This window comes from Flavobacterium aurantiibacter, from assembly GCF_002251775.1.
Taxonomy (GTDB): Bacteria; Bacteroidota; Bacteroidia; order Flavobacteriales; family Flavobacteriaceae; genus Flavobacterium; species Flavobacterium aurantiibacter.
The window spans coordinates 1-57,671 of record NZ_NOXX01000201.1 but is presented as its reverse complement, the minus strand read 5'-3'; the positions used below and the strand labels follow the sequence as shown (position 1 = coordinate 57,671).

55 protein-coding genes (1 of these 55 running past the window's edge) are annotated in these 57,671 nt (G+C 40.3%); 26 read left to right on the top strand and 29 right to left on the bottom strand.

The annotated features are described in order from the left end of the window. From CHX27_RS09725 to CHX27_RS09705, 6 genes are all read left to right on the top strand, one after another. Window positions 1-74 carry part of the coding region annotated (locus CHX27_RS09725) for a hypothetical protein (protein ID WP_165764490.1) on the top strand (this coding region is incomplete at its 5' end). 152 nt of the annotated region lie to the left of the window's left edge, so 74 of the 226 annotated nt are shown. A 622-nt stretch (window positions 75-696) separates the two neighbouring features. Further along, window positions 697-1,221 carry a hypothetical protein gene (locus CHX27_RS09720; RefSeq protein WP_094486578.1) on the top strand — a complete coding sequence of 175 codons (525 nt, stop codon included), beginning with the start codon at window positions 697-699 and terminating at the stop codon, window positions 1,219-1,221. A 4-nt stretch (window positions 1,222-1,225) separates the two neighbouring features. Beyond that, window positions 1,226-1,396, top strand: coding sequence for a hypothetical protein (locus CHX27_RS15560; protein ID WP_165764489.1), 171 nt, complete (start codon window positions 1,226-1,228; stop codon window positions 1,394-1,396). A 534-nt stretch (window positions 1,397-1,930) separates the two neighbouring features. Further along, window positions 1,931-2,185: a type II toxin-antitoxin system Phd/YefM family antitoxin gene (locus CHX27_RS09715; RefSeq protein ID WP_094486577.1), complete on the top strand. Its 255-nt coding sequence runs from the start codon at window positions 1,931-1,933 to the stop codon at window positions 2,183-2,185. A 1-nt stretch (window position 2,186) separates the two neighbouring features. Next, a complete protein-coding gene (locus tag CHX27_RS09710) occupies window positions 2,187-2,444 on the top strand; it encodes a Txe/YoeB family addiction module toxin (protein ID WP_094486576.1) in 258 nt (85 codons plus the stop codon). A gap of 405 nt (window positions 2,445-2,849) precedes the next feature. After that, window positions 2,850-3,215: a DUF1304 domain-containing protein gene (locus CHX27_RS09705; protein ID WP_094486575.1), complete on the top strand. Its 366-nt coding sequence runs from the start codon at window positions 2,850-2,852 to the stop codon at window positions 3,213-3,215. A gap of 742 nt (window positions 3,216-3,957) precedes the next feature. On the opposite strand, the gene CHX27_RS09700 is transcribed toward CHX27_RS09705, so the two are convergent. From CHX27_RS09700 to CHX27_RS09655, 11 genes are all read right to left on the bottom strand, one after another. Then, a complete protein-coding gene (locus CHX27_RS09700) occupies window positions 3,958-4,353 on the bottom strand; it encodes a sensor histidine kinase (RefSeq protein WP_165764488.1) in 396 nt (131 codons plus the stop codon). Between the two features lie 14 nt (window positions 4,354-4,367). Further along, window positions 4,368-5,978, bottom strand: a complete 1,611-nt coding sequence (locus tag CHX27_RS09695; protein ID WP_094486573.1) for a tetratricopeptide repeat protein — start codon at window positions 5,976-5,978, stop codon at window positions 4,368-4,370. A gap of 99 nt (window positions 5,979-6,077) precedes the next feature. Then, a complete protein-coding gene (locus CHX27_RS15555) occupies window positions 6,078-6,233 on the bottom strand; it encodes a hypothetical protein (RefSeq protein WP_165764487.1) in 156 nt (51 codons plus the stop codon). 91 nt (window positions 6,234-6,324) lie between these two features. Continuing rightward, window positions 6,325-7,083: a maleate cis-trans isomerase family protein gene (locus CHX27_RS09690; protein WP_094486572.1), complete on the bottom strand. Its 759-nt coding sequence runs from the start codon at window positions 7,081-7,083 to the stop codon at window positions 6,325-6,327. Further along, complete coding sequence (locus tag CHX27_RS09685) at window positions 7,083-7,985, bottom strand: fumarylacetoacetate hydrolase family protein (protein ID WP_094486571.1); 903 nt, start codon at window positions 7,983-7,985, stop codon at window positions 7,083-7,085. Before CHX27_RS09685 ends, CHX27_RS09690 begins: the two co-directional genes overlap by 1 nt. 10 nt (window positions 7,986-7,995) lie before the next feature. Next, window positions 7,996-9,075, bottom strand: a complete 1,080-nt coding sequence (locus tag CHX27_RS09680; RefSeq protein ID WP_094486570.1) for a cupin domain-containing protein — start codon at window positions 9,073-9,075, stop codon at window positions 7,996-7,998. 235 nt (window positions 9,076-9,310) lie between these two features. Then, window positions 9,311-10,270 (bottom strand): carbon-nitrogen hydrolase family protein, encoded by a 960-nt coding sequence (locus CHX27_RS09675; protein ID WP_094486569.1) that lies wholly within the window; start codon window positions 10,268-10,270, stop codon window positions 9,311-9,313. Continuing rightward, the gene (locus tag CHX27_RS09670) at window positions 10,267-10,683 is read right to left on the bottom strand and encodes an acyl-CoA thioesterase (RefSeq protein WP_094486568.1); all 417 of its coding nucleotides are present in this window, start codon (window positions 10,681-10,683) and stop codon (window positions 10,267-10,269) included. The genes CHX27_RS09675 and CHX27_RS09670 overlap by 4 nt, the downstream gene beginning before the upstream one ends. After that, entirely contained in the window at window positions 10,680-12,269 is a 1,590-nt protein-coding gene (locus CHX27_RS09665; RefSeq protein ID WP_094486567.1) for an AMP-binding protein, read from the bottom strand. The genes CHX27_RS09670 and CHX27_RS09665 overlap by 4 nt, the downstream gene beginning before the upstream one ends. After that, entirely contained in the window at window positions 12,266-14,515 is a 2,250-nt protein-coding gene (locus CHX27_RS09660; RefSeq protein WP_094486566.1) for an oxidoreductase, read from the bottom strand. The genes CHX27_RS09665 and CHX27_RS09660 overlap by 4 nt, the downstream gene beginning before the upstream one ends. Then, entirely contained in the window at window positions 14,512-15,117 is a 606-nt protein-coding gene (locus CHX27_RS09655) for a flavin reductase family protein (protein WP_094486565.1), read from the bottom strand. Before CHX27_RS09655 ends, CHX27_RS09660 begins: the two co-directional genes overlap by 4 nt. Window positions 15,118-15,245: 128 nt before the next feature. On the opposite strand from CHX27_RS09655, the gene acs reads away from it, so the two are divergent. Genes acs through CHX27_RS09615 form a run of 8 tightly spaced genes read left to right on the top strand, consistent with a single transcriptional unit; the run spans window position 15,246 to window position 22,598 of the window. Next, window positions 15,246-17,153: an acetate--CoA ligase gene (gene acs / locus CHX27_RS09650; RefSeq protein WP_094486564.1), complete on the top strand. Its 1,908-nt coding sequence runs from the start codon at window positions 15,246-15,248 to the stop codon at window positions 17,151-17,153. A gap of 57 nt (window positions 17,154-17,210) precedes the next feature. Then, window positions 17,211-18,332, top strand: a complete 1,122-nt coding sequence (locus CHX27_RS09645; RefSeq protein WP_094486563.1) for an NAD(P)/FAD-dependent oxidoreductase — start codon at window positions 17,211-17,213, stop codon at window positions 18,330-18,332. Further along, window positions 18,329-19,027 (top strand): methyltransferase domain-containing protein, encoded by a 699-nt coding sequence (locus CHX27_RS09640; RefSeq protein ID WP_243388981.1) that lies wholly within the window; start codon window positions 18,329-18,331, stop codon window positions 19,025-19,027. The genes CHX27_RS09645 and CHX27_RS09640 overlap by 4 nt, the downstream gene beginning before the upstream one ends. Further along, entirely contained in the window at window positions 19,024-20,076 is a 1,053-nt protein-coding gene (locus tag CHX27_RS09635) for a type III polyketide synthase (protein ID WP_094486562.1), read from the top strand. The genes CHX27_RS09640 and CHX27_RS09635 overlap by 4 nt, the downstream gene beginning before the upstream one ends. Before the next feature lies 1 nt (window position 20,077). Further along, a complete protein-coding gene (locus CHX27_RS09630; RefSeq protein ID WP_317048279.1) occupies window positions 20,078-20,530 on the top strand; it encodes a 3-hydroxyacyl-ACP dehydratase FabZ family protein in 453 nt (150 codons plus the stop codon). After that, window positions 20,523-21,788 carry a beta-ketoacyl-[acyl-carrier-protein] synthase family protein gene (locus CHX27_RS09625; protein WP_094486561.1) on the top strand — a complete coding sequence of 422 codons (1,266 nt, stop codon included), beginning with the start codon at window positions 20,523-20,525 and terminating at the stop codon, window positions 21,786-21,788. Before CHX27_RS09630 ends, CHX27_RS09625 begins: the two co-directional genes overlap by 8 nt. A 1-nt stretch (window position 21,789) precedes the next feature. Beyond that, window positions 21,790-22,044, top strand: a complete 255-nt coding sequence (locus CHX27_RS09620) for an acyl carrier protein (RefSeq protein ID WP_094486560.1) — start codon at window positions 21,790-21,792, stop codon at window positions 22,042-22,044. Next, window positions 22,041-22,598 (top strand): 4'-phosphopantetheinyl transferase family protein, encoded by a 558-nt coding sequence (locus tag CHX27_RS09615; RefSeq protein WP_094486559.1) that lies wholly within the window; start codon window positions 22,041-22,043, stop codon window positions 22,596-22,598. Before CHX27_RS09620 ends, CHX27_RS09615 begins: the two co-directional genes overlap by 4 nt. Here CHX27_RS09615 and CHX27_RS09610 read toward each other — a convergent pair. From CHX27_RS09610 to CHX27_RS09595, 4 genes are all read right to left on the bottom strand, one after another. Continuing rightward, entirely contained in the window at window positions 22,576-23,172 is a 597-nt protein-coding gene (locus CHX27_RS09610) for a 3'-5' exonuclease family protein (RefSeq protein WP_094486558.1), read from the bottom strand. The genes CHX27_RS09615 and CHX27_RS09610 overlap by 23 nt on opposite strands. Before the next feature lie 2 nt (window positions 23,173-23,174). Further along, the gene (locus CHX27_RS09605; protein WP_094486557.1) at window positions 23,175-25,094 is read right to left on the bottom strand and encodes a DUF294 nucleotidyltransferase-like domain-containing protein; all 1,920 of its coding nucleotides are present in this window, start codon (window positions 25,092-25,094) and stop codon (window positions 23,175-23,177) included. Between the two features lie 113 nt (window positions 25,095-25,207). Next, a complete protein-coding gene (locus tag CHX27_RS09600) occupies window positions 25,208-26,749 on the bottom strand; it encodes a DEAD/DEAH box helicase (RefSeq protein WP_094486583.1) in 1,542 nt (513 codons plus the stop codon). Between the two features lie 186 nt (window positions 26,750-26,935). Continuing rightward, window positions 26,936-27,481 (bottom strand): DUF6155 family protein, encoded by a 546-nt coding sequence (locus CHX27_RS09595; protein WP_094486556.1) that lies wholly within the window; start codon window positions 27,479-27,481, stop codon window positions 26,936-26,938. Window positions 27,482-27,565: 84 nt separating this feature from the next. On the opposite strand from CHX27_RS09595, the gene nhaA reads away from it, so the two are divergent. The 5 genes from nhaA (at window position 27,566) to fumC (ending at window position 34,437) form a co-directional block, all read left to right on the top strand. Then, the gene (nhaA, locus tag CHX27_RS09590) at window positions 27,566-28,903 is read left to right on the top strand and encodes a Na+/H+ antiporter NhaA (RefSeq protein WP_394335694.1); all 1,338 of its coding nucleotides are present in this window, start codon (window positions 27,566-27,568) and stop codon (window positions 28,901-28,903) included. A 3-nt stretch (window positions 28,904-28,906) separates the two neighbouring features. Next, window positions 28,907-29,176 carry a DUF3817 domain-containing protein gene (locus tag CHX27_RS09585; protein WP_094486554.1) on the top strand — a complete coding sequence of 90 codons (270 nt, stop codon included), beginning with the start codon at window positions 28,907-28,909 and terminating at the stop codon, window positions 29,174-29,176. Window positions 29,177-29,220: 44 nt separating this feature from the next. After that, on the top strand, window positions 29,221-30,435 hold the full coding sequence (locus tag CHX27_RS09580; protein ID WP_394335693.1) for a mechanosensitive ion channel family protein: 1,215 nt from the start codon (window positions 29,221-29,223) through the stop codon (window positions 30,433-30,435). Between the two features lie 40 nt (window positions 30,436-30,475). Then, window positions 30,476-32,644: a M12 family metallo-peptidase gene (locus CHX27_RS09575; protein WP_094486553.1), complete on the top strand. Its 2,169-nt coding sequence runs from the start codon at window positions 30,476-30,478 to the stop codon at window positions 32,642-32,644. Window positions 32,645-33,039: 395 nt separating this feature from the next. Next, window positions 33,040-34,437: a class II fumarate hydratase gene (gene fumC / locus CHX27_RS09565; protein WP_094486551.1), complete on the top strand. Its 1,398-nt coding sequence runs from the start codon at window positions 33,040-33,042 to the stop codon at window positions 34,435-34,437. 58 nt (window positions 34,438-34,495) lie between these two features. On the opposite strand, the gene corA is transcribed toward fumC, so the two are convergent. Continuing rightward, the gene (corA, locus tag CHX27_RS09560) at window positions 34,496-35,575 is read right to left on the bottom strand and encodes a magnesium/cobalt transporter CorA (RefSeq protein ID WP_094486581.1); all 1,080 of its coding nucleotides are present in this window, start codon (window positions 35,573-35,575) and stop codon (window positions 34,496-34,498) included. A 152-nt stretch (window positions 35,576-35,727) separates the two neighbouring features. On the opposite strand from corA, the gene hutI reads away from it, so the two are divergent. Then, window positions 35,728-36,957, top strand: coding sequence for an imidazolonepropionase (gene hutI / locus CHX27_RS09555; RefSeq protein WP_094486580.1), 1,230 nt, complete (start codon window positions 35,728-35,730; stop codon window positions 36,955-36,957). Window positions 36,958-37,165: 208 nt separating this feature from the next. Here the strand turns inward: hutI and CHX27_RS09550 are convergent, their stop codons facing one another. Next, entirely contained in the window at window positions 37,166-37,825 is a 660-nt protein-coding gene (locus tag CHX27_RS09550) for an EndoU domain-containing protein (RefSeq protein WP_094486550.1), read from the bottom strand. Window positions 37,826-38,381: 556 nt separating this feature from the next. On the opposite strand from CHX27_RS09550, the gene CHX27_RS09545 reads away from it, so the two are divergent. Both CHX27_RS09545 and CHX27_RS09540 read left to right on the top strand, forming a co-directional pair. Next, a complete protein-coding gene (locus tag CHX27_RS09545) occupies window positions 38,382-38,903 on the top strand; it encodes a hypothetical protein (protein ID WP_094486549.1) in 522 nt (173 codons plus the stop codon). Beyond that, window positions 38,896-39,585, top strand: coding sequence for a nucleotidyl transferase AbiEii/AbiGii toxin family protein (locus CHX27_RS09540; protein ID WP_094486548.1), 690 nt, complete (start codon window positions 38,896-38,898; stop codon window positions 39,583-39,585). Before CHX27_RS09545 ends, CHX27_RS09540 begins: the two co-directional genes overlap by 8 nt. A gap of 226 nt (window positions 39,586-39,811) precedes the next feature. Here CHX27_RS09540 and CHX27_RS09535 read toward each other — a convergent pair whose 3' ends face one another. Next, window positions 39,812-40,846 carry a threonine aldolase family protein gene (locus tag CHX27_RS09535; protein WP_094486547.1) on the bottom strand — a complete coding sequence of 345 codons (1,035 nt, stop codon included), beginning with the start codon at window positions 40,844-40,846 and terminating at the stop codon, window positions 39,812-39,814. A 49-nt stretch (window positions 40,847-40,895) separates the two neighbouring features. Between CHX27_RS09535 and prfB the strand changes: the two genes are divergently transcribed. Next, window positions 40,896-41,997, top strand: a protein-coding gene (gene prfB, locus CHX27_RS09530) for a peptide chain release factor 2 (RefSeq protein WP_108721081.1) whose coding sequence is annotated in 2 segments (ribosomal slippage) — window positions 40,896-40,958 and window positions 40,960-41,997 — 1,101 coding nt in all. Because the reading frame shifts where the segments join, the coding sequence is not laid out codon by codon here. Between the two features lie 67 nt (window positions 41,998-42,064). On the opposite strand, the gene CHX27_RS09525 is transcribed toward prfB, so the two are convergent. The 10 genes from CHX27_RS09525 to CHX27_RS09480 all read right to left on the bottom strand — a co-directional run bounded on the left by CHX27_RS09525 (window position 42,065) and on the right by CHX27_RS09480 (window position 52,981). After that, a complete protein-coding gene (locus CHX27_RS09525; protein ID WP_094486545.1) occupies window positions 42,065-42,610 on the bottom strand; it encodes a GNAT family N-acetyltransferase in 546 nt (181 codons plus the stop codon). Window positions 42,611-42,613: 3 nt separating this feature from the next. Continuing rightward, window positions 42,614-43,801 carry a hypothetical protein gene (locus CHX27_RS09520; protein ID WP_094486544.1) on the bottom strand — a complete coding sequence of 396 codons (1,188 nt, stop codon included), beginning with the start codon at window positions 43,799-43,801 and terminating at the stop codon, window positions 42,614-42,616. Window positions 43,802-43,809: 8 nt separating this feature from the next. Continuing rightward, window positions 43,810-44,637, bottom strand: coding sequence for a type 1 glutamine amidotransferase (locus CHX27_RS09515; protein ID WP_094486543.1), 828 nt, complete (start codon window positions 44,635-44,637; stop codon window positions 43,810-43,812). A gap of 39 nt (window positions 44,638-44,676) precedes the next feature. Next, entirely contained in the window at window positions 44,677-45,786 is a 1,110-nt protein-coding gene (locus tag CHX27_RS09510; protein ID WP_094486542.1) for a carboxylate-amine ligase, read from the bottom strand. Window positions 45,787-45,815: 29 nt separating this feature from the next. Then, complete coding sequence (locus CHX27_RS09505) at window positions 45,816-46,766, bottom strand: ATP-grasp domain-containing protein (RefSeq protein WP_094486541.1); 951 nt, start codon at window positions 46,764-46,766, stop codon at window positions 45,816-45,818. 18 nt (window positions 46,767-46,784) lie between these two features. Next, complete coding sequence (locus CHX27_RS09500; protein WP_094486540.1) at window positions 46,785-47,498, bottom strand: esterase family protein; 714 nt, start codon at window positions 47,496-47,498, stop codon at window positions 46,785-46,787. Window positions 47,499-47,705: 207 nt separating this feature from the next. Continuing rightward, window positions 47,706-48,110, bottom strand: coding sequence for a glyoxalase (locus tag CHX27_RS09495; protein WP_094486539.1), 405 nt, complete (start codon window positions 48,108-48,110; stop codon window positions 47,706-47,708). A 79-nt stretch (window positions 48,111-48,189) separates the two neighbouring features. Continuing rightward, complete coding sequence (locus CHX27_RS09490; RefSeq protein ID WP_094486538.1) at window positions 48,190-49,791, bottom strand: M1 family metallopeptidase; 1,602 nt, start codon at window positions 49,789-49,791, stop codon at window positions 48,190-48,192. Next, a complete protein-coding gene (locus CHX27_RS09485; protein ID WP_094486537.1) occupies window positions 49,788-51,344 on the bottom strand; it encodes a S41 family peptidase in 1,557 nt (518 codons plus the stop codon). Before CHX27_RS09485 ends, CHX27_RS09490 begins: the two co-directional genes overlap by 4 nt. Window positions 51,345-51,352: 8 nt before the next feature. Further along, complete coding sequence (locus CHX27_RS09480; protein WP_094486536.1) at window positions 51,353-52,981, bottom strand: acyl-CoA carboxylase subunit beta; 1,629 nt, start codon at window positions 52,979-52,981, stop codon at window positions 51,353-51,355. A 158-nt stretch (window positions 52,982-53,139) separates the two neighbouring features. Between CHX27_RS09480 and CHX27_RS09475 the strand changes: the two genes are divergently transcribed. The 3 genes from CHX27_RS09475 to CHX27_RS09465 all read left to right on the top strand — a co-directional run bounded on the left by CHX27_RS09475 (window position 53,140) and on the right by CHX27_RS09465 (window position 55,759). Continuing rightward, the gene (locus CHX27_RS09475; RefSeq protein ID WP_094486535.1) at window positions 53,140-53,784 is read left to right on the top strand and encodes a DUF47 domain-containing protein; all 645 of its coding nucleotides are present in this window, start codon (window positions 53,140-53,142) and stop codon (window positions 53,782-53,784) included. 10 nt (window positions 53,785-53,794) lie between these two features. Continuing rightward, window positions 53,795-55,072: an inorganic phosphate transporter gene (locus tag CHX27_RS09470; RefSeq protein WP_094486534.1), complete on the top strand. Its 1,278-nt coding sequence runs from the start codon at window positions 53,795-53,797 to the stop codon at window positions 55,070-55,072. A gap of 144 nt (window positions 55,073-55,216) precedes the next feature. Further along, window positions 55,217-55,759: a nuclear transport factor 2 family protein gene (locus CHX27_RS09465; protein ID WP_094486533.1), complete on the top strand. Its 543-nt coding sequence runs from the start codon at window positions 55,217-55,219 to the stop codon at window positions 55,757-55,759. Here CHX27_RS09465 and CHX27_RS09460 read toward each other — a convergent pair. Beyond that, a complete protein-coding gene (locus CHX27_RS09460; RefSeq protein WP_094486532.1) occupies window positions 55,701-56,762 on the bottom strand; it encodes an o-succinylbenzoate synthase in 1,062 nt (353 codons plus the stop codon). The genes CHX27_RS09465 and CHX27_RS09460 overlap by 59 nt on opposite strands. Between the last annotated feature and the right edge of the window lie 909 nt (window positions 56,763-57,671).

Genomic DNA, 57,671 nt, shown 5'->3' with positions numbered 1-57,671 from the left:
CAAAAACAGAAATTGATAAAGACAAACGTTTTGGACCATACGTTGAAAAATTAAAAAGTGAATTAAAAAAATAAATACGGCACATAAAAGCCGTAACCGTTCCACAACTTCCTTTCTAAACAAAAAACATTGATTTGTTCAGCAAAAACAACATCATAATAGCCGTTTTTAGCAGTTGTTGTGTGAAGCTCGTGGTGCGACTCTTATATTTTAAAAGGGCTTAAAACGCCTCTTTTTATTTGGTGAATTGCCGTTTTCGAAGAAGCGCGTTGTTTCGCTGTTTTTATAGATGCCACAGCAACTTGAGCCAATGGTTTTTTGACCATGAAGTTCAGGTTTTTTTTGAGATTATAGGTTAAACTTGCTATCAGTTTAAAAAAAGTCAGTCAAGTTTCCCGAGGTAAACAAGTGCGGATGAAAATTCTTTTTCTTAGTATGATGAAAATACGAAAATAACTGCAAAGGCGCACGGATTTGTGTGTATTTTTGAGTTGTGCAACGAGCACAGGCGTTTGGTAAGATTGCGAATTTTGTGGTAAATTCACGTTCACGTTTTGGAAGATTTAGTATCTTGGTGTAAAATAATCAGATCAGCAGCTCGCAACTGACACTAATTTCTGGAACGGTAGTAGGCATACCATTTTCAACCAAAGCAAAAACTATGGTTCCGTTTATGGATTTTTCATAAATTGCAGAGTGAAAAAGCACAAACATATCGGTCTGGTTTTTGAAGTTGATAAACTAACAAATTCAATTGAAAACGTTGCTACTGGTGAGGTTTTCAACACCGTAATTGAAAGATTAAAAAGTGAGGATAAAAAGCAAGTCAAAAAGTCAGAATGGCAATTCGATTGGCATAAAGAACTTAATGACAGTACTAAAGAAGTTTACAAGTTAACTACAGAAAACAATCCGCTAATAATTCAAGGTTTGGTGAGTATCGAAGATAAACAGGATCATATTTTCATGCATTTGATTGAAAGTTCAAAATTTAACAAAGGGAAAGGCAAAATTTACTTAGGAGTACCAGCAAATTTGATTGCATTTGCGTGTAAAGTATCAGTTGATAAAGGTTATGACGGTTTTCTAGCTTTTGATGCTAAAACCTCATTAATTAAGCATTATGAACAGACTTTAAATGCTACACATTTCCGCGGCCTAAGAATGTTTATTGAAACTACCGCAGCTTTGAAACTTATATCACAATATTTTAAAAACTAGAATCATGGGACTAATTAAAGAGCCAAAAGAAATTGATCTTTCAACTAAGTCTGAACCTTGGACAGAAGAAGAACTCACTGATTTTAGAAAATTAATGAGTGAATTAAAATTAAAAAACAGCAAGCGAAAAACTGCCGTTACGCAAACTACTACTAAGCCAAAACTGCGTGTCTAAATAAGGCACGCCTTCCAACACACCTAACCGTTTCACAACTACCTTTCTAATCAAAATCGTTGAGCTGCACAGCTAAAACGACATCACATTAGCCGTATTTATCAGTTGTTGTATGAAGCTCGTAGTGAGCCAATAGTTTTTTAACAATCACGTTCAGGTATTTTTTGAGATAATAGGTTAAACTCGCTATCAGTTTATAAAAGTCAGTCAAGTTAACCGAGGTAAACGAGTGAGGATGAAAATTCTTTTTTCCTTTTATGTTCTAAAATTTGAAGATTACTGTAAAACCGATAGCTATCGGTTGCATGGATTTATGTGTGTTTTTGAGTTGTGTAACAGGCATAGTGTATTGCAAAGTGGCGGCTTAAGTGTATCTATGACAGTGAAGTGCTAAATTTAAGCATGTGTATTTAATGAAGTTTAATGCTGAAAATCCCGGCCTTCGCAAATCGGAAAACGTCAGTAAGCATTATTTAACAAACAAATTTGTTAAACAAGAAATATTGTACATATTTTTGTACAAAATTTCACGCAATGTTGGTTGCAAATATTTCAGATTTTAGAAAAGATATCAAATCATATTTTGATAAAGTAGTTAAGAACTTCGAAACTCTTGTAATTAATCGTGGAAAAGATTCTGGTGTTGTTATTATGTCACTTGAAGAATATAATTCTTTTATGGCTACAAACTATGAATTATCTTCTCGAACTAATGAAAAGCGTCTTGATTCAGCAATTGAAAAACTGAGAAAAGGAGATTCTTTTTCTAAAGATTTAATTGAAGAATAATATGAAATTTGTTTTTGTAGATGAATCTTGGGAAGATTATCTGTACTGGCAAAAAATAGACAAGAAAAAAGTTAAGAAAATCAACGAACTGCTCAAAGATATTTCTAGAACACCTTTTGAAGGAATTGGAAAACCTGAACCATTAAAACACAAATATGCTGGTTTTTGGTCACGAAGAATTGACGACGAACACACACTTATATACAGATTTCAAGATGATGAGATTCAAATAGTAAAGTGTAGACATCACTACGACTAAATTTATTACGCTTGCTAACAACGGTAACCGTTACACAATCTCCCTTTTCCTGAAAAATCCGAAAAACTACAAACAGTAATTTTTCCACTTATTTTCTGTGCACTTTCCCCGCGTTAGGGGTTGCAGCGGAAATCTTATTTTTTGATCCGCATCGCGGACAGAAAATGCCCCGATAGCTATCGGGGGCAGCGTAAAACCCGACGGCGCCTGATTTGTTTCTTGGGTACTGAGGCGCCGGAACGCCCAAATAAAAAAACTTATCTTAGTTTCTAGATGCGCGAAGTAATTAATTGTTTTGGAATTAAATACAGATATTTGACTACATTCACGCAGAGCTTTTTTAGCTAATTAGATAACTCGATCAGCTGTGCGTTAGTTTAATGAGAACCCAATAATGATTGAAAAATGAACATAATTACAAAAATCTTAATCGGAATAATTGCTCTGGAACATTTGTATATCCTTTATTTTGAGATGTTTGCATGGGAAACCATCGGTAAACGAACGTTTAAATCTTTGCCCAGAGATTTATTTAAACCTACTAAAGCTTTAGCAGCAAATCAGGGCTTGTACAACGGATTTTTGTCGGCCGGATTGCTGTGGTCGATACTAATCTCGGATACAGTTTGGTCGAAAAACATAGCGCTCTTTTTCTTAATTTGTGTGTCGGTTGCCGGTATTTATGGCGCATTCAGTGCCAGTAGAAAAATCTTTTTTGTTCAGGCATTGCCGGCCATAGTCACAATTTTATGTTTGTTGCTCTTAAATTAATGACGTTTGTTCGACGAAAATAATGAAGATAGATTTCATTTACATAGGAGGTTGCCAAACGTACTTTTTTGATATTCCTAGGTATATGGGTACTATTTAAAGACGAAAATGGCTACTTAAAATAATTTACTTTAGAAGACAGTGAACGACGATTTTCAAGTCTTGTCGAGTTTTTTTAGTATTAAGATTCAAGTATTAAAACTTGGATGACGTTCACTATTATACGTATTTATCCAACGTATTGACGCTGCCTGAGCGTGTCGCAGGCGGCAGATTCTAGTTGAATCTAGAAGTTAGTCCCGAAACGTATCGGGATTGTTCTAATAGCAATCGGAATCGCGACCATCGCCACTTAACGTATCATTCTACGCGCCAAAACCACGCAACTTCGCAGCTTGAGGTACTAGAAGGCGGGATTTGTGAAAATTATGGAAACCTTTGAGTAACATCGTGCTAATTTTTAGACTATACTAGGATGCAAATACATTTTTTGCTTCTTCCCTTTTTTTGCTTTTTTTATTCAACCAGCGTAGCATAATATTTTTATACGTTACAGAATTTTCACTTTCAATTCTTTAAAAAGTTAGCTTTTACGTTTCAGCATCTTCAAGATTAAATTCAGAGAAGCAAAAAGCTAGATTTCGTGAATTCTTAAATAGCTAGCTTTTTTGATGAATACTGTGATTTATCGGCTAGATACACAGCAGTACTAAATTACCGCAAGAACTTCACAAAAAAATCGCTACTTCTTTAAAACCAGAGAAAAAGTGGTTCCTTCGCCTAAGGTGCTCGATACTTCGATGCTGCCGTTTAGGCGCTCTGCGAGTTGTTTTACGATCGCTAGACCTAAACCTGTCGACGCTTCGCCGTTGGTTGGGCGGGCAGTTAGTTTCTGAAATTTGCGAAATAACTTCGTTTGATCGGTATCACTAATTCCCGGTCCTTCATCGCGAACCGAGAAAATCCGTGCATCGTCGCGTTCTGAAAAGCAAATCCAGACGCGCTTTTCCTTTGGTGAGAACTTTAAAGCATTGGAAATCAGATTGTCTAAAATGCGTTGTAGCTTGTCGGCATCCGTATAAAAAGTGGTTTCAATCGCTTCGCAAAGCAATGTGATTCCCTTTTCCTGCGCCGACATTTGATAAGTTTTGGCTAAATTTTCCAAAAATGGCCGAGCAGAAACTTCAGTTTTTTCCACAACGAAATCGGTCGATTCGGCCTTACCAGACATAACAGATCGTCGATAAGACGGCGTCCTTGGTCGGTTACAACAGTAATTAAATCCAAACACTGTTGCTGAGTTTCCAGATCGGTGTCAGCATCTCGCAGCAAATCGCTCAATCCTTTTACCTTATCGAGAGGGGCTCGCAAATCGTGTGCAACGATATTCATCAGATTATTTTTCTCGAAAACAGCTTCTTCAAGCAACGAATTTTTAGTTTCGATCTCCGTTTTCTGTTGTACGAGTAAGGCATTTAGTTTCCCTTTCTTGCGCGATTGGAGATACACCGACAAAAGGACGACCAGCACTAGGGCAATAACTAGGGAAAACGTTACGATCGTTAGATTTTTTTTGTGAAGCGTAGCCGCGGCTAAGTCGGCTTTTTGTTTCAGTAATTTGTTTTCTTGGGCCTTTTTTTCCAACTCGTACTTTTCAATCATTTCGGTGCGCTTTTCAAGCTTTTCCTCATTGTACAAATTGTCCATTAAATCCGGAACTTGTTTTTCGTACGAGAGTGCTTTTTTGTAATCGCCCACAGCTTCGTACGCTTCGGAAAGTGCCATTAACGAACTGATTTCCAAATCGGCCGATTCAGCTTTTCGTGCCATGACAAGCGATTCTTCTGCGTAGGCGATAGCTTTGGTGTAATCTCCGGTTTGCCGGCATGAAACGCTCAACTTTGCTAAGGTTGATGCTAAGTCAAACGGATCGTTAAACAAGCGTTTTAATTCGAGCGATTTCAAAAAATAGAAGGTGGCTTCTTTATGGCGACGCTCGGATTTATACGTGTTGGCCACATTGAAGTAAATCCGTGAATACTCGCGTTTGTTCTTTTCTTTATCAATGAAGGCCGCTCCTTTCCAATAGTATTTTCTCGATTCTTCGTACTGTCCTTTTCGGTCGAGCACGATAGCAATATTGCTGTAGTTCCAAGCTTCGCCCTTTTTGTACTTGGCTTTTATGCTGTTGGCGAGCGACTTTTTAAACCAATTGTACGCTTCGTCGATTTCATCCTGACTCAAATACACAAATCCGATGTTAAGTTGCGCATTTGCTGCTCCGATTAAATCGTTTTGCTTTTCGCTGAGTCGCAAGGCTTTTAGGTATAAATCGAGTGCTTCGGTGTACTGACTCCGATTTTCGAGCATGATGCCGTAATCGTTTAGTACGGCAATTTCCTGAGGAACATCTTTGGCTATTTTCGCCTGCTCGATGGCGCGTTTGAAGTAGTTCTCTGAGCTAGTATAATCGGCAGAAATACGCTTAATACTTGCCAATAGTTGGTAAATCTTACTGCGCTTTTTTGGATTTTTTCCCGCCCATTTTTCTGCCAGAAGTGCGTAATGTGTTGCGCTATCGGCGTTTATGAAGCGATAATCTTCGGCTAAATAATACGCGAGCCGGTCGTTTTTTGAATTCTTTGCTTGTCGCAACACCGCTTTTAAACTGTCGATTTTCTTTAAAGACGGTGTACTGCTTTCAATTTCTTGGGAAAAGCATATTTGTGCTAGCGCAATTAACGTGAGACAGAGAAAACGCATGACTATGTACTTCAATTTGAAGCAATAGTAAACAATTTTAAGAAGAAATTTCTTAGAAAATACAATAAACCGACTTCTCGCTCACAACCTGAAATGAAATTATAGATCCGACTGGTCCATCAATTCGAAATACATGTCGTTTGGATCGTAGTCGAAGTCGAAATCAAACAAATTATCATCGTAATCGTCGCTGTTGTTAATGGCGATGATGTTTTCTAAATCAGAATTTACTTCGGCGTAAGACAATGGATTCATAGCAGCTAATCTTTTTAGTAAAGTTCGTCAGCTGCTGGGAATTACGCTTTACGCGAATGTTATTCTATTGCGAATAAATTCAATGCGAGTTTTAGTACTTACCGGAAAGAAGTTCGCCTCCTAAAGTCGATTTTCGTTCAATACCGAGTGCTTTCATCATTTCGTAGGTAGTTGAAACCGCTGCGCTGGTAACGGGCAATCCTAGTTTTTGCTGTAACGGATCGACAGCCGCTAGAGAAGGCATTTGCACACAGGCAGAAGCTACCACCACATCGGCTCCAGCGATATTTAACCGTTCGGATATTTCCAACAAATTCATGGGATTTTGCGCGGCAACTTCCAAATTATCGGGAATCTCCAAAGCAATGGAATCGATTACGGTAAATCCTTGGTGTTCTAAATAACCAACTACTAAATCGGTTAACGGACGCATGTACGGCGTGATGATACTGATTTTTTTGGCTTTCAAGGTTTGTAAACCGCTAACCAACGCGCCTGCGCTCGTAATTATTGGAGTAGGAGCACCGTTGGCAACAGTTTCGGCATGAAGATTTTTCTCGGAAACGCAATGATACCCATTTCCCATACTCATAATGGCTACTAAACAGGCATAACCCATTACATCTACTCGTGCATCTGACAATTCGACCGCACATTTCAAGCTCATGGCATCCATGGCTTCTAGTTCCTCTTTGGTAACTTTTTTCATGCGCATTCTACTCGAATGAAACGTAAAGCGTTCGGGTAAAATGCTTTCTCTAGCTCGAAAAATAGCAGGGATTTCGGTTTCCATCGTCACGTTCGACGAAGGTACGATCTGGCCAATACGGTATGTTTTTTCTGAACTCATTAAATTTCTTTTACGTGATTTACAAGCGTTCCCAATCGTTCCACGCTGGCTTCAATAAGGTCGCCGTCTTTCAGCCATTCCTGCGGATTTCTTCCGGCACCAACACCAGCGGGAGTTCCTGTTGCAATAATGTCGCCAGGCTCCAAAGTAAAAACGGTACTTAAATCTGAAATTAAATCGGCAATACTGAAAAGCATAAACTTGGTATTGCTGTTTTGTTTTACAATGCCGTTTACGGTAAGTCGTAAGTCTAAATCCTGTGGATCTGAAATTTCATCGGCAGTAAGTAGGGCAGGTCCCATAGGTGCAAAAGTGTCTTGACCTTTGGAAACTATCCATTGTCCGGCACGTCGACAATCGCGTGCTGAGATGTCGTTAATAATGGTGTAACCAAAAATGTGATTATGTGCAGTTTCTTTGCTTATGTTTTTACCACCTGTTCCAATTACAACCGCTAATTCGACTTCCCAATCCAGCTGATTCGTAATTTTTCGATTTAAGAGAACTGCGGTTTGATGTGCGGTAACTGTAGTTGGTGGCTTAGAAAAAATGACGGGCTGTTTCGGCAATTCGTTTGAAGTATCGAGTGTTCGCGCACTTTCGGCTACGTGTTCGGTGTAATTCAATCCGATACCAAAAATATTCTTCCTTGGTTTTGGAATCGGAGCCAGCAACTGGATTTCAGAAAGCTTATGACTTACTTGAACAAATTCTCCTTCTTTCAAACGATTTATACGCAATTGTAGCTGATCTTTCGCTGCTTGTCCGCGATCGATTAGTTCAAGCATCGTTACAGGAATTTCTGGATAATGTGCGTTCAATAGGCGTGTATTAACCACAAAATCGCCCAAAACAACACCCAAGGTTTCACGTTCGTGAAAAAGGAAACTATTTAATTTCATAATGCAATTTTTAATCGGCTTGTTCTTGGTACAAACCTAGTGATTCGATAACTGGTAAATCGTTGAAGGAGAATAAACAGGCATCTTCGGTATCTGATGCATTGTGATGTTCGTGCCACGCCCAAGACGGCACGCAAAATATATCGCGGGTTTTCCAATCGAAACGCTTTCCGGCGATAATCGAATATCCGGAGCCTTTCGCCACTTGATAAACAAACGAACCCGTGTGTCGGTGACGCTTTCCTGAAAATCCAGCAGGAAGTAATTGCATGGAAGCGCCCATGGTTTGCATGACGTGTCCACCCGTAATCGGGTTGCTGTAGCGCATTTTTACACCGTCGTACGCATTAATCGGATTAACTTTTGCTGCCTCGACTAAAGCCGGATAAATCTTCTTCCATTCAAATTTAAATAACGGCGAATACGGCTTATTCCAATTTTCATGAGTAGGGTAAAAACCTGAATTTCCGTAATTTAAAACGGAGTAATTAACAGGGTACTTTAATTCTTGTTTTCCGTCGTAAACAGCATAATCATTCGCTTCCAGAGCATTTACCAGCGGAATATCTAAGCCGTCTTGCCAAACACAGGTTTCGCCATCTTCGGCAACGCCGTGTTCGTGCCAAGTGCTGTTTGGAGTGATTACAAAATCGTTTACTTCAAAGGTTATTTTATGTCCGTCGACAACCGTGTAGCCGCCTTTTCCTTCCATAATGAAACGCAGTGCCGAAGCTTTGTGACGGTGTGCCGAAGTACTTTCGCCGGGTTTTGTAACTTGAATTCCTGTGTACAACCAACCAACAGCTGCACTTACGGCTTTTCGATTGTCGTTAACGAGATAAACCACGCGTCGACCTGCTTGTTCGGGTGTAACCAATTCGGCACTTTTTAAAGCTAAATCACGTAGTTCATCATATTTCCATAACATTGGAACAGAATACGAGCGAGGTTCCCAAGGTTCAATGTCGTTGGCAACGGTCCATAAAGCACCAGCACCCAAGCCTTCTAGTTCTTTGTAATAGGCTTCGAGTTCAGGCGAAGATTTAACTCGCGCTCTTCCTAGTTGGTCGTCTGAATGATTATTATTCATTTGGTAGTATTCAAAAGTATTAAATTATTAAACTCAAAGTAGCTCGAAAATTATTCTAAAATTGATTCGTTTATGGCATTCCAATTTTGCTGTTGCATGTGATACGCAAGAAAATGTTCTTTTCCACTGAATAGCACCATCATTTAGCTATTTGTAATTGAAAGTAAAGGTGTGGTAGAATTGTCAATCATACGAGCTTCTTTTAAACTAATTAAGAGTCGGCCGAACTATCAGGTTAAAGAAACGTTATTCTCTTAGTTTTCGCTGTATTCACACGGAGTTCAAAAATATCGAAACGATTGTAATGTCCTAAAATATCGTGCATTTGCTTGGGTTGGATACATTTACTTAAGTCGATTTCTCCGTAGACAATTCCTTCTTGGTCGATTAACGGTTCGGAAATCGGAACTCCCGTCGGACCGATAATTCCGGAAAAAGCAGCGTGCTCACGACTTAGTAAGTCGGCAGCATTCGGACAATCGGCTTCCAACATCTTAACTGCGTCGGCACCGATGGTTGAACACGAAACTAACGTAAATAGCTTCCCTTCAAACGAATGTGCAGCCGCTCGAATCTTTATAGCATCGGCCATATCATAATCAGGAGGCGCCACAGGTAAGGAAATGTAGTTGGCAATATGTACGTTTTCGTCTTGTGCCAACAAAGTAAATCGCGCCAAAGTATTGGTGTTTTCTCCACAAGCTAAAGTTCCAATATTTCCCGTTTTTGTTGGATATACGCGCAAGGAAGAACCATCGCCAGAAGTCCATGTAAGTTTTTCCGCCCAGGTGGGTACTAACTTTCGGTGCTTTCCAACGATCTCGCCGGTGTTGTCGATTATCAAATTCGTATTGTACAGTTCGCCAAAGCTAGTTCCGCGTTCGTTCATGCCAATAACAATTGTCAAATCAAGTTCCTTTGCTGATTTTTGGATTTTCTGAATAAGAATATCATCAGCCGTTAACGACGATTTATATAAAAGTTCAAACCATTTGCTTCCTTGAACAGGCGTGAGTATCCAGTTCCAATACGGATATGCACAGATAAAAACTTCTGGAAATGCTACTAATTGAGCGCCGTTTCGCGCTACTTCACGCATGATATTGAGCACTTTATCAACCGTTTTTTCAGCATTTAGGAAAACAGGCGATGCTTGGACTACAGCCGCTTTAAATTTCGGAAGTTCTAAACTCATACATATTGATTTAAAAGTTCAATGGTTTTTCTGTCAAAGGGTTCCGATTTCATAGCTTCCGTTGCTGTTGCTAAACGCACGTTCACCAAAGTTGCTTCGCCTGATAAGATTTCTTGGTCGTTTTCTCCCGTGAAGGAAAATTTAAATACGACCGACGATGAACCTAACTTTTGAACGTTTAGTTTTTTGATAACTACGTCGCCAATTCGCGCCGGAGCGGAAAAACGCGTTTGCAGCTGCACCGTTGGTATACCGTTTGTTTCATGTATTTTGGAAAACGGACGTTCTAAAACTTCGGCAAAGAAATCTTCTACTAAATCATTGAGCATTTCAAAATAGCGTGGATAGAACACAATTCCGGCGTAATCGCAATGCCTGAAGCGAATTTTCTCTGTTTTTATAAAAGATTTCATGACGTTCGAAGTTTAAATCGTTGAATTTTTCCTGTTTCCGTTTTGGGAAGTGTCGCTACAAATTCAATATGTCTCGGATATTTGTACGGAGCGGCATGTTCTTTAAACCAATTTTGTATTTGTATTTTGAGTTCGTCGTTTCCGGAAACCGATTCATGCAAAACAACATAAGCAGCAACGAGCATACCTCTGTTTTCGTCGGGTTTTCCTACCACAGCACATTCTTTAATTAACTCGTGTTCCAAAAGTACTTGTTCGACTTCGATAGCTGCTATGTTGTAGCCGGAAGAAATAATCATGTCATCGCCACGTGCTACAAACTGGAAAAAGCCATCGGCGTCTTTTTGGTAAATATCACCTGTAAAATTCCAACCGTTTTGTACGTAAGCGTCTTGTTTTTCGGTGTTGAAAAGATATTTGCAACCCGTAATTCCACGAACGGCTAGTCGACCTGCTTTATTAATCTCCTGTATTTCATTGCCAAAGTCGTCGAATAATGTCGCTTCGTAACCTGGTATCGGAACTCCTGTAAAACCGATTTTCCGTTTTTCGTGTGAAGATCCGATGAAAATATGCAGCATTTCTGTTGCGCCTATACCATCCAAAATCGGAATTCCCGTAACTTCTTCCCAATCTTTTGCTACTTTAGCGGACAATGCTTCGCCTGCTGAAACGCAATATTTTAAGGTGTCGATGTTATAATCGGCTGCCTTTTCACACATGACACGCCAAGCGGTTGGTGCAGTAAAACAAGTTGTAACGCCTTGTTCTTCGATAGCTTGCAGCAAAACTTCTGGAGCTGGTTTTGGAATGAGTAGGGAAGTAGCTCCATAATACAAAGGAAACAGCAACAAGCCGCCTAATCCGAAGGTAAAACCTAGCGGCGGACTCCCAGCGAAAATCTCTCCTCTTTTAGGTTTCAACGAATATTTCGGAAATCCTTCGCAAATAGCTGCTACATCACTGTGATAATGGGCAGTCATTTTTGGTTTTCCCGTAGTTCCTGAAGTAAAACCTATCAAGGCCAACAGTTCTTCACTGGCAATAAATGGCTGGAAATTGGTACTAAAATTGTATTTCTTTAAAGTAACATTAAAATCAGAGCGATTGAAAAGGAGGAGTTTTGTATTTTCATTTTTTGAAAACGAATCGAGTTCTGAAGCTAACTCGTCTTCGCAAATCATCAAGCTCACAGCAGCCATTTCTGCTATAACTTCTAGTTCCTTCTTCCGCAAAAGCGGCATAGTTGCCACTGCTATAGCTCCAATACGTGCAATTGCTAACCAATACACGGCAAATGCGGCACTGTTGTACCCACGAAGTAACACGCGATTTCCAGACTGAATTCCATAAATGTTTGTCAGTTCATGAGCAGCTTGATTAACTAATTCCAGTAATTGAAAATACGTAAATGAATGATTTTCAGAAATTAAAGCAATGTTATCTCCACAACCCGTCTCAATATTCTTTTCCAAAAACAAAGTCGTGCAATTTCCTTTAAAACGGCGAAATTCCACAAACGGATTATGAGCTAAGCGATTCGCTTCTGGCAATCCATCGTATGCAAAACGGTCGGCAATCATCATTGTGGTTTATGTGATTTTGGTTTTAAAGCTTGTTTCATACGTTCGAGCTGTATGCGTTCAAACTGCGTTGTTTTGAGTAGAGAATCCCACGATCTTTGATAAGCTTTTGGAATCTTATTCAAAGTAACACCTTCATAAGCAGCAGCTTTCATTACAAATCCGGGATTCAATAAAAGTGGCTTTCCTAAGGCAATCAAATCGGCTTTCTCGGCAAGTAAAATGGTATTAATCTGATCGATATCCGTTATTTCACCTGCTGTTATTGTCTTTACATTACAAGCATTTCGAATTTCATCGCTGTAAGGAACTTGCCACATTGGCGTAACTTTTACCTGCTGTTGCGCATGCGTATTTCCTGTCGAAACATTGATGATATCTGCACCATTTTCTTTCAAAGTTGAAACAAAAGTCTGAATATCAGATTTTGAAACGCCTTCGGGATGCCAATCGGTTGCCGAAATTCGCACAGAAATAGGAAAGTCTTTAGCCACAACTGTTCGAATTGCTTTCAAAACATGAATCGGAAATCGCATACGGTTTTCTATGCTTCCTCCGTAATCGTCGTTTCGAAGATTTGTCAAAAGTGAAATAAAACTGCCGAGCAAAAATCCGTGATGCATCTGAATTTCGATACCGTCAAAACCGGCAGAAACAGCTCGTTCTGCGGCAGCCACAAAATCGTTTGTGATGCGTTCTATATCGCTTTCATATAAAATTTCCGGTGTTTTTCCATTTTCATGGAAGGCAATCGCGGAAGGTCCAACGGGTTCAATGACCGATTTCCGACCCGCATGCGCCAATTGAATCCAGATTTTAGTATCCGAATTTTCGTGTATGAAACGATTGATGTTTTGCCACGATTCTTGCTGTTCGGAATTGTAAATACCCGTGCAAGTCTCAGCAATTCTCGAACCTGCACTGACCGCTGTTGCCTCGGTAATGATTAAACCAAGTCCTTGAAGTGCACGTGACGTATAGTGTTGGAAATGCCAATCGTTTGGAAGTCCGTTTTCTGCACAATATTGCCCCATAGCGCTCATGGCAATGCGATTCGACAGCGTACAGCCGTTGATTTTAAAGGGTTGAAAAGCTGGACTGCTAATTGATGCGACATTCTTCTGTGCAAACGCCTGCGCTACAAAATCAGTGAATTTACGGTCGCGGATGCGCAAGTTTTCGTAGGTTACTTTTTTAGCACGTGTCATTACCGCCATAGCAAAAGCTTCAAACGGCTTTTTCACTTGCAAATCCATCGATTCAAACCATTTCAATGAAACTACTGCTGCATGTTGTATAGCTTCTACACGCTTACGCCGATTTTGTTCATATTGTGTATAAACTTCAGGCAAATTTGTTTGATGTGTTTGAACCGCTTCTGCCAAAGCAATAGCCGATTCCATGGCTAATTTGGTACCCGAACCAATGGAAAAATGTGCGGTAGCTTTCGAATCGCCGAGCAAAACGATGTTGTTGTGATGCCAATTTTGGTTGTGAACTTCGGGAAACTGACGCCAAATTGATTTGTTTGTGAGCAAGCCGTGTCCGTCGAGTTCTTCAGCAAATAAATCCTGTAAAACTGCTACTGTTTGCGCTTCGTCGAGTTTATCGAATCCAGCATTTTTCCATGTTGTTTCCGAACATTCGAAAATCCACGTACTTTTTCCGGCTTCGTATTGGTAGGCGTGTGCTACAATGGCACCGTGCGCGGTAGTTCTAAAAAAGTAGGCAAATGCATCTAAGGGTTTTGTAGAACCCATCCACACAAATCGGTTCGAATGCAAAGTAACCTCGGTTTTGAATGTCTCGGAAAATTGCGTTCTAAACTTACTTCCAATTCCGTCGGCAGCAACAATTAAGTCGTATGCTAAAACAGCCGTGTCGGGTTCAATACTTGTTTCGAAATGCAAGTTCACACCTTCTTCTAAGGCGCGTTGCTGCAAGAGTTTGAGTAGGGTTTTCCGGGAACAGCCGCAAAATCCGTTTCCAGAAATTCGAACCGATTTCCCGTTGAGAACCACGTCGAGATCGTCCCAATAAGCAAACGAATTCTTTATTAAATCGTATGATTTTTGATCTTTTTGAAGAAATTCACTTAGTGTTTCATCTGAAAAAACAACACCAAAACCAAAGCTATCATCGGCTTTATTTTGTTCAAAAACCGAAATTTCGAACGTAGGTTGTTGTTTTTTGAGTAAAATCGAAAAGTATAATCCGCCTGGACCACCGCCAATTACTGCTATTTTCATTGTGCGCGTTTTAAAACAAACTGATCGCCTAAGCGTGCATAAAAAGCTCCCGCTAAACGCGAAATTGGCTGGTAAACTTCTAAATCGGTGTGATAGTTCTCGTCCACAATTTGATCGTTTATATGAATCATCACGATTTCTCCGAGAATCATCATACTTCCACCGCGTTGTCCATCGATGTGATGATGATGAATAACCTTACATTCAAACGAAATCGGTGCATTTGCCACACGACGCGGTTTCACTACGGTACTTTCTGCATAAGCGATCTTCGCATAATCAAACTCACTTTCGTGGGAAGGAATCGGTGCTGCCGTATCGTTCATCTGTTCAACTAAATTCTCGGTAACCATATTAACGACAAACTCACCTGTTTGAAGGGCATTACGAGAAGTATCTTTATTGGCATTCGGGCTGTTAGATGCCGAAAACATGAGCGTAGGCGGATCGGCACTCACGGCATTGAAAAAAGAGAAAGGTGCTAAATTGTGCACACCGTCTTCACTGACAGTAGCTACCCAACCAATAGGTCTGGGAATTACAAGTCCGGTGAGCAACTTATAAACCGATTTGAAATCGAGTTCTTCCGGTTTGATTATCATTTTGGATTGTTTTTCCACAAATTAAATAAAAAATAGCTTTTGCAAACGATTTCGTGAACACTCGTTTGTGATTTTTTACTTGTTAACGAATAAAAGTTATTAGATTTGAACTACACGAATTTTTAGCCATGAGTTACTACAAGATTGAAAACCTAGAACAATACTTTAAACATTATAATAAGTCGATCCGCGAACCGCGAAAATTTTGGGGAAAAATTGCCGAAGAGCACTTTGTATGGTACCAAAATTGGGAAAAGGTGGTTGATTTTAATATGGCTGAAGCCGATGTAAAATGGTTTGTTGACGGAAAATTAAATATTGTAAAAAATTGTATCGACCGTCATTTGGCGAAACGTGGTACAAAAACGGCCATTCTCTTTGAACCGAATAATCCCGACGAGGAAGCACAGCACATTTCTTACAACGAATTGCATTCGCGGGTTTGTAAAATGGCAAATATCTACAAAGATTTAGGTGTGAAAAAAGGCGATCGTGTATGCATTTACATGCCTATGATTCCGGAATTGGCAGTAGCTACCTTAGCTTGCGCGCGAATCGGAGCCATTCACTCGGTAGTTTTCGCTGGATTTTCATCAGCTGCACTCGCTGCCCGAATAAACGATGCGGGTTGTAAATTAGTTGTAACAAGCGACGGCGGTTTCCGCGGAAACAAAACCATAAATCTGAAAGAAATTGTCGACGAAGCATTAAAATCGAACGATACCGTAGAGCGTGTAATCGTGGCGAAGCGAACACATACTTCGGTGAATATGACCGACGGGCGCGATATTTGGCTAGACGATTTGTGGGCTGATGCATCCGACAATCACGTGGCAGAAATCATGGACAGTGAAGATCCGCTTTTCATTCTCTACACCAGTGGAAGCACCGGAAAACCCAAAGGAATGGTACACACCACCGCAGGTTACATGGTTTACACGGCTTATACTTTTAAGAATATTTTTAATTACGAAGAGAACGATATCTTCTGGTGTACGGCAGATTTAGGTTGGATAACCGGACATTCTTACATTTTGTACGGACCGTTATTAAATGGTGCAACTACGGTGATGTTTGAAGGAATTCCGACGTTTCCAGATCCGAGTAGATTTTGGCAAGTAATTGAAAAACATAAAATTACGCAGTTTTATACGGCGCCAACAGCGATACGTTCGCTAGCTAAAGAAAGCTTGGATTATGTGCAAAAGTTCCCGCTTTCGTCATTGAAAGTGATTGGTTCGGTTGGTGAACCTATTAATGAAGAAGCTTGGCACTGGTTTAACGATCATGTAGGTGGTAAACGCTGTCCGCTTGTCGATACTTGGTGGCAAACGGAAACGGGTGGCATCATGATTTCGCCTATTGCCTTCGTTACACCTACAAAACCAACTTATGCGACTTTGCCGTTGCCGGGAATCCAACCGGTATTGATGGACGAAAAGCGTAATGAAATCGACGGAAATCAGGTTGTGGGAAGCTTATGCATAAAATTCCCTTGGCCTGCCATTGCACGAACCATTTGGGGCGATCACGAACGATATAAGAAAACGTATTTCTCTACATTTCCTGGAAAATACTTCACCGGTGACGGTGCACTGCGCGACGAAGTAGGTTATTACCGAATTACCGGACGCGTTGACGATGTTGTAATTGTTTCCGGACATAATTTAGGAACTGCGCCAATTGAAGACGCCATAAACGAACATCCAGCTGTTGCAGAAAGTGCAATCGTTGGATTCCCGCACGACATCAAAGGAAACGCTCTTTATGGCTTTGTGATTTTGAAAGAAGAAGGAATGACCCGTAATCACGACAACTTGCGCAATGAAATTAATCAAGTGGTTGCAAGTCAGATCGGACCGATTGCTAAATTGGATAAAATTCAGTTTGTAAGTGGATTACCCAAAACGCGATCTGGAAAGATAATGCGACGAATTCTTAGAAAAATCGCCGAAAATAACGACGCTGATTTTGGAGATATTACAACCTTACTCAATCCAGAAGTTGTCGACGAAATTAAAAAAGGAAAGTTGTAGACCTTGCACGCTGTAACATAATCCCACGTAGTGCAGTAGGGAAGACCCTCAAACGAAATGAAACCAAAAATTGTGATCGCGGGAGGCGGATTAGCCGGTTTAACTGCCGCGATTCACCTGCGTATGAATGGTTTTGATGTTACGGTAATCGAAAAAAATAAGTATCCGCATCACAAAATGTGTGGCGAATATTTGTCTAATGAAGTAGTTTCTTACTTGCGGCAAATAGGTGTGGATATTTTGTCTTTACAACCGAAAAATCTTGACACACTGCGATTTGTGTTGGAAAACGGTAAGCAATTGGAGTGTACATTGCCACTTGGAGGTCTGGGAATCAGTCGATTTGCCCTCGATTCACTGCTGTACCAACGCGCGAAAGCTATTGGCGTCGACTTTATTTTTGAAAAAATAGACAACATCAGCTTCCATGAAAATGTATTCACTATTGCAATTCGCAGTGATCAGACACTAACAGCCGATTACGTTTTAAACGCTTTGGGAAAGAAAAGTGTTGTCGATGTTCAATTTCAGCGAAAGCACACCTATAAAAATGCAGATTGGATTGCGGTCAAAGCACACTACAAAGGCGATTTCCCCGAACACATCGTTGGATTATACCATTTTACCGGCGGTTACTGCGGCGTTTCTAAAATCGAAAACAACGAATTAAATATTTGCTTTCTTGCCAAACAAGAGTTGCTCGAGCAAAACAAAACCATATCCGAATTAATTAAAAACGTTCTTTTTAAAAATGCGCCGCTTCGAGAAATCTTCGAAAAAAGCACTTCCACCTTTGAAAAACCAATTGCCATCAGCGGAATTTCTTTTGAAAAGAAAACCAAATCAGAAAAACATATCTTAATGATTGGCGATTCTGCCGGTTTGATACATCCGCTTTGTGGAAACGGAATGGCAATGGCCATAAAAAGTGCGCGTTTGATTTCGGAAATACTGACAAAATATCCCGAACCCACAAAAATAAATCGAATACGTGTCGAGAAAATGTATCAAAAAGATTGGAACAAGGCGTTTTCAGGACGATTATGGATGGGCCGACAAATCTCTAAAGTTTTCCAAAATCAAGTCATTGCCGACAAATTGTTCCCTATCTTCGTGAGGTACCCGCAGTTGTTGAAATTCGTTATCAAACAAACGCACGGCAAACAAGAATCCACATGATAAGTACTCGAACGCGCTCTACAGAACCGGAAATCATGGACGACATGAATTTAGAAGGTTCGGAGCTGACAGACGCACTCGATAAAATTGCGTGGATCAATCAAATTTTAGGAGGGAATCGGGTTACAATTAACGGAATTGAACAACTTCTTCGAAACAAAAATCAAAAGGAAGTACATATTGTTGATTTAGGTTGCGGAAACGGCGACATGCTCAGAACCATAAAAATTTGGGCTCAGAAACGTAACTTAAATGTTCGTCTAACGGGAATCGACGGGAATCAAGCCACTATAAATCATGCAATTAAACTATCTGATAGTTCGATTCGCTATAGCTGTTCCGATTTTCTACAGGTAGTTCCCGATGAACCCATTGATATTGTAATTTGCACATTAACCTTGCATCATTTTGAAGACGAATTGTTGCTGGAGGTGATTCGAAAATATTATGAGAAAGCAAATATCGGGTTGGGAATCAATGATTTACATCGGTCTAAACAAGCGTATTATTTGTTCACAGCTTTGGCGTTTGTTTTCCGTTTAAACCGAATGTCGACATCCGACGGACTAGTTTCGATTTTACGGGGTTTCAAAAAAGCTGATTTTTTGCGTTACGCCAAGCAACTAAATTTCACTAAATTCAGCATTCGTTGGAGGTGGGCGTACCGCTACCAATGGATCATCTATAAAACATGAGTGTACAAATAAGTGCAGTAGCTACCGCAGTTCCCGAGTTTACTAGGAAAACTGCCGAAATCATTCCTTTTTTGGAACAGTGGCTGCACGGCCAAGACGACCGGTTTATTCGTAAAGTGGTAAAAATATTCGAGAGTGCTCTGGTCGATCAACGCTATGCCATTATGGATCCGGTGTCAGTATTTACTGCCGATACTTTCGCACAAAAGAACCGTATCTACAAGGAAGCTGCAATAACACTCGGAACACGCGTCCTTGAACAAGCTTTACAACAAGCAAATTGGAATCCCGAGGAACTCGATTACATCATTACTGTAAGCTGCACCGGAATTATGATTCCATCTTTAGATGCGTATTTGATTAATAAAGTTGGACTTAAGCAAGATGTTGTGCGGCTTCCCGTAACCGAAATGGGTTGTGTAGCAGGCGTGAGTGCATTGATTTATGCAACTCATTTTCTCAAAGCAAACCCAGGTAAAAAGGCAGCAATTGTGGCATTCGAAAGTCCTTCGGCAACATTTCAACTCGACGACTTTAGCATGGCTAATATGGTTAGCGCGGCCATTTTTGGTGATGGTGCTGCCTGCGTTTTACTTTCTGACAGTGAAGAAGTTACACATCCTAAAATTCTGAGCCACGAAATGTATCACTTCTTTGACAAAGAACACATGATGGGATTTGATTTGGTTGAAGGCGGTCTGAAAATGGTTTTAGATGTGGAAGTTCCAGATACGATTGCCGAGCATTTTCCGAACATCATACACCCATTTTTAGAAAAGAACAAACGCACTATCGATCAGATTAATCACCTTATTTTTCATCCAGGTGGGAAGAAGATTATTCAAACCGTCGAAGCACTTTTTGGGGATTTGGGAAAGAATCTAAACGCAACAAAATCAGTATTGTCGCGCTTTGGCAACATGTCGAGCGCAACGGTTTTATTTGTTTTGGAAGAAGTTTTAAAATCGAAACCAAAGTCGGGCGAACTTGGTTTGATGCTGAGTTTTGGTCCGGGTTTTACCGCGCAACGCCTACTAATCGAATTTTAAAATGATGAATGCAAACACCTATATTCTGGCTCAGCTGCCGTACCGAAAACCATTTTTGTTTGTTGATGAAATAACGTCGGTATCCGAAAATGAGATCACCGGAAATTACCGATTGCCCGAAGATGCGTATTTCTATCAGGGACATTTTAAAGATTTTCCGATTACGCCCGGTGTTATTCATACCGAAATTATGGCACAAATAGGAGTAGTTTGTTTAGGGATTTATATAAATCATAATGCATTGTATAATAACAAGATATGCGTACTTACTTCAACTGAAATTAACTTTTTAAAGTCCAGTTTTCCAGGAGATAAACTCACAGTAAAATCAAAGAAAGTATATTTTAGATTTGAAAAATTAAAGTGCGATGTTTCTTTGTTCAATGAAAGTGGCGATGTTTTAGCGAGAGGAAGTATTTCAGGAATGTTAACCGATTTTAATCCAAATGAATAGGAGAGTAGTCATAACCGGATTAGGAGTTGTTGCGCCAAATGCTGTTGGAATACAGAATTTTAGCGATGCCTTACGAACGGGTGCTTCGGGAATTTCGTTCGATCCTGAGCTGGAAGCTCTTCAATTTTCATGTCGCATTTCAGGTACGCCAACATTCGAAAATACAGTACTCGAATCTGTTTTTTCGGAGATCGAACGCCGAAATTTACAATCCACAGGCTTTGTTTATGGCGTTTTAGCAGCGTTGGAAGCATGGAACGACGCGGGGTTATCAATCGAAACAGCGCATCCACGTTGGGAAAGCGGAATTATTTTCGGAAACGGAAGTTTGGGTGTCGGTAAATTCCGCGAAAGCATTCTTCAAATCGATGCACTTCAAACGCGAAGATTGGGAAGTTCGGCGGTAATTCAAACCATGAGTAGTGCCGTAAGTGCGTACGTAGGAGGGAAGCTTGGCTTGGGAAATTGTAACACCTCGAATTCAAGTGCTTGTGCTACGGGAACTGAAAGTATTCTCGCTGCCGCGGAACGGATTGCCACTGGAAAAGCCGATCGTATTTTGGCAGGAAGCAGCAGTGATAGCGGCCCGTACATTTGGGGAGGCTTTGATGCGATGCGTGTTTGTACGTTTAAACACAACGATGAGCCGGAAAAAGGTTCGCGACCGCTTTCGGGTACAGCTTCCGGTTTTGTTCCAGCGGCGGGAGCCGGCGCCTTGGTTTTAGAAGCCTTAGACGTGGCTTTGGAAAGAAACGCGCCGATTTATGGAGAGATTTTAGGCGGACACGTAAACAGTGGCGGTCAACGAAACGGCGGAAGCATGACTGCGCCAAATTCGGTTGCTGTGATTCGATGCATTCAGCAAGCGCTTATTCACTCCGGTATTTCGGCATCTGAAATTGACTTGATAAACGGACATCTAACAGCCACCATAAAAGACAGTACCGAAATTGAAAACTGGACGCAGGCTTTACAAAGGTCTGGAGCAGATTTTCCTCAAATCCAAGCCACAAAAGGACTTATCGGACATACATTGGCCGCAAGTGGTGCCATAGAAACAGTAGCTGCAGTGTTGCAATTGAAAGAGCAGTTTTTACATCCAAACGTAAATTCAGAAGATATTCATCCCGAAATTAGCAATCGAATTGCAGTGGAATGCATTCATCCTACCAAAAAACTGCACAAATTAGATGTTATTGCCAAGGCAAGTTTTGGTTTTGGAGATGTAAATGCTTGTTTGATTCTCAAAAAATATTAAAATGACGCAAACTGAAATTTTAGCAAAACTCACCGAAATTGTTCGACCGTATTCTCAGGAAAGTACTGCAATGGAGCACGTTTCGATGGAAACCGATTTCATAAAAGATTTAAAAATTGATTCAGCCACTTTGGTAGATGTGGTTTTGGATGTGGAAGATGCTTTTGGCATTACAATCGATAATTCGGCCATGGAGAAAATGACGAATGTAGCCAATACGATCGCGGTAATTGAAGACGCAATTTCTCGTAAATGATTGGAAATGATATCATTGATTTGCAAGTCGCGTTAAGCGAAAGTATCGTACTTCAACAACGGCGCTTGGATAAAATTTGTACGTTGGCTGAGCAGCGCTACATTCGACAAGCCGAAAATCCGTGGCAAGCATTTTGGTTGATATGGACTAGAAAAGAAGCCTGCTATAAGGCTTTTCAGCGATTGCATTACATTCACAGTTTTTGTCCGCATCAAATTGAAAACCAAATTGATACGTCGGTAATTTTGTCTGACACGATTTGTTTTCGTGGGAAACAATTTTTCGTACAAACAGCAATAGACGGTTCAAAAATTCATTCGATTTGCAGTAGTTCAGAGGAACGTCTGAAAGAAATACACGTACTCGACGATTTACAAGAATTACTTTATCTGTTTGATTTTAAAAAAGATACGAAGGGACTTCCGTTTCTTCAAACAAAAAACAATCATCGCCGAATTCCGGTATCAAAAAGTTCGCATGGTGCTTTTACGGCGTATGCACTTTTCAAAGCAGACATCGCAAACCTGGACGCTACAGCTTTAATTTATGCTTGAGTTTTTGGTAAATCAGCGCCAAGGCAAAAGCTTTGTCGGTAGTCGATTCTTTATCCGATTCAGGAAGTTTTAATTGTTTTTCGATTTCCTCGATGGCAAAGGTCTTATCTGATGAAATGTCCTTGTACTTTTTGTACATAATGTCTACGTCGAGCGCTTCATTACGCAAACGTCCGCAATTTAGTTTTTCAAGAACCGTGTTAATGATTTCGATGTCAAAATTCACCTGATGGCCAACAATAACCGCATTTCCGAGATAATTAATGAATTGTTCGATGGCTTGCGGTTCCAGCATTTTCTCGACTTTACTTTCAATGATAAATTCGTTCGACAATCCGTTGTCGTGGTTAAAAACGTATTGTAAAAGAACGACTTCAAAAACATCGCCGGCATTTATGTGATTCTGTTGCATACCTACTGCACTAATCGCTAAAATGACATCTTTATGCGGATCGTTTCCGGTAGTTTGTAGTCGTAACGCAACTGCACGTTCCGGTTTTTGTTCGATACGCGAAAGGTAGACTTTCCAGAAGTCGGGATAATTTTTGTTTGCTATTTTAATCCAGTCCAGCATAATTACGAGAAAAAGGTCAGTTGAAACTTACTTTTTACGATTTCTTCTAGTTCTTTTAAGGGAAGAATGGCACTTTTCAGCCGTTCGCGATCCGATTTAGAAAGCTCATCGGTGGCAATGTACGCGGCGTCGGAACCCGATTTGTAACCTTCGTTGGTTCTAATTTTCAACAACATCAAAAATGCTTCCGAAGCCACTTGATATACGTCGGCATGCTTCGGCTCAAGCATCGCCAATTGCTTAAAACGACTGTACGTATTGGTACTTCCTTTGATTTCGCGACTTAAAGCAATAACTCGTGCAATTTCCACGTAAGTAAGAATCGCTCTGTTTTTAATGTCAAACAAATCTTTGTATTCGCCGTCTTCTTCCAAATTAAATTTAGAGAAAAATCCAAGTGCTGGCGGACGTTTGATCGCTTCGTTAGCCAAATAAGCCAAGAATTTTTTGTTTTTCGGAACAACCGACATGACATGTTCCCACAAGCTTTCTTCAATTTTTGCTTCGCCGGCCGCAAGTTCAAAATCAAAGAAAATTCCTGGATTCTCCTGATTTTTCAAACCAGGCTTCGAAGTCCAGTCGCTGTATTGCTGTATCCAATCGGAAAACGATTTGCACCAATTGAGATTGTTGGCCATGTGCTTATTCGGACATTCGCTGTAGCCGATATCTGAAAGAAACTGTGTTGTTCGTTTTGACAAACGTAAAAAGTACTCACGCACGGCAGTAACTCGATCTATTGCCACATCTTCATAAACCAAAAAATGATCTTGATCGGTCTTCAACAACTGTTCTTTACGTCCTTGACTACCCGTGGATAAAAACGCGAAGCGGCAAGGAGGGGAGCCGTAATCTAAAACAGCAAGATCGATACAACGTTTAATTAAAGCCATATTTACTTCGCCTGTAATAGCACAAACGTGAGAAAGCGGAACCTTTTTCTCAATTGCTAATTGAATGAAATCGGTCATTTTTTCACGTAAATCTTTCAATTCAGAAACGCTCAGTGCTTTTTTGATCTCTTTAATTAATAATCCCGGGTTATTCGCTTGCGCGGAAATGAGATCCGAAAGATGAATAACTCCTGTAATTGCTGTCGTTTCCGTACCATCGGCAGAAACTAATAGGAGTGGTGCATTATGGCGAATGATAGACAACTGTGCTTCGGCTAGCGACGTATTTTCAGGGACAAAAACGTAATTTTTTGAGGCAATTAACTGACAAGCAGCCGTTAGCGGCAAGCGTCCGGTAGCAATTTTTGAACTTAAATCGTGTTCAGTAACTACACCTAAAAGCATATTATTATGTAAAATAACTGCGCTTTGTTTCAGATTGTCAGTCATTTGCTGTGCAACCACTTGTACGGTATCCGAAGCTTTAACGAATAGCGGTTTTTTGTCGTAGGAAAGTGATTGGAAATACTGTAATTCTGTAGAACCTTCCGGACCACGAACCGTATCGTTAACGAGTCCGCTTTTACCCATAGTGCTGAGCGAATTTCGCGGAGCGGTAGAGGCAAAACTCTGAAGAAGAAAATCTAATACCTGGCTATTGGTAAGTAACAGCGGACGAAAGGTGTCGATCGGAATGCCGTAAACTATGCTTTCTTCACGGGCTTTGGCCGTCATCATATAGTTATTCTTCGCAAAAAACGGTCGTAATCCCAAAATTTCTCCGGTTTCGCAGCGATTTAATAGCGTTTCTTCAGCGTCGGCAACAACAGACAAATTTATGGCGCCGCTCGCAACGATGTAAAAGAACGGATGCAGCGGATCGTCGACTTTAAATAAAATCTGATTTTTCTCTAGTGTACGAATTTGCAAGGTCGCGGCCACGGAAACCAATTCTTCGAACGGAATTTCGCTGAAGGGTTGATAGGCGGCAAGAAACGTGGCTAATCTTTCGGCTAAAGTATTTTTCATAACACTCGTAAATATAAGCGAAAAAGATCTGAATATTGGTGATAGAAAGCTTTCTTTATAAATTTTCTATTTTACATAATATAAATTATAGTTCAATTTTAAATGTAATAAAATCAATCGTCAATAGATTCTAATATCTTCAACCTAAATAATTTACTTATTTCCAACTCAAGCTTTTCTTTATAATTTTCGGTAAGCCATTCACGATAATTCTTACTGACATTGCTCAAGCACATTGTATATTTCTTAACCCGATATCCGATTTCTTCGTGCAACAATTTGGAAAGCTTTTTGGCTTCGTAAGCTGTATCGGCATTTTCAACGCACATCTTAGCGTGCTGCGCCATTGACAAGTCGAGAACTGTCTTTGCTTTCCGGTTAAATCGAACCGTTTCGGCAAATTCTTTTTCCACATCAAAAGGCTCAATTTTAGAATTTGAAAAATGCTTGGCGACTTCTGGCGGCATTTCGTAAACAAAATTCGACTCAATTTCAGCGTCTTCGCGAAGATTTTCCAAGTAGTATTCGGGCGATTTAAAAATGTGTTGCCAGTTTACAGGTGCGCTCCAGAGACCGAATCGTGCCGCATTATTTCCCAAATCGATAACCGTAAACGAATCTTTTCCAGGTAAACGTCGTGATCCACGCCCAATCATCTGAAAATAAAGTGTCAACGATTTTGTAGCTCGGTTCAAAATTACGGTTTCAACCGTCGGCTCGTCGAAACCTGTTGTTAATATTCCAACAGAAGTTAAAATAGCGTCCGGTGTATTCTTGAACCATTTTAAAATTGCTTTACGATCTGCTGTATTGGTCGTATTATCAAGGTGTTTAATTGGCAATTTTGCATTTTTAAACGTCTCTAAAACATATAAAGATGTACTAATACCGTTGTTAAAAATGAGCGTTTTCTTCCCTAGAGATTTCTCCATATAAGCATGCAACAACTTTTCTTGCATGGCTAGATTTGTGTAGAGATCATCGCTCGATTTTACGGTATAATCTCCATTAATTCCTACTTTCAAGCTCGTTAAACCCACATCGTATGAGTACGTTATTGCTTTGGCTAAATAGCCGTTATCAATCAAATTTGCGATGGTATCGCCTACGATAAGTTCGTCGTAGTTCTGATTCATCGGTAACTTGATGTTCGAACTCAAAGGAGTTGCCGTAACACCGAGAATAAACGACTGTGGAAAAGAACTTAACAATTTTCGAAACGAGTTGTAATGCGCTTCATCGATAATAACGAGACCAATGTTATCTAATTGAAGAACAGCGTCGTTAATACGATTTTTCAAGGTTTCGACCATCGCAACAAAACATTTGTAGTCTTTTTGATCTGGAAGTTCCTTTATTTTACTATTAATGACCTTATTGCTTACGCCAAAATCGCGCAACATTTTTGAGGTTTGTTTACACAATTCAATTCGGTGCGTAAGGACCACAACTTTTTTGTCGACTTTCTCGATATACCTGCGTACGATTTCAGAAAAAATCACAGTTTTTCCACCGCCTGTAGGAAGTTGATACAGCAAATGATAGTTGGGCTTTGTTTGCTCCATCCGCTCAAAAATGCGATCAATATCCTCACGCTGATAGCCGTACAACGTTCTCCGCTCCTCTGCCTCTACTTCTATTATGGGTTGTTCTATCAAACTACGAAAATTGAAATTTTGCAAATTTACTTCCTTTTTTTGGGCTGTAGATTAACTTTATGATAATAATCTAAAACATCTTAAACAATTTATAAAATGCCCTTGAGGAATAGCCGATTAGCTCACGTAAATACTGACCTTAATCAAGAATTGCCGACTTTAGTTCTAAAGCTCTTAAAGTCGTTACTTTTCTAATAATTTTTGAAATTCGCTTTTGGAAAGTAATTCTGCGTGAATGTCGGCGAAATTTGTAGCATTCGGCCAATTTTGTATTTCAACATCTTGGATGATTTGTGCAATTTCCCGCTGATTGTCGGCATAAAATCCGTGTTGCATAGAGAACTTAATCAATTGCACAAAATTGGTGTAGGTTCCTTTGTAGAAGTTTTCGTGGCGGATGTAGCGTTTTCGGCTGTATTTGAGCTGTAGCTGAATATTGAAAAACATCAATTCAATGATTTTTTCCGGCGCCATTTCCAGCGAAATAAAGTGTTTGATGAAGTTGTTAGCCACCGTTCGGCGGAGCTTCGCACGCTTTAAAGTCTTTGGAAAATACTCGGCTTCGATCTTAACTTTCGCGGCATCGATCATTTTTTGTGTTTGAGGAGCAAATACAAAATCGAAATACACTTTTACCGGTTTGAACTTGTCGTACAACAAAGTTACCAAGTCCTCCAACGGTTCTCTTGGCATTTCGGAAATGTACTTTTTCAAAGCTCTTTTACTCATAGCAACGTTTCTATATTCCAAATATATCGTGAAAATTGAAGGATTGCTGATACCTATTCTATATTTTTGATGAAAATTTCGCAAGTGGAAAAATTAAAGCAAAAAGTACAACGCAAATTCCTTAAACCTGTCGCTAATTTTGTGAGTAAATCGACAGCGGGAAGTTTGTTTTTACTTGTAGCTACGCTAGCCGCCGTTTTTATAGCCAATAGCAGTTATGCCGATTGGTACCATCACTTCTGGAAGCAAAAATTTGGCTTTTCGTTCGACGGACAGTTGTATTTGGAAAAAGACTTACATCATTGGATAAATGATGGTTTGATGGCCATTTTTTTCTTTGTCGTTGGATTGGAACTTAAGAGAGAAATCGTTGCCGGCGAGCTATCCGAAGTAAAAAAAGCGGCACTCCCGATTTTTGCAGCTCTTGGCGGCATGTTGGTTCCAGCGGCTATTTTCTTGGTTTTCAATCACGATAATCCGCAAGCTGTTTCGGGCTGGGGAATTCCTATGGCAACCGATATTGCTTTTGCGTTGGGAATTATTTACTTCTTGGGCGATCGCATTCCCGATTCGCTGAAGGTGTTCTTGGCCGCTTTGGCTATTGCCGACGATCTTGGAGCTGTACTCGTAATTGCGTTTTTCTACACTTCTGAAATTGAATTAACTAATTTGGGCGTGGGTGCACTTTTTCTGTTAGTCTTGCTTTTAGCGAACCGTTTAGGCGTTCGAAATACCGCTTTTTACGGGATTATAGGAGTTTCAGGAGTTTGGCTCTCTTTTTTATTATCGGGAGTTCACGCGACGATTGCCGCGGTTTTAATCGCATTTACAATTCCATCTCGAACCAAAATCGAGGAAACCGAGTTTGCTGTGAAAATGAAAGAGGACTTAAGTGATTTTGAAACGGCCGAAGGCAATGAATTTCCGACACTTACCTCGGAACAACTTCATTTATTGGAACGCATGAATCGAAACATCGATGCCGCGCTCACGCCTTCGCAGAAATTAGAGTACAAACTTCACCCAATTGTTGCCTTTCTAATTTTACCCATCTTTGCTTTTGCAAATGCTGGTGTTACTGTTTCTGGAAATATAGTTGAACAATTACTGTCAAACGTGGCGTTAGGCGTGGCATTGGGTTTGGTTTTAGGAAAGGTCATCGGTGTATTTTTAACCTCTTACCTCCTACTCCGATTAAAATGGGTTCAACTGCCTGTTGGTGTCTCGTTATATCAGCTTTTTGGCGTTTCTTTTTTAGCTGCCATTGGTTTTACTATGTCGCTTTTCGTGACCGAACTGGCCTTCACAGATGCACAACTGATTACAGAAGCTAAAGTCGGCATCTTTGCAGCTTCTTTACTTGGTGGAAGTTTAGGCTACCTGCTTCTCTCTAAAAATAAGTCTAATTTAATTGTTGAATAAATCGTGTTTAAATTATTTAAATTCACAGCTTTACTGGAAGGAGTTTCGTTATTAATTTTGCTTTTTATTGCGATGCCATTAAAGTACATTTGGGGTGATCCGCTGGCTGTAAAATACGTGGGAATGGCTCACGGCTTGCTTTTTATCGCTTACGTTATTTTCGCAATCATGCTTAAAGACGAACGAAATTGGGATTTGAAGCGAACTGCGTTAATATTGCTAGCATCTGTGGTTCCGTTTGGAACTTTTTACGCTGAAAAGAAATTATTTTGATTCAAAATTATCTCAAATACTTGTACAAGCTGGTTCCTCAATTTTTGAAGGAATTAGAATTTTCGTACACACTAAACGCCTATACTTCGGTGCTGATAAACACGGCTATCATGATTGTTTTAGCTGTTGTTTTGTATCGCGTTGCCAAGTATTGTTTGGTTTATTTGATGATCGTAACGGCACGTAAAACGAAAACAAAATTCGATGATTTACTCGTGTCTAATAAAACAGCAAAGTATGCTGCACAGTTGCTTCCACTCTGGTTCATAAAGCATTCAGTACCTGTTATTTTAGTTCGTTTCGACTACTGGGAAGGAATTTTTGCCACCGTTGTCCGGGTATACATCATCATTTTGGTGCTGTACATCATCCGAACAATACTAAGCGCTTTACGCGATTATTTAAAGTCGCTTCGCAGATTTAGCGACAAACCGATAGACAGCTACTTACAAGTTATCATGATTACCCTAACAACGTACGGCGTAATCATGATAATCATGCTCATTTTCAATACAAAACCAGCAACTTTATTAACAACTTTCGGAGCTATTTCTGCGATTATTTTATTGATTTTCAAAGACACCATCTTAGGTTTTGTAGCCAGCATTCAAGTTTCAGTTAATGACATGGTTCGTATCGGCGATTGGATAACGATGACCAAATTTGGTGCCGATGGCGATGTTATTGAGATTAACCTCGCAACGGTTAAAGTGCGTAACTTCGACAATACAACAACTACAATCCCTACCTACTCGCTTATTTCAGATTCTTTTCAAAACTGGCGTGGCATGCTCGATTCGCCCGGTCGCAGAATCAAGCGCCATATTCTGATAAAGTCACACAGCATACGATTTTTAGAAGATTTAGATATCGAACGCTTGAAATCGATTCAATTGATTAAGGAATATTTAGAGACGCGATCAGCAGATATTAATAAGTTTAATGCACAACGAAATATCGATAAATCTGTTTTGATCAACGGACGCAATCTGACAAATTTTGGTGTTTTTCGTAAATATATCACACAGTATTTAAGCCATTATCCGGGGATTCAAAAAGATATGATTTTGTTGTGCCGACAGTTACAACCTACTCCTAACGGAATTCCTTTGGAGATTTACTGTTTTTCTGCCGACAAGCGTTTTGAAAATTACGAATACATTATGGCTGATATTTTCGACCATATCTTTGCCGCAGTTCCCTACTTTGATTTGGAACTTTTTGAATTTCAACAAGCTGTTGAACCAACCAATACCTAATTTACGTATCTACACTTTGAATCGAGATTAAAACACAAATATGAAACGAATTCTACTTTTTTTAATGGTCTCAGCGGCCGTTCTTGCTCAGAACAAAGGACGAGTCGAAAGGAATGTCGACCAGCTACTTGCGTCAGGAACCGTTTTCCAACAACAAAATCTTATTTCGAGTCACGATAACGATACACGAAATACTGCGCAAGTTTCAGGAGCAACGGTACTATCTATAAATTTCGAAGCGGTACAAAGTTTGCTAACTTCTCAGCCCGAGTTTATACGAATATCGCTGCCGTATCAAAATCAGATTTTGGAACTAAACCTTTATAAAGTAGAAATTAAATCTGCTGATTGCGAGGTGCTCACGCCTCAGGGATCCTTCGAAAACCTTCTTCAGTCGGCACATTATCGAGGAACTGTATCCGGATTAAACCGATCATTAGTTTCTTTGAATATTTACCCTAACCAAATAAACGGAGTCGTAGCTACTGAAAGTTTAGGTAATTTAAATCTTGGGAAATTAAAGAATAATATTTCTGCGTTTTCGCATATTCTATATTCAGATTTTAATTTAAAAAAGTCGAACACGTTTAATTGCGCTGTATTAGAAAAACCAACAGAATTAGCGGCTGAAACGAATGCAGTTGCCACTACCAGCCGTTGTGTAACGAACTATTACGAAATAGACCATGCAATATATCTCGAAAACAACAGTAGCGAAGCAGAAACCACCGCATGGATGGAATCACTTTTTAATAATGTGCAAACCATCTTTGATAACGATGAAGTAAATACTGCTTTGAAAAGTATTTTTATTTGGACCACTCCCGATGTGTATAGTGGTGAATCATCGGCTGAATATTTATATGCTTTTAATACTTTTCGGCCAACTTTTAATGGAGATGTGGGGATGCTCTTAGGAATCGATGAAGGTGCGCTTGGAGGTGTTGCAGCAACTATCAATGGTTTGTGTAACGAACAGAATTTTTCATACAGCGACGTTGATTTGTTTTTTGAAGACCTTCCCTTGTATTCGTGGCCTGTAAACGTAGTTACGCATGAATTAGGTCATTTGTTTGGTTCTCAACATACACACGGTTGCTACTGGAACGGAAACGACACACCTATCGACGGTTGTGGGACAACTTTTAGTGAATTTTTTGCAGAAGGCGACTGCGAATTTGGTGCGCTTCCTGAGCCTGGCGTTGGCGGAACCATCATGAGTTACTGCCATATTTTACCAGAAATCGGAGTGAATTTGATTAATGGTTTCGGGCCACAACCAGCTGCACGTATGCAAACGGCTATAAATAATTCGGCTTGTTTAAGTACCGATTGTATCAATACGTGTATCACATTAGTATCTAATTTAGTAGCAAATAACGTTACAGATACCACAGCCAGTTTTACATGGAACGACGAAATTCCAGAAACGAATTATGAAATCTCTGCCGGAATTTTTCCTTTCCCAGAAGATCAGATGAATTTCATACCACTTACGGGTCAGCAAGCAGCAATCGGATCTTTAATCCCAAATACCTTTTACCGCTTTTTTGTGCGTCCCGATTGTCCAGAGAATGTAACGGGTTCAGCAGCTTCGGTACTTTTTGCTACAGCTGCAAACTGGTGCGAATCTCCCATTGTTATCACCGACACAGGTGGATCTATCGGCGAATATCAAGATAACGAGCGTTGGGTGCGTCAAATCATCCCAACCACATTTGATTCGGCAATTAAAATCAATTTTACAGACTTTTACCTAGAGGAAAACTATGATTTTCTAACCATATATAACGGTATATATCCAGGTCCAGACGCAACTCTTATAGGCCAATTCACTGGTTTCGACGTTCCCGAAATGGTAACCAGTACTGCAGCGAATGGTGCTTTAACTTTAGAATTCTTCTCAGACGGTTTTATCTCCGATTTAGGCTTTACCGCAGAAGTTTCTTGCCTAACACTTGGAGTTTCTGAAAACCAATATATTGATTTACAGTATTATCCAAACCCAACAACAGATGTTTTAACGGTGCGCGCTTCAATCGACATCCAAAAAATTGAAATCTACAGTATGGATGGTAGAAAAGTAATTGACCAACAAAATAGTGGCAGCATGCTTCAAGTGAACACCGCAGCTTTAGCTCAAGGTTCCTACATCGCAAAGATTATCGGAACCGATGTTCAAACGAATTTTAAGTTTGTGAAACGCTAAGGATAGATTGATTCGATAAAAACAAAAAGAGGTGACCTAAATCACCTCTTTTTTTACGACTCTAACTGAGCCTGCTTTTTTTGTTCGCGGCGTTCCTTAATCATATTCATGCTCGCACCTCCAACCCAATAGAATACAAAACTTACGAGAAAAAACATAAGCCAGAATCCAATAGTCAAGATCGTCAAGAATACTAAGAACCCGAGATACTGCTGAAATTCAAACATAGTACCGGTATTAAGTGAATTCTTTACAAAAGTAATTTATTTTAGACTGTAATCAGATAAAATATCACTTTTTTTAAAGACTTCTAATAATTACTTTTGAACAGCTTTTTAAAAGCCAAAACAATCAGCACGAGAATAACCTAATAATTGAAAAAAATCCTAGAAAAGATGGAATATCGTATTGAAAAAGACACCATGGGCGAAGTGAAAGTTCCTGCAAACCAATACTGGGGCGCACAAACCGAACGCTCTCGCAATAATTTCAAAATTGGTGAACCTGGCTCTATGCCAAAAGAAATCATCGAAGGTTTTGCCTATTTGAAAAAAGCCGCAGCCTATGCAAATTGCGAATTAGGTGTACTTTCAACAGAAAAAAGAGATGCCATTGCACAAGTTTGCGACGAGATTCTTGCCGGAAAACTCGATGCCGAATTTCCACTTGTAATTTGGCAAACCGGCTCTGGAACCCAAAGCAACATGAACGTAAACGAAGTTATTGCAAACCGTGCTCAAGTGCTTATGGGTGGAAAAATTGGTGAAGGCGAAGCTTTCGTGAAAGCAAACGACGATGTGAATAAATCGCAGTCCAGTAACGATACCTTCCCAACCGGCATGCACATTGCTGCATATAAATCTGTTGTAAGTCGGACGCTTCCTGCCGTGAAAAAGCTCCGCGATACCTTACACGAAAAAGCTGTTGCTTACAAAAACGTGGTAAAAATTGGTCGTACGCACTTGATGGATGCTACTCCACTTACACTCGGACAAGAACTGAGCGGTTACGTAGCGCAGCTCGACTACGGAATGAAAGCGCTAGAAAACACTTTAGCTCACTTACGTGAATTGGCGCTCGGCGGAACTGCCGTAGGAACCGGACTCAATACGCCAGAGGGCTACGACGTTTTAGTTGCCGAATACATTGCAAAATTCACCGGACTTCCGTTCGTGACTGCACCTAATAAATTTGAAGCTTTAGCCTCGCACGACGCCATTGTTGAATCGCACGGTGCGCTCAAGCAATTGGCCGTTTCACTTAATAAAATAGCGAACGATATTCGTATGCTTGCTTCGGGCCCACGTTCAGGAATTGGTGAGATTTTCATTCCCGAAAACGAACCCGGATCTTCAATTATGCCAGGAAAAGTAAACCCTACACAATGCGAAGCTATGACAATGGTTTGTGCGCAAGTGATGGGCAACGACGTAGCTATTAGCGTTGGAGGTATGCAAGGTCATTACGAGCTTAACGTTTTTAAACCAGTAATGGCAGCAAACTTCTTACAATCTGCGAGATTAATTGCCGATGCCTGTCTGTCTTTCGACGAACATTGCGCCCAAGGAATCGAGCCTAATTACAAGCGAATCAAAGAATTGGTAGACAATTCGTTAATGCTTGTTACAGCGTTAAACACGAAAATTGGTTATTATAAAGCAGCTGAAATTGCGCAAACTGCACACAAAAACGGAACAACACTCAAAGAAGAAGCCGTTCGTTTAGGTTATGTTTCCGAAGCTGATTTCGATGCTTGGGTAAAACCAGAAGATATGGTTGGAAAAATCAACTAAACTTGAAAGCGGCTCTTCGGAGCCGTTTTTTGTTATACACGAGTTCAACGTGAAATTTTTAAAACCACTTTTTCTTCTTAAAATAAATTACCATTGCAACAACCGAAAATAACATAACCAACCAAACGCCCGGATAGCCGTAAACCGATTTCAACTCGGGCATGTGCTCGAAATTCATTCCATAAACGCCAACGATAAAGGTTAAAGGCATGAATATCACCGAAAAAATAGTGAGCGTTTTCATAATCTGATTCATCTTTTGCGATTGCGATGAAAAGAAAACATTTGCCGCACTTTCCAAAGTCTTATTATCGTATTCCAATTGTTCGATGATCTCCAAACATTTCTGATATAAACGCGCAAAAAAGACGTAATTCGACTTCGAAATACGCTCAAAATCATCGTCTTCGCGAATTTCTTTCAAGGTATATAACGCATCGCGCAACGGAATAATGTTGCGTTTTAAAAAGCTGGTTTCTTCTCGTAAACGCTCAATTTGTTCTAAAAATTCGGCTTTGTGATTGTTCTTGGCTTCTACCATTAACAATTCAATACGATCTTCGTAATGCTCAATCGTAATAAAGAAATTCTCAATAACGGCATCAAGCATCACATACAGCAAATAATCGTTCTTCTTTTTGCGAATAATTCCTGCTCCACTGCGGATTCGCTCACGCAAATGCGAAAAAAATGCACTTCGCTTCTCTTGAAACGAAACCAATGTATTGTCTTTTAATAGAAAACTAATTTGGTCGACATACAATTTGTTGTCGTCTCCAAGAAGAACCGACTTAATACTAAAAAACAGCACGTCGTCGAATTCATCTAAACGAGCGCGACGGTTCACATTAAGCACATCGCCCACTACATACGGATTCAGTTCGAGGATGTCGCCAATCGATTGTATGAGTTTAACATCATGTAATCCGTGGATATTCAACCACTTAATGTCGTGCTTTTCTTCCGGATCGGTCAGCTCGAATTTTATCTTTTCCAAACTCGGATTTAAATACTCTTCGTAACCTTCCGAATCGTAAACAAACAACTGAACTTCAATAGGTTCGCTCGTATGCGTTCCGGTATATTCCGCGAAATTCGGCTGAACTTTGCGTACTCGATTGTATTTGATGCGCTGCAAAACTTTTTTGAATAAAGATAGTGAGCTGTAACCGATTTCAAAACAATACGGCAAAAATCCGCTCTAGCGTTTTTCTATGCGGTTGCTTTTCTATTTCTTTGGTACTTTCGCAAGAACTGCAAACAAATAAACCGACGCATTTTCTACTCATTATGACAGCAACGAAAACCGTTTTAACGCACATCGCACAACTGCTTCAAGTACGCGAAACTCCGGAAAAACCCTTAGTAGGAACCGATTTTAACGAACTTCCATTGTTGGAAAATGCTTATTTGAAAATCTCCGACGGACGCATCGAAGCCTTCGGACACATGGAAAACCTAGGTTCAATCGAAGGTTACACGGAAATTGATTGCAGCCATCGTTTGGTTTTGCCGGCGTACATCGATTCGCATACGCATTTGGTGTATGCCGGCGATCGGACACCGGAATTTGCCAATCGAATTCAAGGTCTGACCTATGCCGAAATTGCCGAAAAAGGCGGCGGTATTTTGAATTCGGCTGCTTTATTGGCAAAAACAGATGAAGAAACTTTATTTCAAGCAGCTTACGATCGTTTGCAACAGGCCATACAATTGGGAACCGGCGCTATTGAAATAAAAACGGGTTACGGTTTATCGACCGAAGCCGAGTTGAAAATGCTGCGCGTTATCGAGCGTTTGCGTGCGGCGAGTCCGATTCCGATTAAAGCTACATATTTGGCGGCGCACGCGGTTCCCACAGCGTTTAAAAGCAATCCGGATGCGTATGTCGATTTAATCATCAACGAAACGCTGCCGCAAGTTGCTGCCTTGGAAATTGCGGAGTATATCGATGTTTTCTTGGAAACCAATTATTTCAACAGTGCGCAAACCGAACGTATTTTGGCCGCTGCGGCACAATACCAGCTAAAGCCAAAGATTCACGTTAACCAGTTTACGACCATCGGAGGCATTACAACGGCAGTAAAGCACGGCGCTTTGAGTGTCGACCATCTCGAAGTTATGGCACCCGAGGATTACGACGCGCTTGCCAACAGTAAAACGGTAGCGGTGGCGCTTCCCTCCTGCTCGTTCTTCATTCAAATTCCGTACACGCCAGTAAAAGAATTGATGCAGCGAAACATTCCGTTGGTTTTGGCAACCGATTTTAACCCGGGCACGAGTCCGAGTTTAAACATGAATTTTGTGGTAGCATTAGCCTGCATTCAAATGAAGTTAACAGCCGAGCAAGCCCTGAACGCAGCAACACTAAACGCGGCATTTGCACTCGAATTACAGCACGAATTAGGCAGCATAGCCGTAGGAAAACGCGCGCAGCTAATTGTCACCAAACCAATGCGTTCGTATTGGGAAATCCCGTATTATTTCGGCAACAACCCTATTGAGCGCGCAATTTACTAGTTTTTTTTGGGCGGCCGAGCGGGCTTTCCGTTCCAATCTGTAGCCGCTCCGTAAACTACGCCACTACAGGATTTCCACTGCAATCCCTGCCGCAGCAGCAAACCACCTGATGATGCATGGTTGGGAAGAACGCAAAAAGAAAATTTATTTCAGCAGTTTTACTAAAATTGAGCTGTAGCACTGCAATAAACTACAAGAGAACACGCGTCTACAATATGGGATACACTGTTTTCATTTTACCGTTGACAATTACAAAAATCACTTTTATACCGCTATCTGTTACTGAATGAAATTTGTTTTTTGAATCTGTAACAGCAACTTTCGAATCAAACGCTACATGTAATTCTGCCAGTAATCTTGAAGCTGTCCAATGAAATGGAAAAAGTGTTTTTGCTTTTTTTGGGGATTTCCAGCAATCTGAGTTCTTTGCCTTTACTTCAATCAGAGCTGAGACCACTCCTTGATCATTTTCTGAAATTTTCTCTAAAATTCGTATTCGATCAGGGTTGAAAAAATGCATACCAATAACTCCGTCACTTTTAAAATCACCATTTACAATATGTTCCCATGAATCAAATATTTGCTTTTCTAGTATCGTATTTTCTGGCACAACGAGCCCCCCTTTCAGATAGGCGATATACTGATTCTGAGTAATTTGATGTGCTCGTCTAGGATTTTTACTCTTTAATAATCTATAAATGTTAGAGCATTCTTTTAATGAATTGATTGAAGGAAAAGGTCCTTCTGCAGCAAGTGGAATTAAAGACAAAGGCCAAGTAGTTGGCAATCCAAAAATTCTTTCTCCTATTGTTAAACCTGCTTTTGCTGTATTGCAAGCATTTGGAATGATAATGTAACAGTAATCCATTGCTAATATTTAAAGTTAAAAATTGAACTTGCAGTTGCCGTCATTGATATCCTTGCCTTCAAACATGATTCATCACGTTAAGAGTTACACTTATTTTTTAAAATCAATAATTTTCATGTTATAGATTACGATAATCCTTTGAAAAATTTTCCCACTCACTTAGAATTCTAGCTGTATGAAACCTTACTGAAACCGAAGTCATTTCGCTATTTTTATTATTTACTCTTTTAACAACACTTAGCACTAAATTTAATTAATTTCTTTTTATATGAAACAAGATTCATAATCTTTGTTTAAAATTATAATCAAATACTTTAAAATGGTTGAAATTGTTGAAAAAAAGTTTAGCGATGTTAACACGCGAGCAATTGAGTTGAAGAAGAGTGCATAGATGAAGGTACTGTGTAAACAACTTTATAAAATTGAGTTTTTCATAATTCTAGGAGCAAGACGGCTTAGCAAATTTCATATTGCGATATGCGATATATTGATATTAAACCATTGTTTTATAATTAATTAATTTATAATATTGCATATCGCAATATGCAATATTACTATGATACAGTCAAAGAACAATCTTAAACCACAAGATGTTTTAATCTTGTTAAAAATTATTGCACTGGGAAAAAATCCGTGGTTTCATCATACTATTGCTCAAGAACTTGGAATAAGTCAGTCTGAGGTTAGTCAATCACTAAACCGCTCTAAGTATGCCGGATTAATTGATGATGGAAGAAAAAGGGTAAATAGACTGGCACTTATCGAATTTTTGCTTCACGGAATTGCTTATGCTTTTCCGCAGCAACCAGGAGCTATTGTTAGAGGAGTATTAACAGCACATGCAGCAGAGCCTTTAAATCATTTAATCCACTCAAATGAGAAATATGTCTGGCCCTATGCAAAAGGATTAGAGCGAGGGCAAGCTATCGAGCCGCTATACAGTACTGTGGTAAAAGCTACTTTAACTGATAAAGAACTATACGAGTTGCTTACCTTAGTTGATGCTATACGAGTGGGACGAATTCGAGAAAAAGAAATAGCCAAGAGTGAACTAGAAAAAAGAATTCTTAATGCATAACAAAATCATAAATCTTGCATTAGTTGCTAAAGTAGCTCAAGGATTACAAGAATTGCGAGCTAAAATGGTTTTTATTGGCGGAGCAGTTATTAGTTTATATACAGACGATCCTGCAGCGGAAGAGATTAGACCGACAACAGATATTGACTTGACTATTAACTTAGCCAATTTTAACGATTGGGCACAAATGCAAGAACGCTTGGCAGAATTAGGGTTTTACCCCGATCCGCATGGACAGTCGATATGTTCATACAAATATCAGGATATTGCTATTGATATTATGCCAGCGGAAAATAGCAGTATTGGTGTTTCAAATGTTTGGTATAAACCAGGTTTCGATTATTTAGAACAAGTGACATTAGAAGATGGAACAGAAATAAACATTTTACCTGCTCCTTATTTTCTGGCTACAAAATTAGAAGCCTACAACGATCGCGGTAAAAATGATTTCTACGGAAGTCACGATTTTGAAGATATCATCTATCTAATTGACAACAGAACAACAATAGTAGAAGAAATTTTAGCTGCTGATGTTATTGTGAGAAACTACATAAAAGACGAATTATCAGTTATAAAAAATCATCCGCAAGCCGATGAAATTTTGGCTATGCATATTCATCCCTTAATAAGAAGTGAACGTTTTGAAATACTGCTCGAGAAAATAGAGCAAATAATAAAGTAGCAAATACGAACCGTAAAAAACAACTCTCGTGGCCTTGGGTGGGTCCCTTAGCGATTGGACGAAAACCCTTGCCGTGTGCAAGGCGTTGCAAAAACCGGTTGAAAACGGCTGATAAGCCCGTTTGAAACCGTGATTTTGCCGACTTGTGCTGGCAAGGTTGTAGGGAAAGCGCGACGGCGCCGGAGGTACGACCCGCCGGAAGGGCCAAATAAGAAAACTCGAAAAACTATCCTACTCGCGCACCAATTCGGCTAATGCTTTCTAATACATAATCGTGCATAACTTCCTTATAATCAAGATGTGTGACCATGCGCAGTTTGTTGTTACCCATGCTGCTGATGTAAATTTTGCGCTCTTTTAAACGCTGTATCAAAGCCGCTTCGTTTAAACCAGGTTGCAAAGAAAAAATAACAATATTGGTTTCGACAGGCTCAACGCGCGCCACCCACGACATTTGCGACAAAATAGCGCCCAACTCCTTAGCTCTGCGGTGATCTTCGGCCAAACGCCCGACGTGATTATCGAGTGCATAAATGGCTGCAGCTGCCAAATAGCCCGCCTGACGCATGCCGCCGCCAAGCACTTTTCGGATACGCAACGCCTTGTGAATCAGCGCCGCATCGCCCACCAAAGCCGAACCGATTGGCGCACCCAAACCTTTTGAAAAACAAACGGAAATCGTATCGAAATACGCACCAAAACTCAATGGTTGCTGCTGTTTAGCCACCAAAGCGTTCCAGATTCGGGCACCATCGAGATGAAACTTTAATTGATTTTGCCGGCAAACGTTGGCAATGGCAGCAAGTTCGGTCAACTCGTAGCAGGCGCCGCCGCCTTTATTCGTCGTGTTTTCAACGCAAACCAAACTTGTAAGCGGACTGTGGTAAAACTCAGGATCGGTTATAGCGGCCTGCACTTGATCGGCTCTAATCTTCCCGCAATCGCCGTCGATTAACGCACACGAAACACCGCTGTTAAAAGCAACGCCGCCGGCTTCGTAATTAAAAACGTGCGCATACTTATCGCAAATTAGCTGGTCGCCCGGTTGCGTATGCAATTTAATAGCTGTTTGATTGGCCATAGTACCCGACGGGAAAAACAAGGCAGCTTCTTTACCAAATAAGGCGGCCACTTTTCGCTCCAATTCGTTCACCGTTGGATCTTGTTTGTACACATCGTCGCCCACGGGTGCTTGAAACATCGCACGGAGCATTTCCTGTGTTGGTTTAGTTACCGTATCGCTAATTAAGTTTATTTCCATTTGTAGGCAAAGAAGTCTTACTTTTGAGCACGCAAAATTAGACTTATTTATGACAAATACCGAACAGATTAAGGGTATTGTAGAGCGCCTTGGTGCGCTGAGGAGGTATCTTTGACATAGATGCCAAGCTTATCGAAATAGCCAACGACGAAGAAAAGACCTTGGCGCCCGATTTTTGGAACCAACCCAAACAAGCAGAAGCATTTGTTAAAACACTGCGTTCTAAAAAACATTGGGTAGACGACTACAAAAAAGCCGAGAATTTAACCGAGGAGTTGCAATTGGCATTGGAATTTTTCCGCGAAGGCGAACTTACCGAAGAAGAACTCGACACGGCGTTTGATGCTGCAAATTCACACATAGAAGCCATTGAATTCCGCAATATGTTGTCGGACGAAGGCGATGCTATGAGTGCCGTTTTACAAATTACCGCAGGTGCAGGCGGAACAGAATCGTGCGATTGGGCAGCTATGCTCATGCGAATGTACTTGATGTGGGGCGAGAAAAACGGTTACAAAGTGAAAGAACTAAACTTTCAAGCTGGCGAAGTTGCTGGAATTAAAACCGTTACGCTTGAGTTTGAAGGCGATTATTCGTTTGGGTATCTGAAAGGCGAAAACGGCGTGCATCGATTAGTGCGCATTTCTCCGTTTGATAGCAATGCCAAGCGGCATACATCGTTTGTTTCGGTGTACGTGTATCCGCTGGCAGATGATACGATAGAAATCGAAATTTCACCCGCCGATATTAGCTGGGAAACCATGCGTTCAAGCGGTGCGGGCGGTCAAAACGTAAACAAAGTTGAAACGGCCGTGCGATTGCGCCACCATCCTACGGGTATCATCATTGAGAATTCGGAAACGCGTTCGCAGCTCGACAATAAAACCAAAGCCATGCAATTGCTGAAATCGCAGTTGTATGAAATTGAATTAAAGAAAAAGCAGGCCTTACGCGATGAAATTGAAGCCAAAAAGATGAAAATTGAGTGGGGTTCGCAGATTCGAAATTACGTCATGCATCCGTATAAACTGGTTAAGGACGTGCGAACACAATTTGAAACATCGGACGTGGATGGCGTTATGAACGGCGAAATTGATGCGTTTCTGAAAGCGTATCTGATGCTCATGGGTCAGAAAGAAGAAGAAGCGTAAAAAACGCTTAGGTTTATCATAAAAAAAGCTGTATTCAAACGAGTACAGCTTTTTTTTTGCGAGCGTTTTATTCGTATAGTTTATTGTGTTTTTCCCAATCTTCTCGAGAAAGTCGAAACTCCAGATTAACGGGATTGTCGCTCGTTGATTCGAATTCGGATTCGCCAAACAATTTCGCTCCTAATTTGAGTACTGCTTTTTGTGAACGGAAATTATATTTGCCGACATGAAAAATTATGTGTTCGATGTCTAACGAAAAAGCATGATTAATCATTAGTTGTTTGATTGCACGATTGTAAACACCACCCCAATAATCGACTGCAAGAAATGTGTATCCGATAGCGATGCTTTTAAAAAATTGGTTGTGCTGGTAAAAACGGGATGAACCGATAATTTTGGAAGTTATTCGATCTCGAATTACGTAGGCAGCAGCGGCGTTTTGCGCGCTGTGAAAGTACTTTCGGAAAACTTCAATTTCGTGTCTATTTTTTTCTGGGTGTTGTTCCCAAATGCGGTAATCAGAAGCAACGCTGTACAGTTCATCGAAATGTTCAGGCACAAGTAATTCCAGACGAACTAAATCATTTTTAAGGTCGTTTGATCTGAAGGGCATAAATTATTTTGTAAAAAGGCCTAGGGTACCTCCTACCCAATCTTTGTCTTTGTTAAACTTCACTCCAATCATTTCTCCTCTACTTAGTCGAACCAAATTGCAAAGCAGTGTAGGTCGGTCTGCTCCGTTTGGCCACAAACAAAGTACTCTAATTTCAGCTTTTACCAAGCCGTCGGGCGATTGCACTACAGGTTTGTAATGCACTTTTTTCTGCAAAATATATAAATCTTTATCGACAACTGCGTCGATATCTGCTTTCGTTACGTGAAAAACAACTCCAGAGCCGCTAAACGAGAAAAGTGGTTTTAGTACGTAATTTTCTAAATCGGCTGGTATTTCTTCAATCTCGCTTAGCAATTGTGTATCAATAAAATACGTTCCTTTAAGATACGGCAATATGAACTTGCTAATTCGAAAGAACCAATTTGGATGTCCGGCCCATTCCACAGCTAAATCTTCTGTAAATGAAAAGTTTAGTTTTAAATCGGTGCGAACATCGAGCTCGTCAAAAATCACGCGATTGTAGATACGCTTTATCGGTTTTAAATCGCCGTTTTCATTGTAATACAGCTGATTTCCTTGTTTGATAACCTCAGTCACACAAAGAATCTTTATACCGAATTGCCGCGCACAATAGTAGAAATCGATTTTGGTATTTTGCTTTTCTGGTTCGATTTCTAAAAGCACTACTTCTTCGGGAGCGTGATTCCCTAGAATAACCTTTCCAAAAATTTCGTAGTACTCTTCGTTACTAATGTTATTAAAAAACGGTGTTAGTTCCGATAAAAATGGATATACGCTTTTGAATTTTTCGAAGATTTCGATTTGGAAATTAAAAAGCGACGGAAATCCTTGCACTTCAATAAGTTTTGGAACTACAGCTCCGTTTTCTTCACAAATTCCAAAATCGATTGCTAAAAACTCGGTGTGCTCGGTTTCGTTTGGCACTTCTTTGTTGAGTTCTAGCGCACGTTGCGTTTGTGTTTTGAAATCCGGATTTTTTATAAAGTCGATGACTTGTTCGCAAGCATCTATGAGTTGCTTTTTCAGAGATTCGTCGACGAATAAAGGAGTTTCCGCCATCCGAAACGTAGGCATATAGTCGAAATCGGCAGCTACAGCTTGTTTGAAAGCGTCGTACTTTTCGGTTGAAAAAGCCTCGTTAAAGCGTTTTCTGTAGTCTGTAATCATGGTGCTTACTAATTAGATTGTATTTTTTTGTGTGTAAGCAAGTGATTGATAGCTGTTCGAAGAAAGTTTGGGATAAAGGTTTCGTTGGTGCGATACACCTTTTCGTCGTCAAGCAAATCTTCTAACATATTTCTAAATTTTCTTCTGCCTTTCATGGCTTTAATGCGCTCGCGTTTTTTCTCGTCGCGCAAATTAGCTATGAAGCTTATTGGGTCGGCTTCGGGGTGAAATTGCGTTCCAATAGCGTATTCTGAGAATCGAACAGCCATAATTGCGCGTTCGTACTGCACGTGATCACGGATTTTTTCCAACGATAAGATTTGCGCGCCGTGTTTTTTGAAAACGCTCAGCTTAGGTTGAACCACCTGATAATCGCGCGAATCGACTGCATAGTATGGATCGTCTAGACCTTCAAAAATCGGGTCGTCAAATCCTTCTTTAGTTTTGTGCACGGTCATTACACCGAATGACGTATCATTTCGTTTCGTTATTTCCGCAAGTCCAAAGTGTTTACAAGCCATTTGGAAGGAATGACAAATAAAAAGAATATGCTTTTTTATTGGTTTTTCCTTATTCCACAGCATTAACTCATCGATAAATTTGAAATACTGTGCATCCCAAACGCCATCACCTTCCAAGGGATTTCCCGGTCCGCCAGTCGAAATATAAATATCGTATTCGGCTAAAGCGGGAAACTCAGCTTTTCCTCTTACATTAAAAACCTTGAAGCTAACTAACTGATTGAATCTGTTTATGATATCTATGATGCAGCGCATGCCTTGATTGGGCTCGCCGTCGTACATATCGAGTATAGCAATTTTAATTTCTTGATTCATTTGTGTTGTGTCAGATTGCAAATATAAGGCAGGAAATTGTTAAAGTCCCTTCGTAAATTCGGCAGTTATGAAATCTACTACTTTCGTTAAATCTTGCGTTTGATTAAAAACAGCCAATTGCTTGTCGGCTCCTGTACCTTCAGCCATCATGCGGTGCACGTACTCGATTTGTTTTCTGCTGCCAAGCTCATCTACAACATCTTCCACAAAATCAAGCAGTTCTAAAATCAAAGCTTTTGTTTCAACTTCTTGTTTCAAACCAAAATCGATCATGCAGTTTTCGATTCCATAACGCGCAGCACGGAATTTATTCTCTTTGATTAGCGCCAATCGATAAATGTTGAAACTGGTGTTTTGTACAGTTAATTTATACAACTTAGCGACTATCGCCTGAATAATGGCTACTAAACACATAGTCTCATCGACTGTTAGCGACATATCGCAGATTCGGAATTCGATGGTGTTGTAAAACGGATGTAAACGTAAATCCCACCAAATTTTCTTTGGATTATCGATACAGTTTGTCTTTACTAGCGTGTCGAGATAATTGTCGTAAGCGGAAACTGAATCGAAATATTCGGGTAAACCTGTTCTCGGAAACTTATCGAAAACCTTGGTTCTAAACGATTTATATCCGGTTTGTCGGCCTTCCCAAAACGGCGAATTCGTTGAAAGTGCAAAAATGTGTGGTAAGAAATAGCAGGCTTGATTCATCAATTGCATACCGATTTCGCGATTTTCGATTCCCACATGACAATGCATTCCAAAAATGAGGTTGGAACGCGCTGCGTCTTGCAATTCATTGACAATGTTGTGATAGCGCGGATCGTCGGTGATGGGTTGATCTTGCCAACGCGAAAACGGATGTGTTCCCGCACCGCCGACAACCAAATTTTGTTTATCGGCTAATTCGACAATTTTGGAACGCAGAAACTTAATTTCCGATTCGGCTTCGGCCACGTTATTGCAAATGTTGGTACCAACTTCCACAACGCTTTGATGCATCTCGGCTTTTACCTGCTCGTTAAGAATAATCTTGGCGCCGTCGACAATCTTCGACAAGTGTGAACGTAAATCCCGCGTTTGCGGATCAATTATCTGGTATTCCTCCTCTACTCCTAAAGTAAAAGTGGGTAGTTTGGTTTTCATGTGTTTTTGGATCTGACGTTAAACATCATTTAGAGCGGAAGTGCGGAAGATTGCTTGATAAAGTCGCCCCAACGCAAATTCATTTGACCCGATTTGTGTTTTTTAGCAAATCCAATGGCCATTTTGGCGGCTTCTTCAACAACCCAATCAAAATTCTCTCTTCCTACCGAAGTTAATTCGGCATCCGGTGCTGGGTTACCAAAGTCGATTGCATACGGAATTCCATCGCGTACAGCAAACTCTACCGTATTGAAATCGTATCCCAAGCCGTTGCACAAACGCAAAGTGTAATCTTTAATCGTAGCCAACAATTTCTTGTCGGTTACCGGATTATCAACCACATAGCGCAAATGATGCGGGTTTCTTGGCTCGTAAGGCATGATACGTACCGCTTTTCTGCCTAAGCAATACACGCGGAAATACGAATCGAACACAATTTCTTCTTGTAAAAGCATTACTAATTGGCCTGTTTCCCGGTGCTTTTGCCAGAATTCATCGCGATTTTCAAGACGATATACATTCTTCCATCCGCCGCCAGCATACGGTTTCATATACGCTGGAAAGCCTACGTAATCGAACATGCCTTCCCAATCGAGTGGATATGCGAGGTTTCGGAACGACTTAGCCGTAGTGTCGGTTGGATGTTCTGCCGAAGGTAAAATAACGGTTTTAGGAAGCGGAACTCCCAATGTATCAGCCAAACAGTTGTTGAAAAACTTATCGTCGGCACTCCACCAAAACGGATTGTTAATAACGTTCGTTCCTGTTAATGCCGCGTTTTTGAGGAATGCGCGATAAAAAGGAACGTCTTGCGAAATACGATCGATGATCACCGCGTATTCGTGCGGACGATTTTGAATCACTTTATCGATGCTTACCGCCTCGGCGATGATGCCTTTTTCATTTTTTTCGTTTACACGTTCGATAAAAGCGGCTGGAAAAGTGTCTTCCATGCCAAATAGAATACCAATCTTTTTCATATTTAGTGCTTTGTTAGTTTAGAAGAATTTAATTCGTGATAAGTAGTGTGGAAACATTTCGCGCCAAACGGGCCAATCGTGTTCGCGATCTTGGCGGATATCCAACCAATGATCAACTGATTTACCAGCAAGTACGCGACTTAATTTGAGGTTTGCATCGAAACAGATGTCCCAATTACTGGTTCCTAAAATGATGTCCATATTCCAAAGTTCGTGATCGTTTAAACCGTGTAGGTAATCTTCCGGACTGTTGTAGAACACATCGTCGTTATGGAAACCGTTCATAAAGCTTTTGATGCTGAATGCGCCGCTCATCGAAAACATGTGGCTGACGTATCCTGGATGGCGAAAAGCGAAATTGGCGGCATGATAACCCCCGAAGCTACAGCCGGCAACAGCGACTTTATGTGAATACGTATTATGACGCACGCGTTCTACGATTTCGTGGCAAATCATTTTGTCGTACCAAACATGATTTTGAATGCGGTGTGCGGGATGAATGTTTTTGTTGTAAAAGCTGTCTTTATCGATACTATCTGGACAAAAAATTTGGATTAATCCTTGTTCGAGATACCATTGTGCCGATCCGATTAATCCTTGATCGCGGTTTTCGTGGAAGCTTCCCATCGAAGTTGGAAACAAAATAACTGGATAACCCGCGTGGCCAAATACCAGCATTTCGATTTCGCGACTTAAATTGGGAGAATACCACTTAAAATATTCTTCTTTCATAGTTTGTGATTCGTTCTAGACAAGTTTAATCAATTCAATCGAAAAAAAGCGCACAACTACTTATTATTATCAGATTATCTATAAAAAGCCTAGCAAATTCGAAATATATTAAGGAAGTCAATAAAAAATATGCAACTGCCAAAAGATATGCAGTTGCGTCGCCTTTCCATTGCCTGAAAATGCTGCGTTTGGCAACGATTTTTTAGTCTAAAACGCGGTTTGCAAGTCGAAAAGCTGCACTTGATTCTTTAAACGTTCAATTAACATTCCCATCATTCTTTTGTTTAGTGCAGAAGAATTTTTGATGTAGGATTCAAATTCTGCTTCGGTAAAAAGAGCAATCACCATTCCTTTTAACGCATTTCTGAATTTGATATCACGTTGAATGCTGTGTTCGATAAATTGTAGTTTTTTTTCCACCGAAAGTTGCGCAAATTCAACCTTACTTTTAGCGATATAGTTTTTGAAAACTGCTATAAACAAATTGTTTTGTAGTTTGAGAATTGGTCGTAAGGTGGCGTTCTGAAAAATCTCATCGGCCGACGAATTAGGCTGAATACTTCCGAGCGTCGGACCGCGGAAATCGGTTAGAAATTGATCCCTGGCTTCCATCTTTTTCTTTTAAAATTACGAAAGAAGCCGTTGCACATTTCACTGCTGTTCAGATGTTTTAAACATCTTATTAACCAAATTAACGAACAATGAGCTTTACCAAAGATGCTCCTTTGACGGGTTGAACCGATTTGGTGTTTTTAGGAATGGAAACTGATTTCTCCTTCGATTCAACTTCTAGCAATACTAATTTATTATCGACGAGAACTGGAACACGAAGTACAAAATCGGCAGGAACGTTTAGCCAGCGGTATTTAAGTTTTGATTTTTCGATTTTAACTTCCAATTTAGGAATTTCTGTCGTTCGAAGATAAATATCGAACACTGGTTTAAGATTTGAAGCAGTTTCTCGAGTCCAGAAGTCTTCAATTTCAGCAGAAGTTACGATTTGCTTTTGGTACGTGAGGCACATTTTTTTGAGTGCTTCCTTAAACTTTGCATCATCGTTCATGTGATTTCGAATCGTTTGAATGATGTTCGCTCCTTTAAAATACATATCACCCGAACCTTCTTCATTAATGCCGTAACGACCAATAATTGGAATATCGTTTCCTATGAGATCTTTAATTCCGTCTAAATATTGATATGCTGCATCTTTTCCTTCGGCACACTCCAAATAAACAATTTCGCTGTAAGTTGTAAAACCTTCGTGCACCCACATATCGGCAATGTCTTTTGTGGTGATGCTGTTTCCAAACCACTCGTGTCCAGCTTCATGCACCAAAATAAAATCAAACAACATACCGGCACCTGATCGCGACAAATCGTTACCCGCATATCCTTTTGAATAGCGATTTCCGTAAGCAACAGCACTCTGATGTTCCATACCTAAATAAGGAGCTTCCACCAATTTGAATCCGTCTTTACTAAACGGGTATTCGCCAAAAGCCGCATTAAAACAATCGAGCATTTTAATAGTTTCGTTTTTAAATTGCGAGAATTTCGAAGCGTTCTCTTCCAACATCCAAAAATCTAAATCCAAACCTTTGTGTACTTCCTCAAAGCGCTGAAATTTCCCCAAATAAAACGTGATATTATAGGCATTTATCGGTTCAGTTACACGCCAATGCCAAACGGTATGCCCGTTTTTAAGCTGACTATTGGAAATCAACCGGCCATTTGATACCAAAGGTAGATTTTCGGAAGTCGACATTTGGAAATCGACACCAAAATCAGGTTCGTCGGACTGAGAATCTTTGCACGGAAACCAAGCGCTAGCGCCCAAACCTTGCACAGCAACGCCGACAAAAGGGGCTCCGGACTTACTTTTTCTAAAAACCAAACCACCGTCCCAAGGCGCATTTCTGGCAACAATCGGATTTCCGTGATAATACACCTCAATTTCGCGCTCTTCAATTGCAGACGAAACGGGAATCGTAACAAAAACGGCGCCTTCGATACGTTTATAAGTACATTTTTGTTTATTGAGAATGATGGAATCTAGAACAAGATTTTCAGCTAAATCAATTTGAATTTCAGGAGTTTGCGCTTGTACTTTGGCTCGAATAGCATTGAAACCCGAAACCGATTTGCTAGGTACGTCTAAATGTATGTTCAAATCATAGTGCAAAACATCATAATTTAAACGTTCGGGTCGCAAACCACCTTTCAATGAATCTTTTTTCGTTTGCGAAAAGCCCGATAATGCGCTGAGGAGTACAGCAAAAACTACTAATCTCATCTGTTCAATTTAATCAATTCTAGAGCCTTTTCCATTTCCACATCGCGTTTAGCAATAAGATCTTCTTCGGTAATTTTAGTTTCGTAATCCGGAAAAATACCGCGACCTTCCTCGGCTGTTTTGTAGGTAGGAACAATCTTCATCAAACCTAAACGCAAATTAATTTCTGAATTTTTCAAACGAACAAGTGGCATTCGTCCAGCAACAGTGCCGTTGTAAGCACCACCAGTTTCTTGACCGATGAAAACCGCTCGTTTACTGCCTTTTAAATTAGATGATATAATGCAGGAAGCAGAAAAACTACCGCCGTTTATCAATACATAAACCGTTCCATCAAAAGCCGTGGCTCTCGGTTTTCTTTTCTTGTGTTCCGGACCTCGATAGTAATACTTGCCGTCGGAACCTTTTCGTACTTTGAAGAAGTTATACGTATAGTAGAACGGTGCACCGATTAAAGCAAGCGTTTTCTGAAGCAGATTTCCTCCTTTAAAATAATCGGCTTTGAAAAGCGAAGTTTTTCCAGCAACTTCCGTTCGGTCGCAAAAAACGTATGGTTCTTTTGAAAGATACGAATACAGATAGCCAATTTCTGAAAGTCGGCCGCCGGGATTGTCTCGCAAATCGATGATCAGATTCTTTATTTTTTTCTGTTTTAAAGCAATAAAAGCGTCTTTGTAAAAATCCTCATACTTCCCGATCGAGAAGCCTCGAATTTTCATCACGGCCGTAGTCGAATCGGTTGTTACGATTGAAAAAGAACGGTTGTAGGTTTCCGTGACCGGATTGTACCCGTAATACCTATTTTTTCGGTGTTTTTCTTTGAGTTCTTTCTTACGCTCCTTTTTCGAAATTTTAGTTTCAGTTGTTTTCTCTTCTTTTGCTGCTTTAGCTTCGCGAATGAGAACTTTTTGGAATACGCTGTCGCGGAAACTTAAAGTATAAGTAACGCTGTCTTGTAAACCGTGTTCCACAGTGTAGTACGTGGAAAATAGATTCCCAAACCGCTCATCGATAAATGTTCTGTTGTAACCATCGGAAGTGTACAAACGCGAATATTTCGCATATAAATCAGCAACACTTTCCTTATTGATAGCCAAAACGCGCGTTCCGATTGCTATTGTCGAGTCTTTAGAGGCGTTTTTTGTGATGAATAATTTCCCGTCCAGCCATTGAAATTCCAATTGAGAAAACGGCCCTTTACCTTTTGAATTGAGAATCTTGGTTTCAACTTTTGAAAGTCTTTTTCTAGGAGGCACCACCGACAAATGTCCTTGACGAATTGAATTTACTACGGGCGCCAGTTGCGTGTAAAACTCGTACGGTTTCATAGGTTTAGAAAGCGTATTGGTAAAACTGTCTATTTTGAATTTAAAATCGCTTTCGCTGATGTACCAATCTAAATCAGCTTGATACTTTTTCAAATTTCTATAGGCTTTTTTAACGTCAGCTTTCAGTTCGTTTGGCTGAATATCAGTACTTATTTTGGCGTTGTATTGTTGCGTACTTCCACAACTAGCTAGCAGTACTGCCGCAGCAAATAAAATTCGCTTCATAAACTCTCTTAGGTTTGAATAACACCCAGATTAAACTTTTTCTCGATCGGTGCGTTGTTTGCTGCTTCGATTCCCATCGAAATCCAAGTTCGTGTGTCGAGCGGATCTATAATTGCATCGGTCCACAAACGTGCAGCAGCGTAGTATGGCGAAACTTGCTTGTCGTACTTCGATTTTATCTTTTCAAACAAAGCTTGTTCTTTTTCGGCATCAACAATTTCACCTTTCGCTTTAAGCGCAGCCGCTTCAATTTGCATCAGCACTTTCGCAGCTTGTGTTCCGCCCATTACCGCTAATTCGGCACTTGGCCACGCAAAGATTAAGCGCGGATCATACGCTTTTCCGCACATAGCATAATTTCCAGCGCCGTAACTATTTCCAACGATAACCGTAAATTTAGGAACCACTGAGTTCGAAACGGCATTTACCATTTTTGCTCCGTCTTTGATGATGCCGCCGTGTTCCGATTTGCTTCCCACCATAAAACCCGTCACATCTTGAACAAAAACCAATGGAATTTTCTTCTGATTGCAATTTGCAATAAATCGTGTTGCTTTATCTGCCGAGTCGGAATAAATGACGCCTCCAAACTGCATTTCGCCTTTTTTAGATTTAACGACTTTGCGTTGGTTGGCAACAATTCCAACAGCCCAACCGTCGATACGAGCGTAAGCTGTGATGATCGATTGTCCGTAACCTTCTTTATAAAAATCCAATTCCGAATTGTCGACCAATCGTTCTAATATACTCACCATATCGTACTGATCGGATCTGGATTTGGGAAGAATTCCGTAAATCTCTTTTGGATCGGCTTTTGGTGGAGCGCTTTTCTCGCGATTAAATCCGGCTTTTTCGAAATCGCCGATTTTGGAAACGATTCGTTTGATTCGATTTAAGGCATCGTGATCGTCTTTCGCCTTGAAATCCGTTACGCCCGAAATTTCACAGTGTGTTGTCGCGCCACCAAGCGTTTCATTATCGATATTTTCGCCAATAGCAGCTTTTACCAGGTAACTTCCCGCGAGAAAAATACTTCCTGTTTTATCAACAATTAGAGCTTCGTCCGACATAATCGGTAGATATGCACCTCCCGCGACGCAACTTCCCATAACAGCGGCAATTTGCGTAATTCCCATGCTACTCATAATCGCGTTATTTCTGAAAATGCGTCCGAAATGTTCTTTATCAGGGAAAATTTCATCTTGTAGAGGCAAGTAAACACCAGCAGAATCGACTAAATATATAATTGGAAGTCGATTTTCCATTGCAATTTCTTGTGCGCGTAGGTTCTTTTTGCCGGTAATCGGAAACCATGCACCCGCTTTTACGGTGGCGTCGTTCGCAACAACTATGCACAGTTTTCCGGATACATAGCCGATTTTAATAACCACACCTCCGCTCGGACAACCTCCGTGTTCTTCGTACATTTCATCGCCAACAAAAGCACCAATTTCAATGCTGTTTGTTTTATCATCTAACAGATAATCAATGCGTTCGCGAGCAGTTAATTTTCCTTCGCCGTGTAATTTTTCAATGCGTTTCTGGCCGCCGCCGAGCTTAACTTTTGCGTACTTTTGTTTGAGTTCGGAAAGTAAAAGTCTGTTGTAATCTTCGTTTTTATTGAAGGTTAAATCCATACGTTAACTGCTAGTTTAGTGTTCGCTAATTTATGTAATTCGGGAATGTTTCTGGAAGATTTTTGAATTAGACGTTCAACTAATCTAAAGTTAATAGATTAGTTAACGTTAACTTAACATGACAGCGATACTTTTGCAGCCGTAAAACATGCCTTATCATGACCGTAAACAATTTCTTTCAATTTTTAGTTCCTAAGGACAAGAAGTTTTTCCCGCTTTTTGAGCAAGCAACCGCAAACCTGATTCTAATGGCTTCAGCCTTGCATGAAGTGGTTAACCTCCCTCCTTCTGAACGCGTTACTGTTTATCAAAAAATTGAGGAGTTCGAACAAGTAGCAGAAGACATTACACGACAAGTAAACCTTGAGTTAAGTCGCAATTTTATCACTCCGTTTGATCGTGAAGATATTTATGCTCTGATTACTGCCATAGACAACATCACTGGAAATTTATACGGCGCGGCGAGCAGAATGCGTTTGTATCACGTAGATAAAATCACAAAATCGATTCGTAAATTAACCGAAATCAATTTAGAAGCTTGCCAAAGCATCGATTATGCGGTTCAAGAATTGCGCGATTTAAAGAAAATCAAACGCATTACTGATGCTTGTTTGAAAATTCAAAAACTAGAAAATAAGTCGGATGCCGTTTACGATAAAGCTGTGGCCGATTTATTTGAGAATGAAAACGACGCGAAGAACATCATTAAATACAAAGAAGTTCTTTCGGTTTTGGAATCGGCTGCTGATAAGTGTAAGAGTGTCGCCAGCGTTCTAGAAGGTATTGCCGTTAAACATTCGTAATTAAAGCGCAATGACATTACTCATTATCATTATCGCATTAGCGCTTGTTTTTGATTACATCAATGGTTTTCACGATGCGGCAAATTCGATTGCAACTGTTGTAGCAACTAAAGTACTTTCACCTTTTCAAGCCGTGCTTTGGGCTGCGTTCTTCAACTTTTTAGCCTACTGGGTTTTTGGCTTTGGCGTTGCAGATACGGTTGCTAAAACTGCACACACGATGGAAATCGACTTAGTGGTTATCCTTGCGGGTGTAATTGCTGCGATTATTTGGAACTTGTTTACGTGGTGGCAAGGAATTCCCTCCAGTTCATCGCATACCTTAATTGGTGGTTTCGCGGGATCGGCGATTGCTCATGCAGGATTCGATGTCGTAAACTGGTATGTTCCCGCTAAAGATGGCGGACTACCTTCAGGCGTAGCAATCGTAATCGCTTTCATCGTTCTAGCGCCTTTTGTAGGTGCTTTAGCTTCATACTTAATCAGCGTTTGGTTGCTTCACGCCTCTCGAAAATCAATTTGGCCCAAACTGTTTACAGCCGGTATTATAATTCTAACCGTTTGGTTCATTTCCACACAATTACATTATTACGAAAAGATAAAAGAACCGCGATTTGAATCGGAGTTTTGGAGTGTTGTTTTCGAATCTCACAACATCAAATGGTTTCTCATTGGATTTATAATTCTTACTCTTGCCATTTTTGCCTTGGTTTTTAGTTCGTTGAGCAATTCAAGAGCTGAAGTAATTTTGAAGCGTACGCAACTTATATCTTCCGCGGCATTTAGTTTAGGCCATGGTGGAAACGACTCTCAAAAAGTAATGGGTATCATTGCAGCTGCGGTTGCCGTGTACATAAATACAAGTGGCAGTGCACAAGCGGCTATGCCGGAATGGCTAGATGTAGTGTTACCAAAAGACGATACACCCGGAAAAATGCCAGAATGGATTCCGCTTGCTTGTTACAGTGCGATTGCGCTTGGTACACTTAGCGGCGGTTGGAAAATCGTAAAAACCATGGGGTCGAAAATCACGAAAGTAACCGCCTTTGAAGGAGTTGCTGCTGAATCGGCCGGTGCATTAACGCTTTACTTTACGGAACATTTAAAGATTCCTGTTTCAACAACACATACGATAACCGGATCGATTATTGGTGTAGGTTTAACGAAACGTATTTCGGCAGTACGCTGGGGTGTCACCGTGAGTTTAGTCTGGGCGTGGGTCTTAACCATTCCGATTTCGGCGATTTTAGCTGCTTTGATCTACTGGATCTTAAAAATATTTATCTAAAACATATTTAGTCATATCAACATTGAAAAATTCGCTCCTTGTGGGCGAATTTTTTGTTTTTAGTACGTTTAAAAAAAGTATTGGCGAGACTCGGAATTTTATCAGATTTCAACGATTTTTGTTACTGTCTGGTTACATTCGCTTATGCAAACAACTCAGGAACTCGCGGCAAATTATTTTCATGCCTGGTTGCGGCAAGATGCAGCAGCTGCATATTCTTTTTTGCACAACGATTTCAAATACTGGGAAATCATTGCAGGTGAAATGAATCGTTCGGATTTTTTCAGATTCCTAAATACGTGGTTTAACAAGCCTACAGAAATGTTTTTTACGTATGATTTTCTAGATGCGGGAATCGATTATGCCGTGGTGCGCTATTACTCGTATTTCAATTATCCAGGCAACGGTTTTCGCATAAAATTAGAGGTAATTTCTGAGCTATTCTTCCACAAAGACAAAATCATAAGTCAAAACGATTCGATTGATCTTTACCAATTCTCACGTCAAGCCTACGGAATATTTGGATTCATTTTCGGTCACAGTTTGTTCATGCACAAAATGTTAGCACGACAAATGCGTTATCCCGTGTGGTTGGGCAATCCAAAAATGGATGCTGAAAATCCGCTATCTAAAAAGCTGTTTTTTCGAAGTTCCGAAGTACGTCGGATAACTCCCACGAAAAAGTAGATCGGAAGTTTAGAAAACCCGATTTTACCTCCAAAGGCGAATCGAAATTATTGTCATACAACGCTCCTGTTCCTAAACCTTGTGGGATGATATTTTTATGATTAGCAGTAAATTGCGCTATCGCATTTAAACCAATACTACTCTCTAAAGCCGAAGTAATCCACCAACCTATTTGTCTGTTTTCACAAGCTAAAATCCATTGCTGGGTGGCTTCCCAACCACCTAAAAAGCTGGGTTTAAAAATGGCGTACTGCGGCGCAATAAAGTCGAGAACTTCGTTGGTGTTTTGCAAACCAATCAACTCTTCATCAAGTGCAATCGGGAGAATATTTTTGCTACACAGTTTTCGCATTTCCTCCCACTGCCCTGCTTTTATGGGTTGCTCGATGCTGTGGATATCAAACTTAGCGAGTTCGTTTAATTTAAATGTCGCTTCTTCCTTACTGAAAGCGCCGTTGGCATCTACGCGGATTTCGAGCGTGTCTTTCGAGAACGCAGCGCGAATTTCCTTGAGGATAGCTAGTTCACTGTCGAAATCCAAGGCTCCCACTTTTAATTTCAAACAACTAAAGCCGGCGTTTAGTTTTGCTGCCACTTCAGCTTTCATCTGGTCGGCACTACCCATCCAAATCAAACCATTTATCGGAATTCCAGCCGTTCCTCTTGAGAAATCGTTGTTGAAAAGCAAAAAAGGATTCTCGGCTCTGAGTGATTTTTCGGCGATTTCAAATCCGAATTTTATCGACGGCCAATCATTCAAATCCAAATCCGAAATAGCTGTTCCTGAGTTCACTAAATCACAAAATTCGTTGAGTTTCGAAACATAATTTGGTCGATCGTCGTAACTCAATCCACGTAGCAGTCCGCACTCGCCTATTCCCGATTTCTCGCCATCAGAAATCACAATAAAATGCGATTCTTTCTGCAGCAAAACACCACGCGATGTACCTGCGGGTTTTATAAAATTCAAAAAATACGGATAAGCTCGAGCAGTAACGGCCATAACAAGTATATACGCACAAAAATACGTATTGCTTACCGAAGTTAAAGCGGTAATTTCACTTCACTTCGATTATTCACGGTGGAATTGATTACATAACTTGACTTCGAGATAAAAATCGAAGTTAGAAATCATTTACAATAGTTGGTTTATACCAAGTGGATCTTTAAAGTAGGCTAAAGAAAAATGCGTTAAGGTGTTCAAGTACGGTTTCAGATTCGTTTTATTTGGGCAGCATTTCCGGCTTTCGGCTGTATCTTTTAATTCCGCTTCGCTCCATTAAAAGGATGCCGCCTCTATCCGGGCTGCGAAAATCGTTACCTACAACTGCACCACCGATTTTGACGAGATCGCCACTTCACGTATCTTTTTTGGGAAGCTAGTCCCGATAGCTATCGGGATCGCGACGTTCACCAATTTACGTTTCATTTTACCTCATTAACCCGCTAATCGTGAGAGCCTGAGCTTGTCGAAAGATGGTANGCCTCTATCCGGGCTGCGAAAATCGTTACCTACAACTGCACCACCGATTTTGACGAGATCGCCACTTCACGTATCTTTTTTGGGAAGCTAGTCCCGATAGCTATCGGGATCGCGACGTTCACCAATTTACGTTTCATTTTACCTCATTAACCCGCTAATCGTGAGAGCCTGAGCTTGTCGAAAGATGGTACGATTTTTTGGTGGCTTGACACGTTCTGTGTTTTCCTCAACGGTACCCTATTGCGCAATATTCTATGAGGTTCAGTGTTTTTTGTGCGCTTAAAAAGCTGGTAAGTGAGCGGCTCGAAGGCAAACATGGTGTACATTGTGATAAACTTCGTGAAACATTGTGCTCCTCAAATCTTTTCATCTCGTAATTTCGATATCTCAAAATTGTATCAAAAATGCGGTTTTTCCGTAAAATTTATT

What these genes read in the sequence shown, in the direction of transcription:
- CHX27_RS15560 (WP_165764489.1), top strand. Translation starts at nt 1,226, where the DNA reads ATGGGACTAATTAAAGAGCCAAAAGAAATTGATCTTTCAACTAAGTCT.
- CHX27_RS09715 (WP_094486577.1), top strand. Translation starts at nt 1,931, where the DNA reads ATGTTGGTTGCAAATATTTCAGATTTTAGAAAAGATATCAAATCATAT.
- CHX27_RS09710 (WP_094486576.1), top strand. Translation starts at nt 2,187, where the DNA reads ATGAAATTTGTTTTTGTAGATGAATCTTGGGAAGATTATCTGTACTGG.
- CHX27_RS09705 (WP_094486575.1), top strand. Translation starts at nt 2,850, where the DNA reads ATGAACATAATTACAAAAATCTTAATCGGAATAATTGCTCTGGAACAT.
- CHX27_RS09700 (WP_165764488.1), bottom strand. Translation starts at nt 4,353, where the DNA reads ATGTCGGCGCAGGAAAAGGGAATCACATTGCTTTGCGAAGCGATTGAA.
- CHX27_RS09695 (WP_094486573.1), bottom strand. Translation starts at nt 5,978, where the DNA reads ATGCGTTTTCTCTGTCTCACGTTAATTGCGCTAGCACAAATATGCTTT.
- CHX27_RS15555 (WP_165764487.1), bottom strand. Translation starts at nt 6,233, where the DNA reads ATGAATCCATTGTCTTACGCCGAAGTAAATTCTGATTTAGAAAACATC.
- CHX27_RS09690 (WP_094486572.1), bottom strand. Translation starts at nt 7,083, where the DNA reads ATGAGTTCAGAAAAAACATACCGTATTGGCCAGATCGTACCTTCGTCG.
- CHX27_RS09685 (WP_094486571.1), bottom strand. Translation starts at nt 7,985, where the DNA reads ATGAAATTAAATAGTTTCCTTTTTCACGAACGTGAAACCTTGGGTGTT.
- CHX27_RS09680 (WP_094486570.1), bottom strand. Translation starts at nt 9,075, where the DNA reads ATGAATAATAATCATTCAGACGACCAACTAGGAAGAGCGCGAGTTAAA.
- CHX27_RS09675 (WP_094486569.1), bottom strand. Translation starts at nt 10,270, where the DNA reads ATGAGTTTAGAACTTCCGAAATTTAAAGCGGCTGTAGTCCAAGCATCG.
- CHX27_RS09670 (WP_094486568.1), bottom strand. Translation starts at nt 10,683, where the DNA reads ATGAAATCTTTTATAAAAACAGAGAAAATTCGCTTCAGGCATTGCGAT.
- CHX27_RS09665 (WP_094486567.1), bottom strand. Translation starts at nt 12,269, where the DNA reads ATGATGATTGCCGACCGTTTTGCATACGATGGATTGCCAGAAGCGAAT.
- CHX27_RS09660 (WP_094486566.1), bottom strand. Translation starts at nt 14,515, where the DNA reads ATGAAAATAGCAGTAATTGGCGGTGGTCCAGGCGGATTATACTTTTCG.
- CHX27_RS09655 (WP_094486565.1), bottom strand. Translation starts at nt 15,117, where the DNA reads ATGATAATCAAACCGGAAGAACTCGATTTCAAATCGGTTTATAAGTTG.
- acs (WP_094486564.1), top strand. Translation starts at nt 15,246, where the DNA reads ATGAGTTACTACAAGATTGAAAACCTAGAACAATACTTTAAACATTAT.
- CHX27_RS09645 (WP_094486563.1), top strand. Translation starts at nt 17,211, where the DNA reads ATGAAACCAAAAATTGTGATCGCGGGAGGCGGATTAGCCGGTTTAACT.
- CHX27_RS09640 (WP_243388981.1), top strand. Translation starts at nt 18,329, where the DNA reads ATGATAAGTACTCGAACGCGCTCTACAGAACCGGAAATCATGGACGAC.
- CHX27_RS09635 (WP_094486562.1), top strand. Translation starts at nt 19,024, where the DNA reads ATGAGTGTACAAATAAGTGCAGTAGCTACCGCAGTTCCCGAGTTTACT.
- CHX27_RS09630 (WP_317048279.1), top strand. Translation starts at nt 20,078, where the DNA reads ATGATGAATGCAAACACCTATATTCTGGCTCAGCTGCCGTACCGAAAA.
- CHX27_RS09625 (WP_094486561.1), top strand. Translation starts at nt 20,523, where the DNA reads ATGAATAGGAGAGTAGTCATAACCGGATTAGGAGTTGTTGCGCCAAAT.
- CHX27_RS09620 (WP_094486560.1), top strand. Translation starts at nt 21,790, where the DNA reads ATGACGCAAACTGAAATTTTAGCAAAACTCACCGAAATTGTTCGACCG.
- CHX27_RS09615 (WP_094486559.1), top strand. Translation starts at nt 22,041, where the DNA reads ATGATTGGAAATGATATCATTGATTTGCAAGTCGCGTTAAGCGAAAGT.
- CHX27_RS09610 (WP_094486558.1), bottom strand. Translation starts at nt 23,172, where the DNA reads ATGCTGGACTGGATTAAAATAGCAAACAAAAATTATCCCGACTTCTGG.
- CHX27_RS09605 (WP_094486557.1), bottom strand. Translation starts at nt 25,094, where the DNA reads ATGAAAAATACTTTAGCCGAAAGATTAGCCACGTTTCTTGCCGCCTAT.
- CHX27_RS09595 (WP_094486556.1), bottom strand. Translation starts at nt 27,481, where the DNA reads ATGAGTAAAAGAGCTTTGAAAAAGTACATTTCCGAAATGCCAAGAGAA.
- CHX27_RS09575 (WP_094486553.1), top strand. Translation starts at nt 30,476, where the DNA reads ATGAAACGAATTCTACTTTTTTTAATGGTCTCAGCGGCCGTTCTTGCT.
- fumC (WP_094486551.1), top strand. Translation starts at nt 33,040, where the DNA reads ATGGAATATCGTATTGAAAAAGACACCATGGGCGAAGTGAAAGTTCCT.
- hutI (WP_094486580.1), top strand. Translation starts at nt 35,728, where the DNA reads ATGACAGCAACGAAAACCGTTTTAACGCACATCGCACAACTGCTTCAA.
- CHX27_RS09550 (WP_094486550.1), bottom strand. Translation starts at nt 37,825, where the DNA reads ATGGATTACTGTTACATTATCATTCCAAATGCTTGCAATACAGCAAAA.
- CHX27_RS09545 (WP_094486549.1), top strand. Translation starts at nt 38,382, where the DNA reads ATGATACAGTCAAAGAACAATCTTAAACCACAAGATGTTTTAATCTTG.
- CHX27_RS09540 (WP_094486548.1), top strand. Translation starts at nt 38,896, where the DNA reads ATGCATAACAAAATCATAAATCTTGCATTAGTTGCTAAAGTAGCTCAA.
- CHX27_RS09535 (WP_094486547.1), bottom strand. Translation starts at nt 40,846, where the DNA reads ATGGAAATAAACTTAATTAGCGATACGGTAACTAAACCAACACAGGAA.
- CHX27_RS09525 (WP_094486545.1), bottom strand. Translation starts at nt 42,610, where the DNA reads ATGCCCTTCAGATCAAACGACCTTAAAAATGATTTAGTTCGTCTGGAA.
- CHX27_RS09520 (WP_094486544.1), bottom strand. Translation starts at nt 43,801, where the DNA reads ATGATTACAGACTACAGAAAACGCTTTAACGAGGCTTTTTCAACCGAA.
- CHX27_RS09515 (WP_094486543.1), bottom strand. Translation starts at nt 44,637, where the DNA reads ATGAATCAAGAAATTAAAATTGCTATACTCGATATGTACGACGGCGAG.
- CHX27_RS09510 (WP_094486542.1), bottom strand. Translation starts at nt 45,786, where the DNA reads ATGAAAACCAAACTACCCACTTTTACTTTAGGAGTAGAGGAGGAATAC.
- CHX27_RS09505 (WP_094486541.1), bottom strand. Translation starts at nt 46,766, where the DNA reads ATGAAAAAGATTGGTATTCTATTTGGCATGGAAGACACTTTTCCAGCC.
- CHX27_RS09500 (WP_094486540.1), bottom strand. Translation starts at nt 47,498, where the DNA reads ATGAAAGAAGAATATTTTAAGTGGTATTCTCCCAATTTAAGTCGCGAA.
- CHX27_RS09495 (WP_094486539.1), bottom strand. Translation starts at nt 48,110, where the DNA reads ATGGAAGCCAGGGATCAATTTCTAACCGATTTCCGCGGTCCGACGCTC.
- CHX27_RS09490 (WP_094486538.1), bottom strand. Translation starts at nt 49,791, where the DNA reads ATGAGATTAGTAGTTTTTGCTGTACTCCTCAGCGCATTATCGGGCTTT.
- CHX27_RS09485 (WP_094486537.1), bottom strand. Translation starts at nt 51,344, where the DNA reads ATGAAGCGAATTTTATTTGCTGCGGCAGTACTGCTAGCTAGTTGTGGA.
- CHX27_RS09480 (WP_094486536.1), bottom strand. Translation starts at nt 52,981, where the DNA reads ATGGATTTAACCTTCAATAAAAACGAAGATTACAACAGACTTTTACTT.
- CHX27_RS09475 (WP_094486535.1), top strand. Translation starts at nt 53,140, where the DNA reads ATGACCGTAAACAATTTCTTTCAATTTTTAGTTCCTAAGGACAAGAAG.
- CHX27_RS09470 (WP_094486534.1), top strand. Translation starts at nt 53,795, where the DNA reads ATGACATTACTCATTATCATTATCGCATTAGCGCTTGTTTTTGATTAC.
- CHX27_RS09465 (WP_094486533.1), top strand. Translation starts at nt 55,217, where the DNA reads ATGCAAACAACTCAGGAACTCGCGGCAAATTATTTTCATGCCTGGTTG.
- CHX27_RS09460 (WP_094486532.1), bottom strand. Translation starts at nt 56,762, where the DNA reads ATGGCCGTTACTGCTCGAGCTTATCCGTATTTTTTGAATTTTATAAAA.